The following is a 53,041-nucleotide window of genomic DNA, read 5'->3' as shown; positions in this document are numbered from 1 at the left end:
AGCGCCTGCGGCGCCTTTTTTGCCGAGGGTTCGAATCCGACTTCGCTCTGCGAGCTTCGCCGGAGCAGGATAAAGAACTACGGCTTCACCCTCAGACGCCTTGACTCTGAAGCCCTCAGGCTTTTGCAGCCCTATTGTTGGCGAAAGCTTTCATTAAAATGATTAATTTCTTTTGTTGTTGGTGAAGTATTTCTTATTTCTTTTTTAAAATAATCGATTGATATTTTCAGGATATGATTATCTAACTTAAAATTATTCCAGCCCAAAGACCGAATTCGTCGATTTGTTTTTAAAGAAGGCATCTTAGGATCGGCATCATAACAAATTCTCATGCTTCTGATAAGACTAGGAATAACTTCGTCTTCTAATCCTTTCGCAGCTAAGCTCTCAATTAGTAATTGCCTACCCTTACTTTTATTTTTCATTTGTGCCATCCATTCATCATATGATGAAAAACGGTATTGGAAAAGATCGAAAATTCTCTTTGCAAAATTGAATGAAGAGAGACAGCTCTGTTAAGCTTAACGAAAATCAAGGGCAAGAAATCGGGCAACGTTTCTGGCAGGTAAATATTTCTCACAATTGATATTGATCAATTCGCCCCTAATCTATCCGATGTTGGCATAAATAGCAACATGTTTAATTTTTTTTTGAACATATTGTATTTATTATTTAGGTTAGCTTGACAAACCCCTGAGAGAACCATATCATGGGATCCAAGTACAGTGTTCCCGGTTGTCAACCAAAATACATTTGTTAGCCTCGGAATAACTCCGGGGCTTTTTTTATGGGGACTCAGAAAGAAGGTATATATTGAATTTCGAAGCATTTAATTTTCACCCCTTGATCATGGCTGGTGTTTCCGATGCAGGTTATGCAATCCCAACACCCATTCAGACCGAGGCAATCAAACCGATAACTAAACATCGTGACGTGATGGGGTTGGCCCAAACTGGTACCGGAAAAACAGCAGCATTCGTTTTACCGATTTTAAATCGCCTTGTTACTTGTCGAAAGAGCGGCATCCGTACTTTGATTCTGGCGCCCACTCGTGAATTGGCTGAACAGATCTGCCAGGAAATCAAGACCCTTGGGCGGAGAACTGATTTGAATTGTACCACGGTATATGGCGGGGTGAATATCAACCCACAGTTCCAGAAGCTTAAGCGGGCCGATATTGTTGTTGCCTGCCCTGGAAGACTGTTAGACCACATACGCCGTCATACGATCGATCTTTCCCGACTGGATGCGCTTATATTGGATGAAGCTGACCACATGTTCGACATGGGATTTCTGCCCGACATCAAAAGTATTTTGCGTCATCTTCCAAAAAGACGGCAAACGTTGCTTTTCTCGGCCACCATGCCAAAAGCCATAAAACGCCTGGCGAATGACATTCTGCAAAACCCCGTTACCATTAAAATCGGCAGCACAAAGCCCGCAGATACAGTCAGTCACGCATTTTATCCGGTGACTCAGGATCTGAAAACAGATCTGTTGTTAAACCTGCTGGATAACACCGAGGCCCGTTCCATTCTGGTATTTACTCGAACCAAACACAGAGCCAAAAATTTGGGAAAAAGACTTTCGGTTTATGGGTACAGGACGGCATCATTGCAGGGAAATTTATCTCAGAACAAACGCCAAGCTGCAATTGATGGTTTTCGTGACGGGAGTTATCAGATTTTGGTGGCAACCGATATCGCCGCACGTGGGATTGACGTTAGTCGTGTTTCACATGTCATCAACTACGATATCCCCTCTACGCCAGAAGCATACATTCATCGCATTGGCCGGACTGGCCGAGCCACCCGCAGTGGTGAAGCATTCACCCTTGCCACCGAGAACGATAGAGATATGGTTCGTGCCATCAGCCGAATGATCGATGCTGAAATCGAACAACGAACCCTACCGACCTTTAGCTACAAACCGGTGCCATCATCCCCTAAGCGGAAGCCACGGCGGTGGTCAATGAAAATCTAATCGCCATGCAGGATAGCCGAAGGCTTAATTGCACTTGTCATTGGTGAAAACCTTTCTAACGGGCCGTATTAATACACTTAAAAAGCAATCTATAAATATTATAATAAAATTCAATTATATAGCTTGCTATTCTGACAAACCGTGTTATTCTTTGAGTATTCAAAAAGGCCCTGCTGCAATCAATGTGACTGTGAACTAATCATCTGTCTAAATTGAACATAGAGGGCATCCTGTCATAACAAGATGACGGGTGCCCTTTATCATTTCTACACATAGCTTCGGGTCAGATCAAACATCGCACGCCAATTTTATCCGATCGTTCCATATTTAGATGTATGGTGGGGCTTTCTGAATTGAAAGGAAATAAAATATGGCAAGGTCAAATTATCAATTCAAAAAGCGTCAAAAAGAAATTGCAAGAATGAAAAAGAAAGAGGAAAAAAGGCAACGAAAATTGAATAAAAGTAAAGAAAGCTCCGAGGAATCCGAAAATCAACAGTAGGGTTGAAGATAGTTTTAGTAAAATACCATGTTGAAAAGGAGAAGAAGAATGCTTCAGAAATATTTGATCTCTATCGATTATGAAAGCAATATTCTTAAAATTGGCGAGTATGCAATCATTGACAAGGTTCCTAAAAAATTTGACTCCCTGGCTTTGACAAAGGATTATTATTCCTTACTTGGAGAAGAAACATATGACCGCGACGATATTCTTCAATTGATCTCCAAAGGAAATAGTTCATTGATTGCAGCCCTTCGAACGAGGAACTTCTTTCCTATCGAAGCATGTGCCCAAAAAATTGCTACAACTATTAAGAAGCTGTATCAATCTTCAACCAAGAATACCGCTGAGCTGTTTTTTAACGACATGGAAGTGCTACCGGATAAAGAATAAAGCAAATAAATTATGTAGCCTAAAATAATTTTGATTTCAATTCCTGCACAATTTATGTAAAGCTGTCTTACATGTTATCGATTACCCTCATTATGAAAGTTTTCCAATCTAGAATTTCAATTTAACCCTAACGTTGCATAAATTTACTGACTCTTTTCTTAAGCCGCTTTCTGCAGTACATTCAAAAAATGCATTAGATTTTTGAGGACATACTTGTTTCCGACCGTTAGCCATTTTTCATGGGCGCAATCGAATAAATTTTCATGCTTTTTTTCCCGTACAAACTGTGTGCAGCCATTGAACACTCCCCGCAGCAAGCTTAAGGGGAATCTTCACCGTAAGGAATGCTATCAATTATGATTCGCTCGCTTACCCTGCAGCAAGCTGCAGCGTAAGCGAGCGCTATCTTGGTTCAAGTGAACGCTACAAAGCCGCACCGGTTCTATTTTGTGAAATTCGCTTGACATGAAAGACGATTTTTGTATTCTGTGTCCCATTTCCAAGTAGCATACGAATACTCAACACTATGGGGTGATGCGAATGAGAGACAGAGAAGCCATTACACAACGAGCGTTAGACTATGTGGAAGGCTGGTATTTGGCTGATGTCGAGAGAATGGACCGGGCTTTATCGCCGCATCTTGCCAAACGGCGAATCGGTTCCGAAGAAGAAATTTGGTCCGTCACAAAGAGCGAGATGCTCACGTTAACAGGAGACGGGAAGGGACGTATCGATGATCCTGAAAAAGGGCGAAAAGAGATAACGATCCTTGATCAAACCGAATCGATGGCTAGTGTCAAAATCGTATCTGAACAGTTTACGGACTATCTGCATCTTGCAGAAGTGACAGATAGCTGGAACATTGTCAATGCCTTATGGGACTACCACCGAGAATAAGCCGGGGGCTTCTGCCATCCAAACGTGGCCATTCTGAGAGTTCACTGAGAAGCCCATATTACTGAGTGGCAGCGCCATGTCCAACTTATCCGGAGAACGGGAGAAGCCACCAGTGCCGATTTTGGGCAGGCTCGAAAGAGGCTGACGTTGTTGAAACCCGGCAAACTTTCCCTTGTTGGCTATGTTGCCCGGATATCACCATTCTTAGTTAGTAAAACAGGATATTGGATTATAACCACCATGTTCTTTGAGCGGCATTGAGGTGAATATGGACGGCATTGTATTAGACACGTTGGAATTTGCGCCCGACCGCGATGCGATGATTGAGAAGATGCACCTGAAGGAGGGCCGGCCCGAAACCGAAAGATTCCGGGAAATGGCGCTGGAGGCGCAAAAGGCGTCGGCGCCGAAAGCATTCTACAAAATAAGCCGAATACGGTCCCGCCTTCCGGAAAGTGTGGTTGTCGACGACCAGGAATTGGAAAGCCGCATCCTTAGCGTCAACACCGAAAACCTTCACCGGACCTTTCCGTTTGTGGTGACCTGCGGCACCGAGTTGACCCGCTGGGCAGATACATTTACCGACATGCTGGATAAGCTTTTCGCCGACGAACTCAAAATGGCGGCCTTGAGATCGGCCATGCGTCAACTGCAGGAGGATATCAAGGCAAGATACCACACAGGGGAATTGAGCCAGATGAACCCCGGGTCCCTGGAGGACTGGTCGATCTATGAGCAGAAAAAATTATTCGCCTTGCTGGGAAACGGGGCATCACGCGTCGGCGTCGAGCTTCTCAGCAGTATGGTGATGTATCCGGACAAATCCGAATCGGGCATCTTTTTTGAAAAGGAGAAAAAATTTGTCAACTGCCGGCTTTGTCCGACAGAAAAATGTCCTTCCCGGCAAGCTGCCTACGACAGTGGATTGTATGACCGTGAATATCGCTCTATCGAACCCTAAATTAGAACCAGAACCAATCCCATCCAAGTGACCGGTGCCATCGGTGCGGCACTGATAGCCGTCGATGTAACGAAAAAAGGATAATTAGGGACTGTTCCAAATAAATAGTGCCCATTTCGATTATGTGTGGAGAGGTAGCCATTTTTGATGCAATCAACTCCCTTGCAAATGCATGCAACTTCTGGAGGGCTGTCTTGAAAGCCCTGGAAGGAAAACAATTACGCTGAGAACAAAAGAAAAATACCATGAGGATCTTTTTCCATGAAGCCGAATATATACATCGGCGGCGAACGTGGCGGCCGGGATAAATGGAATCCCATGGGTGTAGCCATTGCTTTCGGGCACCCCAACGGAGTCTCAGGAGCAAGGGTTGCCATGTTCACCATGCGCGGACTGATGCACAACGGCGGCCGGTATGGATTTTTCAGTTCCTGCTGCGGCGGTGGACTGGGCGTGGTGTTCTTGATTGAAAACCTGAGACGATAAAGAAAGGAGAACTCACTATGAAAATCGATGATATCATTATTAAATCAAGACTTTGCGACATGATCGGAATTAAGTATCCCATTATCCAGGCGGGCATGGGCCCTTTCAGTAACAACAATTTATGTGTTGCCGCTGCCAACGCAGGCGTGCTTGGGCTTCTTTCCACCAGCGGCCTCTTCAACAAGCATGACCAGCCCTGGATCTATAACGCCTTTTGCGACACCGGGGAGGCGAACCGCGACGACGATATGGGAACAGTGCTGGGATCGGTCCTGAAGCGAACCCACCGCCTGGTCAAAGACAAAGGCGGTGTCTTCGGTCCAAATGTGATGGTATCGGCGGAGCTCAAAGAACAAGCAAAAATTATGATCGAAACGGCCATAAGGGTACGGGAGGAAAATCCCGAAATGAGAGATACCCTTAAGGTGATGTATACGTCAGCCGGTGACCCAATGGGCTGGGGAGAAATGATCAAAAAAGCCGGATTTACCTGGATTCATATCATCCCCTCCGTTAGAGCAGCGTTGCGCTGTAAAAAGGCAGGGGTTGATGTCATTGTCGCCTCAGGTCATGAAGGCGGCTTTCATACACACTGGGAACCGCTTCACTCAATGGTGCTTTTTCCCGCAGTGGCCGAGGCCGTCTCTGATGAAAACACGCTCGTGGTCGGTGGAGGAGGCGTCGGTGACGGAAAGAGTCTGGCAGCCACCCTGGCCTTGGGCTGCGATGGCGCGTTGATTGGAACCCGCTTCCTTGCAACACAGGAGAGCGATTTCCCGCTTCTCTGGAAGCAAGCGGTTGTGGACGCACAAGACCGTGGTACATTGGTCGCGCGTGGTTATGTGGGCCCGGCCCGTTGGTTGAGAAACCCCAGAAGTGAAGAGCATGCAGCAAACACCCTTAAAAAATCGCCAGGTGTGTATCTCGGAACGCCTGATGGCTACCAAAGCACGGAAGCCATGTCGCTTATTGAATACGAGAACGAGTCGATCAAGGCTGTGTATGAGGGGAACAAGGAAAAGGCCATGATGGCCGGCGGTGAGGTTGCCCAGCGCATCAATGACATGCCTACGGTTGAAGAATTGGTCCAGAGAATCGTTAAAGAAGCGGAAACCGCTTATGCAGATCTGTCAAATAAGTTTTCTAAGTAGGGACTGAATGCTGTCAGGGATAAAGGGGATCAAACCTACCGTTGGAAAATTTACACTGATGACGCAGCTCTAAATGTTCAAACTCACCTCTCCGCAATGGCGGATGAAATCTGCGTGATTGCATTTTTATACTATTATTGAATAGTAAAAAAGATATTGACAATAGTATATGCAAACCAATATGCTAGTATAAAATTAAATAGAACGAATGGGCAAACCTGTTGAAAGGCGGGGACGCAAAGCCACGGGTCTAAAGTTGACAAAGCAATGACAGCCGGGCTGCCGAACTTATAATTAAGAGCCTTTGGGAGCGTGCGCCTGGAGGCTTTTTGTTTTCAGAATTAAAATAATGTTAACTCAACCTGATTCTCAACCTTGAAGTCAAGTCTTTAAGATGATATGTGAAATTTATCAATTCAAAGAAATGGAATCCATTGAGAAGCCCTAAAACTATATTTGTTATCTTTATGGCGGCGATCCTTGCCAGCTGTGCTGAGACCGCGATGAAAGGATCGTCAGGATTGACTGGGTATAGGGAAACGGGCAAAGCATCATACTATGCTGCGAAATACCAAAATCAACAAACGGCAAGCGGTGAACGACTTGATAATAAATCTTACACCGCCGCACATAAAAACCTGCCATTTGGAACTAAAGTCAAGGTAACAAACATAGAAAATGGTAAAAGCGTAGTCGTTGAGATCAATGATAGAGGGCCGTTTGTAAAAGGGCGCATTATCGATCTTACCCGTTCAGCATTCAGAAAAATTGGTGATTTGAATGCCGGCATTATCAGCGTGCAGATTGAAGTTGTTGATCTGAATTGAGCTCAGGGTTAAATGAGTTCCTGCCTTGCAAAAGCTCGAGGGCATCAGGGTCAACGCGTCTAAGGCGAAGTCGCAATGTCATATGAGCTTAAATCGAATGGGAGAAGAGTTATGAAATTAAAATGCCTTTTAATTCTTGTAATCGTTTCGTTGGCGGCGAATGTATCTGCGATGGAAAGAAAAAAAATCGGGGTAGGGGTGATCATAGGGCAACCTACCGGCATTACGGCAAAATATATGCTTGACGACGACAGTGGTATCGATGCGGGTGCCGGATGGGAGACAAGCCACGATAATTATTTTCACATCTATGGAGATTACCTGTTCCATTTGTATGATGTAATCGAGGTGCCGAAAGGGAAACTTCCCATATATTTTGGGGGCGGTGTCAGATGGGTCCATCGTGAAAATAAGGATGACAAATTAGGAATCCGGATTCCAGGTGGGGTTGAGTATATATTCGAGGATTTACCCTTAGCTGCATTTTTGGAACTGGTCCCGGTACTGAACCTATCCCCGGATACGGATCTGGATGTGGAAGCGGGTACCGGGATAAGGTTTTTTTTCTAAGTAGAAGTGATAAAGTTTATCAGTACAAAAGAAGAATAACTAATTAGAATGATAGGAAATAAGGAGGTGGTCTGAGCCGATGCCAATTGTGCTCATAAATTGGTTAGTAAAAAAAAATAAAAAAACTATTGACAGTAGTATTTACTAGCTACTATGCTAGTGTCAAAAATTGAATAGAACGAATGGGCAAACCTGTTGAAAGGCGGGGACGCAAAGCCACGGGTCTAAAGCTGATAAAGCAATGACAGCCGGGCTGCCGAAACTAGCTGTAAAAGCCTTTGGGGATTTGTGCCTGAAGGCTTTTTGTCTTCAGACCCTCACGCCCCCTCCCGCCCATTTCTTTGCCCTTCCAGCAAAGGGAACTCCCTATTTTGGTGAAAAGAGCAAAATTAAAAAGTTGGGCCGGCCACATCATATCGCACATCCGTTCAGCGATAATAAAACTCGGTTATGCCTGGATAAGACTATCTTTTGCCCCGTGGTTTAAAATAGTTGACAGGATTAAGCACCGGCCGGGTAGTTGTGCGTTTAATGCCTCGTATCGATCTTTTCATCTTTGCTTATCTTTTCTGACATTTGCCCTATTGCTCTCGGGTACGCCCGACGCTGTTTATGCCGATCAGTTCAATTGTTCTGACCCGCCCTACGAAGGGGTGATCGATGGTAACATCCACACTGCCCCGGATAACATCAAGATAGACACAGACTGTACGATCCTAAATTTCCCCTACGGGATGAGCACCAATTTCAGCTTCGACAACAACGATACAACTTCCTATCTTGTCATTTTCGATAATGTTTATCACACCGGGCAGATGTCGTGTAACACCGTTGCCGGTCATACGGTCTGGTTTGTCAACGGCTCGTCTAGCGCCATCCAGGAAGGCTGTCAAAATCTTTTAATTCCGGTGGAGAAAATCGTAAAGCAAAGCCCGGCCGTTTCCGCCACCATCGGTGTGCCCTTCACTTACACACTGACGATTCCGGTCCTCTATGACGCCGGCACAGGGGCTGTTATCGACGACAGCGGATCTCTGAACGAACTGCACAGTGTCATTGTCAGTGACGATCTCAACGCCACGGGCGCAGCCCTGACCTATGTGAGCCATAACGCCTATTGGCAGGGGAGTAATACGTCCGTGTCACCGGCATTCACGAACGCCGGTGGCCTGCTTACGTTCGATTTCGACAGCCTTCCGACAATCCCCGCCGGGAAGCAAATCATTCTGGAAATCACGGTGACCCTGGACGACGACCCGTCGAATGCCCCCGGGACCGTGTTTACCAATACCGCCAAGTGGTCCTTCGGACGACTTATCGACGGTGTGCCTTATGAGCCCCTTCCCGGCGAGTCGGGCGTTTCGGATCCTATGATCATCGCCGAGCCCGATCTAGTGGTCAACAAAACCAGCAGCGAAACGGCCTTGAATCTCGGTGACACGACAACTTTTCAAATCGATGCGCGAAACCTCGGCGGCAGCGATGCATGGAACACCACGATTGTGGACGAAATACCTGCGGAGATGTGCGAATACGATCCTACGACAGGATCGGGCCTCAGTGTTCAGGTTTTTTCCGCCGACGGCGTCACCCCGGTTTCAGGTGTATTGACTCGGGGCATCGACTATTCCGTGACGTATACCGGTGCGCCCCACTGCCGGCTCAGCCTGACCATGGACTCCCCCGCCGCGGTCATCGGCGCTTCCCAGCACATGATTGTCACCTATCAATCCCAGCTCAATGGCAATGTTAGGGACGACGGGTTGGAACTCACCAATATAGCCGGCGCCACCCAATGGTTCAGCGGTGAAGATAGCTTTACCGGCCGCCGCCAGTACGACCGGACGCTCACCGACGGTACACCGGGTGTGGCGGATTCCCAGGACAGTGAGACGGTGACGACCGCACTGGCCGGATACTACTTTCAGAAGACCGTATCCAATATCGACAGCGGCATGGACCCCGCCAGTCTCGCGACTCCGGGCGACAGGCTCCGCTACCGGGTGCGCCTTTTCAATGTCGACCAGACCATCAACAACATCAGCATCGGTGATCAGCTCGACCCGGAAAACTTCGATCTGGCCAGCTTTGCCATGGTGACCCCGCCGCCTGACGGCGCCGACTACTCCTACGATGCCGTTACCGGCCTCTTGCAGATAGACGGTGACGGTGCGCCCCTGAACGTAGCCGTCGGCGACGAACTGATCGTTGAATTCGAGATCACGCTGAAGACGGCCATCGACAGCAGCACCGTGGTCGAAAACCAGGCAACGCTCGACGCCACCGGTATCACGGCCTTGAGCGACGACCCGTATATAAACGGCATCGCCGCTCCCGGCGATCCTGCCGATCCTACAACGGTGATCATCCAGCGGGCGGGTCCCCTGCTGAAAGAAACCACTCAGGAGACGGCAACCATCGGCGAACGGTTCAGCTACCGCATCACGATACCGGCAACCCCCATTGCCTCCTACCTTTACGATGTCCGGATTTTAGACGATTTGAGCCTGTCAGATGCCGATATGAGCTTCGTGAGCGCGACGGTTGTGTCCGGCGGCGCGTGGGGCCTTAGCAATACCGGCAGCACCACCAACCTGGTCATCGAGGACGCGGCTACCGGCATCGACATTCCACCCAACGGTCAGGCGGTTATCGATATTACGGTGGAGCTGCAAAACACAATGCCCAACCAGAGCGGTTTACACTTTGCCAACAGCGCCTCCTACACCTTCAACCGCAGAAACGGCAACAACGCGACGCAAACGGTTGGCGGTGCCGGCGGCACGTTGGATATGGTCATCGTTGAACCGGATCTCTCAGCCGACAAGACGGTTCGTTTCGTCTCGCCGGCGGATAAACTGCCGACCGACCCGGCCACGGCGGGCGATTTTCTCGAATACCGGGTCACCATTTCCAACAATGGCGACTCCCCTGCCTATGACACGAACATCGTCGACACGCTGCCGGCGAATATGTCTCTGGTCGCGGATTCGGCCGCTGCACAAATCGATGACGTCAGTGTTGTCGGCTTTGCAGCGACGCCGACCGTTCTCGTGGACGGCAGTCTCGTTTGGGGGCGGGATAACGGCGATTTAACGCTCGATATCCCTGCCGGCCATGATTTGGTGATCACCTATCAGGTGAGGCTCACATCGGTCACCAGTGCAGACATCGATAACAGTGTCTATGTGGATTGGACTTCGCTTGACGGTGGATCCCTGTCGGAACGCACGGGTACCGGCTGCCCCACGAGTGATGCCCTAGATGATTATTGCTTCGGCCCCGCCTCGATCGGCATCGCCACAAGCGACGACACTTCCATCGCCAAAGCGGTATTCGAAGACTCCTATGCCGAAACGCCGCCCAGTACAGGTGACCCGGTTGTCCGTGTCGGTGACACCGTAAGCTATGATTTGACCCTGAATCTTCAAGAGTATACCACCGGAAACGTGGTCGTGGAAGATGTCCTCCCGGAAGGAATGGCACTGCAAAGCTTCAGCATCATCGGTGGCGACAACTTCATTTATACGTTGTTGGCGCCGCAACCTGCGGCCGGCGCTACCGGGACCCTGCGGTGGGAATTCGGTGATATCACCAATCCACCCAGCGATAACGGAACGCCCATCGATACACTTGTTATTCGGGTTGTGGCAGGCGTGGTTGCCGATGCGGCGCCGGCTGGTGTGAACGAGGACACCAGTATTCGGCTCGATAACCTGGCCCGGCTTACCTACACCGGCGGTGATCCGGTGGCTTATCCCGATCGTTTGACCGCTGCGGATAGGATTGAAGTCCGTCAGCCGCGCATGAGCGTCATCACCAAAGTCGATCAGGGCACCGGGCGGGTCGGCACCGGAACCGCGGCCGACCCCTACCAGGTCGACATCGCCGGCGATGTGATGCATTTCAGGCTGTCATCGTGCAACGAGGGCCTTGCGCCGGCTTACGGCCTGGTAGTTACGGATCAGTTGGCGACGGCGTTTGACGAAAGTGCTCTTACCGCCAATTCACCAGTGGTGACCATCGGCACAACTCCGTTGAGTTCGGGCATCGATTATGCCATCACACTCCCCCCCCGCGGCGGTGAGATGGAGATCTCGCTTCTGAACAATGCCTCCGTGCAGCCGGGTGAATGCCTTTTCGTCGATTACGACATCGGTTTTCATACGGATATTTCGGCTTCAACAAGCTGGAGCAACCAGGCGAGGTTGCTCGAATACAGGTCGCTGCCGCCTGCGGAATCGGGTCGGGTCTACTCGCCCGGGGGTTTGGCGGAAGTGTGGATGACGAATCTTACAAGCGATGAGCAGTTGCTGAAGACGCTCGTGTCATCGGCAGAAGCGACCGTCGGCGACGACGTTGTCTATGAAATCAGAGTGCCCGCCGTGCCTGTCAACACGGCGTTGGAGGATGTCGTCGTCGCCGACAATCTGCACCCGGCCCTGGAATATGTCAATGCCAGTGCGGTGGATGCGGCCGACAATGAGGTGCCGTTGAACGACAGCGGCACCACCCTGCCCGGTGACGTGCGCCTGGGGATCACGAGTATTCCTGCCGGTGGACAGGTCATCATCACGCTGAGAACGCGGGTGGTTAACAACGACCAGGCCAACGCCGGTGACAGTGTCGCCAATACGGCTTCCTACACGTATGCGGATATGCCGGCAGACTTGGATACCGCTTCCACCAGCGCTCCGGTAACCATCGTGGAACCCTTGCTGACCCTTGTCAAGACCGTTGAAAACGTGAGCAACCCGGAGGTGGCGCCGAGTGCCGGGGATATTTTGCGCTACCGCTTGAGCCTCACCGCCGGCGGTGGTGCTTCAGGAGGCAGCTTTGCGGATGCTTTCGACATTTCGATAGAAGATACGCTGAGCCTGGGCCTGGCCTATCAGGCCGAAACCGCGACAGTGGAGGGCATTGACAACATCATTGCCGAGCCGATTGTTTCAGGCGACGGGGTGGGTGACGTTCAGACATTGATTTGGAGTCCGGCCGAGGGCAATGCGGACATCGACGTGGCCGAAGGTACGGTCGTTACGGTTACCTACGACGTACAGGTGCTCGCAGGCGTTCAGGCCGGGCAGGATCTGACCAATAATGCCATCGCCCGGTGGACCGGATTAAACGGTGACAGTGACTTGGAGCGCACCGGATCAGGCACTCCGGCCGTGAACGACTACTTTACCGGTCAGGCCGTTAGGACCACGAGGACCAGACTGGATGTCTCGTTGGTAAAATCGGTTGTCAACGCGACCACCGGAGAAGATCCGGGGCAAAACGCCCAACCCGGAGATACGCTTCGCTACACCCTGGTGCTCACCAATCACAGTATCGTGGCTTTGAGCAATCCAGTGGTGGTGGATGAGCTGGCGGCGCAGTTTGTTCCCGGCAGCCTGCAAATCGTCGACGTTTCCGACGAAGACGCCGACATTACCAGCACCGATGGCGCCGGCGGGGTCAACAACACGGGCATGCTCGATGTTCGCAATCTAACCCTCGATGCCCAGGGGAGCGCCAACGATAGCGTGACCATCGTGTTCGAGGCGACCCTGGCTTCTGCTATCCAAAGCGGCCTGGCGGTTTTGAATCAGGCCCGGGTGACGGCTGACAATTTGACGGCGACACCGAGCAACCAGACGTCTACCCTGATCAGTTCTTCGCCAGCCTTTGACGTCTGGAAAACGTCCCGGGACATCACCGGTACTCCCGATGAGCTAGTGGCCGGCGATTCCCTGCGTTATACCATTACCGTCAAGAATGTCGGCAGCGAGAACAGTGTCAATACGGTTCTGCAGGATCAGATCCCTGCCCACACCACCTATGTTCCCGGAACCACGCGTCTGAACGGGATAGCGGTGTACGATCCTTCTTCCGGCGTCTCTCCGTTGCAAAGCGGCATGCTGATAAACGCTCCCGAGAACACGACCGCGGGCTACATGCGTGCCGATGCTGCGGCAGACGCCACCAATGTGGCAAGGATCACCTTCGACGTGGTGATCGACAGCGATGTCGTCGACGGCACCATTGTCGCCAACCAGGGCTTCGTCGATGCCGAAGGCCAGGGCTCCGGCCCGGTTTCCGGAGAGCCGTCCGACGATCCGGCAACAACGGCTTTGGATGACCCGACCCTGGATGTCGTGGGGAATTTTCCGCTGGTGGATGCCCACAAGACAGTGACGCTTTTAGTTGACAACAACTCGGACGGAATCGTGGATCCGGGTGACGATCTGCGTTACACCATCGTCATCTCCAATTCAGGTGCGGCCCCTGCCACCGGCGTGATCTTCACCGATGCGGTGCCTGCCGACACGACCTATATCCCCGATTCCGTTTACCTGAACGACCTCCCGGTCGGTCAACCGGACGGAGGGAATTCTCCCCTGACCTCAGGCATCGACGTGAGTTCTTCCGACCAGGCGCCGCCTTTGCCGGGCAGCGGTAACGGCACACTGTCAATGGGGGCGACGGCACGGATCACCTTCGATGTTCGGGTGAATGACGGGGTTACGCCTGGAACCATCATCAGTAACCAGGGGGTGGTGAGCACCAATGAGTCGCTAGACGAGCCCACCGATGCCGACGGTATCGACACCAACGGCGACCAGCCGACGCAGGTCGTTGTGGGCGATGCGCAGCTGTTGAGTATCGTCAAAGAGGTGTTTGTAGTCAATGGTGGTGCAGCTATCGCCGGAAGCCAGCTCGAATACGTTATCCGTGTGAGCAACATCGCCAATCGGACGGCCACACAAGTGAGGGTGACCGACGATTTGAGCCCGATGGCCGGGCAGGTGACCTATGTCCCCGGGTCGGCAAGCATGAATGGTTCCCCGCTTGGCGTCAGCTATGCAGACACGATCCTCACTGCCCAGTATGGCGATTTACCAAGCGCCGCTTCGGTTGTGGTGCGCTTCCGTGTGCAGGTTGAATCATCGGTGCCGATAGGAACAACGCTCACCAATACCGGTGTCGTCAGTTGGAATAACGCGAGCCAGACCGCAACGGACGCGGTTAGTCTGGATGTGGGCGGAACACCGAGCAGCGCTACCTTCAATGGCACCGTCTGGCATGATGGCAACCTGAACAGGCAGGATGAGAGCAACGAGCGGCATCTTGAAGGTTGGGCAGTCGAGTTGTATCGCAATGATCAACTGCTCGCAACGGTGCGGACGAATGCCGATGGTACCTATCGACTTTCCGGTGTGGCTCCCAATGCAGGATCTTCCGAACTCTACGAACTGCGCTTCCGTGCCGCGGGTGCCGGGTCACATACCCCTTCGCTGGGTTACGCGGATTCCATATTCACCAATAGTCCGCAGCGCATCAGCGATATAAGCGTATCCCCGGGAGGAATTCTGCAAAATTTAAACCTGCCCATCTGGCCCAACGGTACTGTATACAACTCCATCTCCCGCGTACCGGTACCCGGCGCTTCCCTGTCTTTGGTGAACGCGGCCACCGGCGCCAGCGTGCCGAGCAGTTGTTTTGACGATCCTATCCAGCAGTCCCAGATTACGGCTCAGGACGGCTTCTACAAGTTCGATCTCAATTTCAGCGAGGCCGCCTGTCCCCCCGGCGGTACCTATTTCATAGAGGTGACGCCGCCGGCGAATGGGTACATGGCCGATCAATCCCAGGTCATTCCTCCTGCCAGCGATGCGACCACCTTGCCGTTTTCTGTTCCGGAATGTCTAGGCAGCGTCAACGATGCGGTTCCGGCAACTGCCGAGTACTGCGAGGTGACCGGTTATACAACCGTTCCGCCGGTTGCGGTCCTAGCGCGCACCACCGGAACGACCTATTATTTGAGCCTGCTGCTCAATGATACCAGCATGCCGGGCCAGAGCCAGATATTCAACAACGCCATTCCTGTCGATCCGGTACTGGACGGGGCCGTGGCCATCACCAAAACCTCTTCTTCGATCAACGTTTCCCGTGGAGAGCTGGTGCCCTACACGATTACGGTAAGCAATGTGTATGGTGTGCCGCTGTATGACATCAGCATCGTCGACCATTTTCCGGCCGGGTTCAAGTATATGGCCGATTCCAGCCGGTTGAACGGCAATCGTTTCGAGCCGCAGGTCGACGGTCGTGAACTGAGTTGGGAAAATCTGGACCTGCAGGTCAACGAGACGCTGACTCTCCAGTTGCTACTGGTCGTGGGCTCAGGCGTTTCCGAAGGTGAATATGTCAACAGTGCCTATGTGTTAAAACGTGCCACCAATACCAGAATCTCGGGTGAGGCGACCGCCACCGTGCAGGTCGTTCCGGACCCGGATTTCGACTGCACCGATGTGATCGGCAAGGTTTTCGACGACCGCAACCTGGACGGGTGGCAAGATCGCGGCGAGTTAGGATTGGCTGGGGTTCGTGTAGTGACGGCCCGTGGTTTGATTGCCAGTACCGACAAGCACGGACGTTTCCACATCACCTGTGCAACCGTACCCGATCAAAACCGCGGTAGCAATTTCATACTCAAGTTAGACGACCGCAGCCTGCCGTCGGGTTATCGTTTGACCACTGAGAACCCCCGCGTTCAGCGGGCCACCCGCGGTAAAATGCTGCGCTTCAACTTTGGTGCCACCATCCACCGCGTGGTGCGGCTCGATATCGCCGACGGCGTTTTCGAGCCCGGCAGCAGCACCATGCGCCTGCAGTGGAAGCCCAGACTCGCCATGCTGATCGATGAATTGCACAAAGCCCCGTCGGTCCTGCGCCTGTCTTACCTGGCTGACGTGGAAAGCAAAAGCCTGGTCAATAAAAGAGTGGCAGCATTGAAGAAAAAGGTCAGCCGACAGTGGAAGAAGTCTAACGGTCAGTATCGTCTGAGTATTGAAACCGAAGTTTTTTGGCGGCGGGGCAAGCCGTTTGGGGAGCGTTGATAGTGAAAAAAATGGAACGAATGCTTCTCATACCATTTCCAACTAAGCGATCGATGCTCAATCGGGCGGTCGTCGTCGTGTGCCTGAGCATCTATTGTGCAGTGGTGGTCGGAACGGTTTTGGCACAGGAAACCGGTTTGAGAGATTCAGGCGCGCCGGGTTCGGCAACCGAGATGCATCTGCCGACAGACCAGCCCCCTGCAACATGGGTTCACGATCCAGCCATATTCGAAGAAGATGAAGGAGACCGTACAGAAACTCGCGAAGTTGTCGAGCAGGATTTCAAAACGGTGAAGATCGAAAACCTGGTGCCGCCTGTCCATTTCGGCTTGGGAGAGGTGCAGATAACCCAGGAATATATAGACCTTTTGCAAAAAGTTCTTGACAGGATGCACGACCGAACCAATGTGCGCTTGCACTTTATCGGGCATGCAGATTCACTTCAGCTGCACGGTGAGCTGAAGGCGACATATGGCGACAACACGGGGCTTTCGCGGGAAAGAGCCGGCACTGTCGCCGAATATTGCCAAAAAGCGTTACATCTTCCGCCCGAGGCCATTTCATACGAAGGACTTGGCGACAGCCGGCCGGTGGCCGACAATGCAACCGAAGAAGGGCGTCGACTCAACCGGCGGGTGGAAGTACAGGTATGGTACGACGAAATTGTCGATAAGCGGGTAGAGAAGGAAGTCGTCGTTCCGCGCCACGTGAAGCGCATCAAAATATGCCGTACCGAAACCGTTTGCAAATTGCGCTACAAGGAAGGCCACGCTCACCGCGCGCGCGTAAAAAACCTGGTCTCGCCCCTGCAATATGACCAGGGCATGGCGGAAATACCCGCTCCTTTCCTGCAGCAGATCCGTCAAGCGTTGACCAATTTGCACGGTAAAGAGAATCTGACGGTCAAGTTCACCGCCTATACGGACAACCTGCCGTTGGAGGGTCGCGACAAACGCATCTACGGCGACCACGAGGGGCTCTCCAAAGCTGTGGCGCGGCGTATTGCGCTGGCGGTCCAGGAAAGCCTGGGCCTGCCCGACGGGGCCCTTGCCAGCGAAGGCAAGGGGGCCTCGCGCCCGGTGGCATCGAATGACACCCAGCGGGGCAGGGCGATGAATCGGCGGATAGAGGTCGAGTTCTGGTATGATGACCCCTTGGAGAGCCTGTCCGACGAGCCGCAGCTGTGCCCGGATGCCGCCGGCACAGAAACCGTTACCCGGGTATACGATTCGCCCAGAGAAAACATCGAGACCATCCTTTTCGAAAAGGGTCGGCCCGTCATACCGGATGGCTACACCGATAAATTGAAACGCATCATGGAAGAAGTCAGCGATAAAAGCCATGTACGGCTGAGATTCATCGGCTATACCGCCGACAAAATACTGGATCGGCGTACGGCCGCGATCTATGGCGATGATATCGGTTTGTCCATGGCGCGTGCCCGCCGGGCCATGATGGCAGTCAGCGAGCAGATGGGTTTGCGTGCGGAGCAGTCCGAGTTTGACGGTCGCGGCTATGTTCAGTCCGACGATGTGGTCAATACCGGCTTTATCGAGTCCGGGGTGTCGCGGGTCATCGTACAGGTGGTCTACGATGAGTCGATCCAGCTGGATGATTACGAGGGAGTTGAGGTTAATCCATTGACCCGTGAGGTAACGACCGAGGATCCCTTTGCCTTGAATCAGATGCGCATCACGGTTGATGGCGCACCGCTGGATGATCCGGGTAAATGCAGTGCGGATGTTCAACGCTGTACCGACGTGGCTTTGGAGAGCACCCAAATCCAGTTCAAGTACGACAGCCTGCACATGGTGCCGAGACTCGACGTGACTGCCTGGCCGATTACGATCGCCTACCAGGATTCGCCGGATACGGCCTTTGTCGAAAATTTGGTGCGTTTTCGCCTGTACGCCAACTACCGCAGCTTCATCGAGCGTGCCGAAGTCAGAATTTTTAAGAAAGATCAATCGGTCAAGGATCAGCCCTTGGCGATCGTGGGGATGGATGCCGACGGCATGGCGCGGTGGCAGGTACCGTTCGATTCTTTTCGTGCGCCGAAGATCGATCTGAAGTACCGGGTGCGGGTCTACGATGCCAAAGGGCATTTTGACGAAACCAGCAGCCAGCCTCTGTGGGTGGTCGACCATATCGATCCGCCGGCCGCCGATGTAGATCCCGACCGGGAGCTTCTGACAGGTTACGGTGAGAGCCGTATCGATTTCCGTAACATTCCAATACGCGGGGGTATGGTACAGGCTCATGGCTACGCGATTCCAAAGGGCCACGGCGTTTGGATGGCCGGCTACAGGGTTCCCGTGGACAGTGAGGGCAGCTTCGTGGCGGAAGAGATCCTGCCGAACGGAATACACACCGTTGAAGTGGCGGTGTTGGACGAGTTTGGCAACGGTGAACTGTATTTGCGTGATCTGGAGCTGGAATCGAGCGACTGGTTCACCGTGGGCATTGCCGACCTGACCTTGTCGGCCAATGACACAAACGGACCGGCGGATTTGCTTGATCCGGATGAACCACAATACAGCAAGGATTCAAGCATTGAGGGACGGCTGGCCTTCTACACCAACGGCAAATTTGAAAATGGCTGGCGGCTGACCGCCAGTGCGGATACCCGTGAAGGTCCTTTTGACGAGATCTTTTCAAATTTCATGGAAAAATCGCCGGAGGCCCTTTTCCGACGCATGGACCCGGACTACCATTATCCAACCTTTGGCGATGACAGCACGGTTACGGAAGATGCACCGACCAACGGTAAATTTTACGTCAAGATGAAAAAGGACGAAACCTACGGGCTCTGGGGTAACTTCAAAATCGGGTACACCGATACCGACCTGGCCCAGGTGGATCGCGGATTGTACGGTGCCAACCTGCATTATCAGCCGTTGGAGACCACCGATTTTGGTGAACCGCGCCTGCTGGCCGATGGCTTTGCGGCCGATCCCGGCACCGTAGCCGGACGCGACGAGCTTCGGGGAACGGGCGGGTCGCTTTATTACCTCAAGCGGCAAGACATATTGGAAGGCTCGGACCGCCTGCGGATCGAGGTAAGGGACAAGGACTCCGGTGTAGTTTTGGGGGTAAAAAACCTGACGCCCACGCTCGACTACGATATAGACTACCTGCAGGGACGTATTCTGATGGCACAACCCGTGCCTACGACAGCTGATGACAACCTGTTGGTTTCCACCGAATCGATCAGCGGCAACCCTGTTTTTCTGGTGGCACGCTATGAATTCACACCGGGGTTCGACGACCCCGATACGCTGGCGGCGGGCGGGCGGCTGCACTACTGGCTCAACGAGTATATCAAGATAGGCGTGACCGCCAACCAGGATGAAGAAGCAGATACGAAAAACAGCTTGCAGGGTACGGATCTAACGCTGCGCGTATCATCGGAGTCGTGGATCAAGATGGAAGCCGGCCATACCAAGGGCCCGGGAAGCCGCACGGCAGGTTCGGATGACGGCGGTTACACCTATGACGAGTCCGATTTTTTAGGCGACAATGAAGTAGATGCTTCGGCGTATCGGGTCGATGTCAGTTTGGGTGTCAAGGACATCGTTGAAAACGGACGCGGCCGGGTGACATTTTACCGACAGGATCGTGAAGCGGGCTATGCGGCTCCCGGTCAAACCACCGACAGGGATGTCACCCAGTACGGCGGAACGGCGGAAATGCCGATTGGAGAGTCTTTCCAGGCGCGCGTTAAAATGGATAAACAAATTCAGCAGGATGGCCTTGAAACAAATGCCGGGGAAGTGAATCTGGACTACAGTGTCACTGAAAACTGGATTTTGAGTTCCGGTTTGCGGCACGACAACCGCGAAGACAACTCGGCCGTCGTCCCCCTGACGCAGGAAGAGGGGGAACGGACCGATGCGGTCGTTAAAATGAAGTATGATTCGCTGGGGCGCTGGACGACGTACGGATTCGTGCAGGATACGGTCAGATCCAGCGGAAATCGCGATGAAAACGGAAGGGTCGGTGTCGGCGGCGACTGGCGTTTGACCGATCGGCTCAACCTCGTAGGCGAAGTCTCCGACGGCGACCTGGGACCGGCCGGCAAAATCGGAACAGAGTATCTGTTTTCGGACAGGACGACGCTGTATCAGAACTATACCCTGGAGAACGAGCGTACAGATGACGGCCTGCTGGCCAGAAAAGGCAAAATGACCTCGGGTTTTCGCACACGCTATTCAGACAGCGCGAGTATCTATCTCGAGGAGCAATATAGCCATGGGGACGTTCCCACCGGGCTGACGCATTCCACGGGAGTGGACCTGGCCGTCGCGGAGCGTCTGAACATCGGTGCTAATCTCGATATCGGTTCTCTGAAAAATCCCCAAACCGCAGCCGAGATCGATCGCAAAACGGTTGGCGGGCGTATAGGCTATGGCTTTGATAACGTGAAATTATCCAGCGGCCTGGAGTACAGGGTGGACGAAACCGAGCAATCCGACACCAGCGTGACCAAACGCACGACATGGCTGTGGAAAAACAACGCTAAATACCAGATATCGCAGGACTGGCGTCTTCTGGGAAAATTCAATTACAGTTTGAGCGAAAGTTCACTGGGAGATTACTATGATGGCGATTATACCGAGGCGGTACTAGGTTTTGCCTACCGTCCAATTTATTATGACCGCCTGAATGTACTGGTCAAATACACCTATTTCTACAATTTGCCGTCGGTCAATCAAACTTCCGATGAAACTAACTCGACAGGCTATATCCAACGCAGCCACATTGGAGCGATTGATGTCATGTACGATCTCACATCCCGTTGGACCGTGGGTGGTAAATACAGCTACCGCCATGGGGAGGTGGCTATGGATCGAGAGCAGCCGGATTACTTTACCAGCCGCGCACATTTATACGTGATCAGGGTGGATTGGCACTTCATCCACCGCTGGGACGCCTTGTTGGAGGGGCGCTTGCTTGATCTGCCCGATGCGCAGGACAGACGCAGTGGAGCTCTGGTAGGGTTGTATCGACATGTGGGCAACCATGTAAAAATCGGCGCCGGGTATAATTTCAGCGATTTTTCAGATGACCTGACCCAGATGGACTACCAACATCAGGGCGTGTTTATAAATATAATTGGAAAATACTAATTTTAAGAATTAAAATTGACAAGATGATTTGCTACTAGTATACTGAAAGTAAATATAGAACGAAAGGGCAAACCTGTTGAAAGGCGGGGACGCAAAGCCACGGGTCTAAAGCTTGTTAAGCTATGACAGCCGGGTTTCCGAAACTACTCGTCAAAGCCTTTGGGGATATTTGCCCGAGGGCTTTTTGTTTTTAGATGCAGGCAATAAAGGATGGCGGATAGAACAAAAAAGGATCACATGCTTGTAGGTGTGCCTACCGGGAAAACGGGGGATCATTATGTTCAATAGAATAAAATGGTTAATCTTTCTATTCAGCGTAGCTGCCATGTGGTCCACAGCATCTGCGCAGGATGTCACCAGAGAGCAGATCAAGGGCTTGGATGAGCAGGTGCAGGAAATAAAAGCAGACGCCCTGAGCATTGCGGCCGAATTAAACCAACTCGAGGAAAAGCTGTTATTTCCATCCAATACGCAGATGGCTGTTTTCGTATCGCTGGCCGCGGACGAAAAGTTTCGACTCGATACCATTGAAGTGGTGTTGGATGGGCAACCGGCGGCCAGGCATATTTACACCTTCAAGGAGCTCGAAGCTTTGCAAAAAGGGGGGGTACAGCGCCTGTACACGGGAAATATCACGACAGGCGACCACGACATACATGTTTTGGCCAGTGGGAAAGGCAGTGCAGGTTTCGATATGAAAAATTCGAAACAGTTTAAAGTGCACAAGGGTGTGGGACCTAAAATAGTAGAAATATTACTGACGCCTCAAAGCATCGGTCTCGAGGAAATGTAGTTCATGTTTAGGGTGATGACCATACTTATCGGCTTGATGACGCTGTTAACGGCAAATACGGCAACAGCCGGGATGACTGCGCCCAAAGAGCTCAAAGACCTCTATTTCGGTGAGGCCATCTATTACGCATTTCAAGATGACTGGTTCGATGCCATTGCCAGGCTTGATGCCGAGCTCGCACAGCACCACAGGCTGGACGAACCGGAGCGGGATACGCTTTACTACCATATCAACCACGCCGAATTTGCTGTTGGTGACTTCGAGCTGGCCTACCGGATGCATCAGCGCGCAGGTCGGGCCATAACAGCGGTCATAGAGGGGAACGTGGAAGAACCGGTGCGGAACGAAGCGCTCTACCGCCTGGCACGGATCTATTTTCATAAAGATCAACCGGCTAATGCAAAATTTGCAGTGGACCGCATAGAAGGTGTCGTGCCGGAGGAGATTGCAGAGGACCTGGCCTTTTTGCGCGCGCAAATCCTCATGGCGAACGGGAACTTCGATGAGGCGGTGGGCATGTTCAGAACCCTCCAGGAAACCCGGAAATTCGAAGGATTTGCAACCTACAATCTCGGCATTGCCCTTCTTAAAAGCGGAAAAACGAAAAAGGGGCGTTACTACATCGACCAGGCCGGGCAAGTGAAAGGCGACCAACCGCTCACTCTGGCCATTAAGGACAAGGCCAATCTAGTACTCGGGTCAAAAATGCTGGAGGAAAAAAATTACGAAGGCGCTAAAATGACGCTCGATCGGGTAAGATTGGAGGGTCCTTTTTCCAATCGTGCGCTGTTGGGATCAGGTTGGGCCGATGCCTACCGGGGTAATTTCGAAAGAGCCCTGGTGCCCTGGAGCGCATTGATCCATCGTGAAGTCACTGACGCTTCCGTTCAGGAAGCCATGCTTTCCCTTCCCTATGCCTATGCAAAGCTGAGCGTGTACAGCAAGGCCGCATTGCTGTATGACAGCGCCCTTTCCAAGTTCCAGACCGAAATCGGTAAGCTTGACGCTTCCATCAAAAGCATTCGCGGAGGATATTTTTTAAAAGCGCTGGTACAGGAGGAGCTAAAACAGGATGCAAATTGGGTTGTCAGGTTGCGCGCGCTTCCGCAAACGCCGGAAACCTACTATCTGCTTGAACTGATGGCCTCCCATGATTTCCAGGAATCACTCAAGAACTATCTCGACCTCGAACAGCTGAGAAAAAAGATGGAAACATGGGAATCCGATCTGATTGCTTTCGAAGATCTTATTGCCCAAAGAAGTGCGTATTACCATCCATTGCTGCCGGATATCGACAAGGCGTTTCGTCAACTGGACTCGCGGATGCGTTTGCGTCTTGAACAGCGCGACCGCATAGAAAAGCGACTGAAAAATATGCTGGTATCCCCCCGGCCGGATTATCTGGCCACGTCTGAAGAGCGCATATCCAACGCTCGGATTGCCCGCTTGGAAGAGATGCTGAAAGGCAACGGTTCTTCAACAAACAAAGTCATCATCGCCAGAGTCAACCGATTGAAAGGCATTCTGACGTGGAATCTTTATACCCAGTATGACCGTCGTCTCACGGAAGCCTATGAGCATCTTGAAGAATTGAACGACGAAATTGACCTGTTGAAAAAGCAATACACGACCTTTGTGCGGACCCGGCAGGCTGCCACGCAGAGTTACGAGGGCTACGAAGCGGTCATCAGCAGGCTTTGGTCAAGGATCAGGGGTGCCCATGAAAAAGTGGATGCGCTGATGGATCGCCAGGGCCAAATGCTTGAAACCATGGCCGTAAACGAACTCACCCGTCGGCGTGAACATCTGTCCGAGTGCGAGGTCAAGGCCCGTTTTGCCGTGGCTGACAGCTACGATCGCGCCACCCGGGAATTGTCCCAGGAAAAGGTGAAGAAATGATCCGGACCCTACTCATCATTGCTCTGTTGTCGCTGGCGCTGACCGCCTGTCAATCCACAGGGGGCGGGGATACCATTGCCAAATTGCGCAATCAACAGGTTGAAATCACTGAAGAGCGGATAGAGGGCGGCCTGGATAAGGCCTTGAAGAGCTATCAGGGTTTTTTGGATGAAGCGCCGGGGTCCGCTCTGGCGCCTGAGGCCATTCGGCGGATGGCGGACCTGAAGATCGAGAAGGAGTACGGCACCATCACCGACAAGGCCCAAATTGAAGATCGTTGGGAAACCGGGGAGACCGTTCAGGCTGCGATGAGCGCTCCGCAGAAAGCCGCTTCTCTGGACAGCGGCGCGCGGCCCCTCGCATCGCAAACGGAACGGAAAAATTCAGACAAAGAGGATAGCCGGCATTTTATCGAACGCGCAACGAAGATGCAGCTGCCGCCCGTTCCGGAGTCATCGGCGGAAGTGAGTATCCAAACCGGAGACGGTCCCGACCTGGAGCAGACCGAGCTGATTGAAGCGATCGCGCTCTATCAGAAGCTGCTTGCCAAGTACCCTCTGTACAGTCATAACGACCAGGTCCTTTACCAGATGTCCCGCGCATACGCGGAGCTGGGTCGCATCGATGAAGCCATGCTCGTGATGGAGCGGTTGGCCGGCGAATACCCCCAATCGCGCTATATCGATGAAATTCAGTTCCGGCGTGCGGAATATTTTTTCACCCGGCGGAAATACCTGGAGGCCGAAGACGCCTATCAGAGTATCGTAGATTTGGGTGCGGGGTCATCTTATTTTGAAATGGCCCTCTACAAACTGGGCTGGACGTTTTACAAGCAAGAGCTGTACGAGGAGGCTCAGCATCGTTTCGTTGCCCTGCTGGACCATAAAAAGTCGCTGGGCTACGATTTCTATCATATCGAAGATGACACCGAACGCAAGCGTATGGAAGATACCTTCCGCGTCATCAGTTTGGGTTTCTCCAACCTTGGCGGTGCCGATTCCGTGGTGGAATATTTTTCCAGCCACGGCAAGCGCAGCTACGAGGACAGCGTCTACAGCAACCTGGCTGAATTTTACCTTGACAAGCGTCGATACGCCGACGCCAGTGCCACCTACGAAGCGTTCGTGAGCCGCAACCCCTTTCATCGGCAGTCGCCCAATTTTCACATGCGGATCATCGACATCCATACCGCCGGAGGATTTCCCAGCCTGGTCCTGGAGGACAAAAAAGCCTTTGCAAAAAACTATGGCCTCAACGCCCCATACTGGAACTATTTCGAGCCCAGCGACCGCCAGGATGTTTTGGACAGTTTGAAGATCAATCTGGTCGACTTGGCCCATCATTACCATTCCGCCTACCAGAAAGCGCCGGAAGCCGAGGAAAAGACGCGCCATTTCAAAGAGGCGGTTCATTGGTACCGCGATTTTCTGGCGTCATTTCCAACGGATGAAGAATCGCCGGCCATCAACTATCAATTGGCTGACCTGTTCCTGGAGAGCCTGGATTACGCCCGGGCGGCCGCTGAATATGAAAAGACAGCATACGCTTACCCCTCTCATGACCAATCCGCCGGTGCCGGTTACGCTGCGGTCTATGCCCTTCGCAAGCAGCTGGAAAAAACCGCGCCGGAAAGGGAAGATGCCGTCAAGAGAGATATCGTGCGCGTCTCTGTAAAATTTGTCGACCATTTTCCGGATCATGAAAAGGCGGCAGTCGTCCTTGGGGCGGCGGCCGAGGACCTTTACGCCATGAAGGATTACGAGCAGTCTTTTTCAGCAGGAACCAGGCTGTTGGAGAATTACCCCGATGCTGATGAAAAAATCAGGCTTACCGCGTGGTTGATCAGCGCTCACTCCGCTTACGAACTCCAGAATTACCAGACAGCGGAGCTCGCATATATTGAGGTGTTGAATTTGCTGCCGGCCGACGATGAGACACGCCCGGGCCTGGTGGATAACCTCGCGGCCTCCATATACAAACAGGGCGAACAAGCCAATGCTGCCGAGGACTACCGGGCCGCTGCCGATCATTTTTTAAGGGTCGGACGCGTAGCGCCAACCTCGACCATCCGGGCTAATGCCGAATATGACGGCGCGGCGGCTTTGATTCAGCTCGAAGCGTGGGACGAGGCGGCAGCCGTGCTCAAGGCCTTCCGAACCAGTTTTCCGGAACATGAGCTCCAACCGGAAGTGACCAAGAAGATGGCGTATGTTTACAAGGAGAGTGGCCAGCGCCTGCTTGCGGCCCGGGAGTATGAGCGCATCGAAACCGAATCCTCGGATGATGATGTCCGGCGGGATGCCCTTCAGATTGCGGCGGAACTGTATGCCCGGGAAGACGAATCCATCAAGGCTTTGGCGGTTTACCGGCGGTATGTGGCCTACTTCCCGCAACCGCTGGAACTCAATCTGGAGACGCGCAATAAAATCGCCGAAATCCTGAAAGCACAGAACGACAGACAGGAATACCTGGCGGAACTCGACCAGATCGTCGCCATCGACGCTGCCGCTGGAAGCGACCGTACGCCAAGAACCCGTTATCTGGCCGGAAACGCCGCAATGGTGCTGGCCGAGGTCACCTATGAAAAATTCGTAGGCGTCGATCTGGTCAAGCCAATTCAGGTCAACCTGAGCCGGAAGCAGTCCTTGATGAAGCAGGCGGTCAAGGAGTTCAACCGTCTCATGGATTATGAGATGGGAGAGATTACGGCCGGGGCCATCTTTTATCTGGCCGAGATATATGCCCATTTCAGCCACGCGCTGATGGCTTCGGAACGTCCGGAAGGCCTGACGCCTTTGGAACTTGAAGAATACGAGTTGGAAATCGAGGATCAGGCCTATCCTTTTGAAGAGAAGGCCATCGAAGTTCACGAGAGCAACCTCGAGCTCATTTCCCGTGGCGTTTACAATGATTGGATCGACAAGAGCCTTCAAAAATTGGCGATAAGCGTACCGGCCCGTTACGACAAACCCGAAGAAGACAGCGATGTGGTCGGTTCCCTGGAAACGTATATATTTGCCTTTGCCAGGCCGGAAGCAAACACCCCGTCGGATATGCCCGATTCCCTCGTGGCCGACCAACCAGATCCGTCTGGGCTCATTGACGAAGAAAGCCCGACAGCTGAAGCGGGGCCTGCAGCTGACGCCGGTGTAATGACGGACACCTGGGCGGAACAGTTCCATCCGGCAACCGCCGCAGCTTCCGGCGAGGAAGTCGAGGCACCGGTAGCGGAGCCTGCGGAAGGCGCCGAAGCAAAGACGAATACCCGGGCGGAACAGTTCCATCCGGCAACCGCCGCAGCTTCCAGCGAGGAAGTCGAGGCACCGGTAGCGGAGCCTGCGAAAGGCGCCGAGGCAAAGACGGACACCCGTACGGATCAGCCCCTGCCGGAAGCCGACGTTACACCCGGTGAAAGGGTCCCGGTCATCGTGCCTGAGCCTGTTGGCGAGGCAGAACCTAGACTGGAAACCCGCCTCGACAATCCGTCACCGGGTGCTGTTGCCGTAGAATCTCCGGAAACGAGGACCACTGTACCCGAGGCAGCCAGTGAATTGGTGTTGTGGGCCGACGGGGAATCTGGGGTTGAAAGTGACGATCATGAAGGTCCGCAGGAAGTGAAGCGACCATGAGGACGGGCCAAAGGAGGGAAGGTACCATGTCAGGCATATATGGGAGGCGATGGTGTTTGCAAACACGATATTGGTTCTTGGCTGTCGTCGCGGCGGCGGCTCTGGCGATGATGTGCGGATGTGCAACCAGCACCGGCACCAAGCCGGCAGCCCAACCGCTGCCACCGCCCGTTGACCCGGGTCCCTCGATCGCACGCTTCGAGAATGGCTGGGAGGGTTTCATTATCATCGAAAGGGCGCAGCTGAGCGATGCTGCACGCAGCGATTTTGAAAGGGCCGTCACCATGTTTCATGAAAAAGCGTACGAAGAGGCCATCGGTCTTTTGGAAAGTGTCACCAAAGCCTCACCGGGCGTCACGGCTCCCCATATCAATCTGGGGATGGCCTATCAGCAGTTGGGGCAACTTGAAAAGGCTGAAGCCCAGTTCAAAGCTGCGCTGGAACTGGTTCCCGACCATCCGGTGGCATGTAACCAGTATGGATTGCTGTTGCGCAAAACCGGGCGTTTTGACGAGGCCCGCAACATATACGAGCGAGCCCTGGCGCGTTTTCCCGATTATTATCCGCTTCATCGGAATCTCGGCATTCTATATGAATTTTATCTAAACGACCTGAACGCAGCGCTTGAGCATTACGAAATTTACAGTCAAGCCATGCAGCAGGACGACAAGGTCAAATTATGGATTGCGGATCTGCGGAGTCGGCTTGGGGAAACGCAATGACTGCCGGCTATCGCGTGGCCTGTCCAAAAAGGCGACAATGAGGTGCGGGGTAGGGGGAAATCGATGAGGGAAAAATCAAATAGGATTCAGAAGACAGGCAGCAGGATCATTGACCCTGCATTTATCGGTCCCCAATGGGTGCTGTACCTGTTGTTATCCCTGTTTATGGCGGCCGTGTCCGTGGCGGAGCCGGTTCATGGAGAAAAAGAAAAAGTGGCGGTAGTGGGAAAAACCGCGGCCGCCAAGGAACTTTCCGGCATGTCGATCGTGGGCAATGATGAAGCCCCCAAGTCGCTCTATATCGTACCCTGGAAGAGTTCGGAAATTGGGTCGGAAACCAGCTTGAACGTCATGCTGAACGAGAAGGATGTGCCGGTCGATATGGACGTATTCAAAAGGCAGTTGGAGTTCTACCGCATCAGTACGGGCGGTCAGACTCGTTAATTAAACCAAACGACGATCGCAACAACCTAAGGAGGTGGGAAATAATGGGATTTTATTCAATGATTTCATTTTTTCAAAGAGGCGGAATGTTCATGTATCCGATCATGCTTGTGTTTGCAGTGGGTATGGCCATTGCAATCGAACGCATGATCCAGTTGAACCGTGTGCGCAATGCAAACAGTAAAATCTGGGGGCGCCTGCAACCGTTGTTGTCCAAGGGTCAGTTTGAAAAAGCACGCGAAATCGTCAGCAAGGACAAGTCCAGTGTTGCCCAGATGCTGAGCATGGGTCTGGCACGCCAGGGGGCGGTTCGGCGTCGCGAAGACATCGAAATCGCCATGGAAGAGAGCATGATGGAAATTATTCCCCAATTGGAAAAGCGCACCCCCTACGTGGCCCTGCTGTCCAACATTGCCACCCTGTTGGGGCTTCTGGGTACAATTATGGGGCTGATTCAAGCCTTTACGGCCGTGGCCAATGCCAACCCCGCAGAAAAGGCCGATTTGCTGTCGGCCAGTATCTCGGTGGCCATGAATACCACGGCCTTCGGCCTCATGTCGGCCATACCGTTGCTGCTTTTTCACGCTAAGATAACATCCACTACAGGGCAGATCATCGACAGCCTGGAGATGGCCTCTGTCAAGGCACTCAATAATATCTCCAATTTTGCCAGGCGCAAATTTGAGGCGAGTTAATTATGAGCAGAAGACACCGTTTTAGGAAGCGAATGGTTGAGACACCGGAGTTGAACATTACTTCGTTTCTCAACTTGATGGTGGCGCTGATACCCTTTCTACTCATCAGCGCGGTTTTTTCGAGAATAACCATTATGGAGTTGAGCGTACCCATCAGTGCGGGGGGAACGGTTACGAATAAGCCCAATTTTGCCATCGAAGTCATTGTCCGCAAAAATGGGTTCGAGATCGCCAACGGATCGTCTGTGGAAGCCGCCATACCGAAAAAAGAGGGATCGTACGACATGGCGCTGCTTTCTAAAATGCTTCTACGGTTAAAGGCCCAATATCCGGAGAAGGAGGATGCAACCGTTTTGATGGAACCGGATATTGAGTACGACTATCTGATTCAGATCATGGATGCGGTACGCGGAACCAGACAGCCGCTTGAAGCGGGCGAAGACGAACAGAAAATCGTACTTTTTCCAGAAATATCCATAGGAGACGCACCATGAGAAGCAGTCGACGCATAAGACGAATGGAGCGCAACAAGAAAAAGGTGCTGAGCCTGCCCCTGACGTCGTTAATGGACGTGTTCACCATTTTAGTCTTTTTTCTCCTTTTTCACTCCGGGAGCAGCGAGATTCTGGAAACACCCAGGCAGATCAAGCTGCCCGACTCGATCGTAGAGGCCAAGCCCAGAGAGACCGTCGTGATCATGGTAAGCCCCGAGATCGTTCTGGTGCAGGGTGAAGCCGTGATCAACACGGACCAATTGCTGGATGCCGATGAGCTCTCGGTACCTGAAATAGCCGATCGCCTGGCGCAGCTCGAACGCAATATTATCGGTATACACTCTAAAGCGGCCGTTGACGGCAAGGAGGTTACCATCCTAGCCGACAAGATGATCCCATTCAGAGCACTCAAAAAAATAATGTCAACTTGCACAAGTTCTGGATACGGAAGGATTTCCCTTGCCGTCACCCAGAAGGATGCCCAAACATAGCGGGAATATTGTGGATACTACATTATTAGCAGAAGAACTGGCGCCTTTGCATGCGCAGATCGAGCAAACGCGTGAAAAGCTCGAAGGACTTCAAAGTGAGCTGCGCACTGTAGAAGCAGAGTTGGAAACGTTTTCTTCGGACAGAGAGCGAATAGATGCTTTGGAAGCGGTATGCACTGCGCTGGAAAGGCTTGGTGAGCTGAAGGCCGAAGAACTCTTCTGGGAAGGACTCGACCAGCCCCGAAATGCTGAAGAGCATCTGAGCCGAGTGCGCGAGCAGATTGCCGGATTCGAAGGCAAGATCAACGGGGTTCTGGAGCAGCAAGCGGCGCTGCAGATGCAGATCGAACAGAGGCTCGACGAGCTGGACGGTCTCAACGAAATGGTTCGGGATGCGTATGAACGTGAAGAACGGCGGAAGGAGGAATTCGTCATCGAACGGGACGTTTCCGCTTTGCCTTTCCGCAAGATGATCATGCCCTGGACCAAGGACAATGAAAGTGAGAGACGCTTTCGCCGTGCGCTGCTTGTCGCTCTGTTGATTTGTTTCATCCTGGGGACCGTTATCGAGCTGGTTTCGGTGCCGCTTCCCAGCCCTGAGGACACGGTTGTGGAAATTCCCAAGCGGTTGGCCAAGCTGGTGAAACAGGAGCCACCGCGACCGGTGCCGCAGCCGGAACCGGTCGCCCAGAAAGCGGAAGAAGATGTCGAGAAGCCTAAACCGGAAGAAGACGCAAAAAAGACGGAGCGGAAGAAGGCCAAACCGGAGCCCGAGAAGCAGGAAATCGCCAAAAAAGCGGTAGCGTCAAAGCCCAAGGCGGAGCCGGCGCAGAAGGCTGGGGGCGGTGGCGGAGATCCCAAGGGAAGCCGGAAAAAAGCTGAACGCGTGGGTGTTCTTGCCTTCAAAAACTCTTTTGCCGATCTTATCGATGAAACCCCCGTGGCCAAGCTCGGCACGGATGCCCGTTTGAGCAAGGAAAGCCCCAGGGTAAAGGGCCAGGCCGTGGCGCAACGTTCATTGGTGGCCATGCAGGCCAAGGGCGGTACCAGTGGCGGTATCGGTCTCGCCACGTTCAGTCGCAACGTCGGCAGCGGCAACGGCAATGGCCTGGGCGGCAACGGCATCGGTAAAGGCGGCAGCTCCGGCAACGGTGCCGGCTTTAAAAATGTGGAAAGCGGCATTGCGAATATCGAGGAATCGGGCAGACCCGTCAGCGACGGCCCCGGCCCGGGGCGAACCGATGAAGAGATTCAGATTGTGTTCGACCGCTACAAGGCCAGCCTTTATAGAATTTACAACAGGGAACTGCGCAAGGACCCGACCCTGCGCGGGAAGATGCTGATACGTCTCAGCATTGAAGCCGATGGCAGCGTTTCCATGTGCAAGGTGGAATCCACCGACCTGGATTCCGACAAACTCGTTGCCAAGATCATAGGACGTATTAAAAGATTCAATTTTGGCTCTAAGGAAGGCGTGGCTGCATTGACCATATTATATCCCATTGATTTTCTGCCGGCTGGATAGCCCAAAGGCGATGGGATGGACGATTAACATTCGCGGTGGCGGCATTTAGCTTCCACTGGAAACGATCCAATCTGCAGCTTCCGGATTCCACGGCTGCAACAGGCATCGGAAGGAAAGAGCAAATGAGCATCAAGGTATTCGTGTCGTTTTTTCAACAGGGGGGGGTATTCATGTATCCAATTCTGCTCGTTTTTCTGGTCGGATTGAGCATCTCACTGGAGCGCTGGTTTCAGCTGAGCCGAACGCGCAGCATCAACCGAAAAGTGTGGGATAATCTCTATCCGATGCTGTCAAAGGGGCAGCTCGAAAAGGTTCGCAAGGTCGTCAGCACAGACAAGTCCAACATATCGAAAATGCTGGGCATGGGCCTGTCACGCCACAGCGGGGCCCGACGGAGGGAGGATGTGGAGATCGCCATGGAGGAAAGCATGATGGAGATCATCCCCCAGCTGGAAAAGCGTACCCCTTATGTGGCTCTGCTTTCCAACATCGCAACGCTGCTGGGGCTGCTGGGCACCATCATGGGCCTCATTCAAGCCTTTACGGCTGTGGCCAATGCCAATCCTGCAGAAAAGGCGGATTTGCTGTCGGCCAGTATTTCGGTGGCGATGAACACCACGGCCTTCGGCCTTATGTCCGCCATACCGTTGCTGCTTTTTCACGCCAAGATAACATCCACTACGGGACAGATCATCGACAGTCTGGAGATGGTGGCGGTCAAGGCCTTGAACGGTATTTCCATCTCTCAAAGGCAGAAAGCAGCGCAAAGCGATTCGACGGTTGTGGCGAACAGTGAAAGGGGGTGAATCAATTGACTGCGCCGAGGGCCGCTACCTGTCATGTAACGAGGGAAAAGCAAAGGCTTTGACCGTGCGGTGGTAGCAACGTTATTTTTAATGCAATCTATTTTGAATTTGAAATGGAGGAGAACATGTTGAAAAAAATATGGATAGGCATCTGCTTGTTGTTGATTCTGCCGGGGTTGATTTTTATTACCGCGTGCTCCAAAAAGGCCATGCACACGGAGCAGGCGGCCGAGGAAACCGCCCCGGCCATGGAAGCAAGTGCGGCCGAACAGGCGCCTGTGGCGGCGGTGGAAGAAAAAGATGAAGAGGAAATTTACGCGGCTAAACAGGTTGTTGAAAAAGAAGAAGCGCCAAATGACGACATGGTCGCTCAGGTCTTTGAAAACGAGGATATTTACTTCGATTTTGACAGTTCGGCACTCAAGGAATCAGCCAAAGCGTCGCTGATCCGTAAAACCGAATGGCTCAGGGCGAACCCGGATGCTTCCGTGATCATCGAAGGTCACTGTGACGAACGGGGAACCGAGGCCTACAATATCGCGCTTGGTGATCGGCGGGCGCAGAGTGCCATGGCCTTTTTTGTGGACATGGGCATTGAAGCCAGCCAGCTTTCCGCCATTAGCTATGGTGAGGAGCGTCCGGTTGACATCGCCAAAAACGAGGAGGCCTGGGCAAAAAACAGGCGCGCTCATTTCGTGATCGATTGAAATGCGGACGATTTCGGCACATAAACGAATTCACTATGAGAAGGGGCGTTCAGTTGATATCCTGAAGGCCCCTTCTCACAGAATGTGATCGACACGCATCGCATCAATAATTTTTTAAAAAGGTATCAAAAAATGCGAAAGTTTTTCGGAGTGATGGTTGTCGTGTTGGTACTCCTTCAAGGGATATGGATCGGATACAGTCTGATAGTTGCGAAAACACCTGAATTCCCAAATCTCCTTTTACCATTCGGTCTTTTATCTATAGCCATGGGACTTGTAAGGTGGTCCAATGAATCATTTTAAATTATTAAACCGGCGGTCAAATAGACGAATAAAATTTCAGCGAACACAGCAATGCCTGCATTTCAAGGGCTTATTTTTTGGGTATTTACCGCCGGTTTAATAATTATGCGATCATTTCAGGATCGCAGACCTTCTTCAGGTCCCAGGCCTTTATTTTGTAGGATTTGTCGTGAACGCCAGGGTTGAAGTACACATAGTCCTTTTTAGCGAGGTCCGTGTCCATGTATATGGGAAGGTCCGTTAGCTGACCGAAGGGCGGCACGCAGCCGACTTCACAGCCCACCTTTTCCAGCACCTGCTCGGGTTTGGCGAAAGAGATCTTCTTGGTGCCCACGCCGGCGGCCGCTTTCTTCCACTCCACCTTTTTATTCCCGGGCATCACCAGCACGACCATCTCCTTTTCCTTGGTCATCACGACCAGCGACTTGACGGTTTCCGACTCGCTGACGTTGAGGGCCGCGGCCATGGTGGGGTTGGTGTAGACCGGTTCGTGTTCGAAGACTTCGTAGTCGATCTTGTTGTCCTTCAGAATTCCGATGATTTTTTCCTCTACAGTCATTGTTACCCTCTATGTGCTAAGGTTTATGGTATACGGTGTGTGGGTTGAGGTTGCATGTCGCACATTACCGGCTGCAGGTTGACGGACCGGCGTTTGTAGCGCGGCCCTCTGCAGCTCTGCCTTCCGGCTAGGCGGTGGCCTCGTCGATGATTTCCACGATGTCTTTGACCTGCATCCCGGACTCCTTGTCCATGAGGCCGTCGGCGAGCATGGTCGTACAGAAGGGGCAGGCTGCGGCCAGGGTAGCGGCGCCGGTGGCCATGGCTTCCTCTGCCCGGTCGATGTTGATGCGTTTCCCGATGGTTTCTTCCATGAACATCCTGCCCCCGCCGGCACCGCAGCAAAAGCCCTTGTCGCGTCGTCGTTGCATCTCTACGAGGCCGCCGCCGGCGTTCATGGAGCGCAGCAGATTCCGGGGGGCATTGTAAATGCCGTTCCAGCGTCCCAGGTAGCATGAGTCATGAAAGGTCATGACACCCAGATTTTTTCCGTTGGGAGTCAGACGGCCCTGTTTATGCAGTTCGAACAGGTATTGGGCGGTGTGCACCACCGGATAGTCCGCACCGAACTGGGGATATTCGTTTTTTAGGGCATTGAAGCAGTGGGGGCATCCGGCCAGGATCGTTTTGGGTTTGTAGGCGTTGAGGACCTCGACGTTCTGCTGGATCAACATTTGCGCCAGGTACTCGTTGCCGGCCCGCCGGGCCATGTCACCGTTGCAGGCCTCTTCCGGCCCCAGGATGGCAAAGTCGATCCCCGCGCGCTTCAGAACGCGGGCCGTGGCCCGGGCGATCTTCTTGCCCCGGTCGTCGAAGGATCCGGCACATCCCACATAGTACAGGAGATCCGCTTCGGGATTGTCGCTCATCAGGGGCACGTCCAGGTCTTTAGACCAGTCCGCCCGGGTGTCGGCGGCAAACCCCCAGGGGTTGGCCTGGTTTTCCAGGTTGGTGAAGGTTTCCTGCACTTCCGGCGGAAAGCTGGCCTCCATGAGCACCTGGTGTTTGCGGGCCTCGATGACGAAGTCCAGGTGCTCGATGTCGACCGGGCAGACCTCCTCGCACGCGCGGCAGGTCGTGCAGGACCAGAGAACATCGCCGGTGATGGGGGTGCCCTCGCGCATGAAGGGCGGCACCTGTTCAGCATCTTGGGCCAGGATGGCGTCGGCGTTGTCGAAAAGGTCGAGCTTGAAATCGTGGATCAATTTCTTAGGTGACAGGGGTTTTTGGGTATTGGCTGCCGGGCACTGTTCTTCGCAGCGGCCGCACTCGGTGCAGGCATAGAGGTTGAGCACATTTTTCCAGTTCAGTTCGATGGTTTTTCCCAGTCCGAAGGTTTCCGCCGCTTCGTCTTCGATGTCGGTTTTGGCGATGGCCTTTTCGCGTTTCAAAGGTTTTAAGAAAACATTGGGGGCGGCCGCCAGGAGGTGCAGGTGCTTGGAGCCGGGAATGTAGATCAAAAAGCCGATGATGGTGGCCACGTGGATCCAGTAAACAATTTGATAGCCGACGAACACCTTTTGAGGAGGCCATTGGTCCAGGCTGAACAGGCTCACCAGGAGGCCGGAGACGGGAAACGCATTGGCGTAGTCGAAGGCGCCGGCCTCCGCCGGCATCAGGGTCTGCAGGGCGTTGATCAGCTGGAAGCTGACGATGATGACGCAGGTGAACAGAATGATCAGGTTGGCGTCGGTTCCCATGGTGAGGTAGTCGGGGCGCACCATGACACGGCGGTAGGCGACATAGGCAAATCCCACCAGAACCAGGGCGGCCAGGATGTCGGCGATGAAAAGATATCCGCCGTAGAGGCCCGGGATCAGGTGGCCGACGTCAAAGGCGGGGCAGATCCCTTTGATCATCAGTTCCAGGGAATGGGGCTGAATCGCCAGGAAGCCGAAGAAGATAAACGTGTGGGCCAGCCCGGGCATGATTTTGCGACGCACGTTTGACTGGCCGAGGACATCCTTGATCAGCACCATGACGCGGTCTTTGACCCGATCCAGTTTGAAGTCGGTTTTACCTTTTACCGACTGCATCAGCCGGTAAAGGCGCTTCACCCTCATGAAAAACAGAAAAAAACCGCCGACAAGGGCCGCGAACACGACAAACGACTTGATGATGATGTATTGCTCCACTGCTTCCTCCAACCGCAATCGAAATTCTTTGTTACCGGTGAGAAATTGCCATCATTTTTTTTAACCACAAAGACACAAAGGACACAAAGAAAAAATAAAATCGATATACGGCGGAGGATAAAATAATCGTTGTGTCCTTTGTGCCTTTGTGGTTCGGATAGACCTTCATCGAATGTGGCGGTTAATCTGCTGTTTTTTGCAGTTTTCGGGTGAGCGCCGGGATGATGTCGAACAGGTCGGCGCAGACGGCATAATCGCACTTCTGCATGATCGCGGCCTGGGGGTCGGTATTGACAGCGATGATGAGGCCGGCGGTTTTCATGCCGGCAAAATGCTGCACGGAGCCGGAAATGCCGCAGGCGATGTACACCTTGGGGGTGACGGTCTTCCCGGTCTGGCCGACCTGCATGGTGTGGCTGACCCAGCCGGCATCGACGGCGACCCTGGATGCACCGACGGCGGCCGAGAGGGGGCGTGCACATTCATGAAGGATGCCGAAGTTGTCCCCGTTGGCCATGCCTCGTCCCCCGGATATGATGACGTTCGCTTCGGTCAGGTCGACACGGTCCGAAGCGCCTTTTCGAACATTCAGAACGGTGGTTCTGGAACTGCCGATGGTGGCCTGGAAGGTTTCCACTCTCGATTGGCGGGGGGCTTTAACCGCCGGCAGGGCATTGGGGCGGAGGCCGTAGATGTGGCGCTCTCCGTGGGTCACGAATTCGGCAAGGGCTTTCCCGCTGAACTGGGGTTTTACGGCCGCGTGCCGATCGAGGTCTACAGCGGTGCAATCCATGACCAGGGGGGCATCCAGAGCGGCGGCCACTCCGGCCAGCAGTATTTTGCCCTTGACGCTGGCCAGCCCCAGCAGGGTAGCGATACCGTAGTGCGCCATGGCCTGCATGATAGCGGCGGTCCACGCTTCCGGATTCCAGGGAATGGCCCGGTCGTCGGCCTCTATTTTAACGACGCTGTCCACACCGTAGTCCTGCAAGGTTGCGCCAACGGCGCTCTCGTTATCGTCGAGCAGCAGGGCGATGCATTCGCCGTCGCCCCGGGAGGCGGCTGAACAGACGGCCAGGTTGGACGGTTTCAGTTTCCCGTCGCGCATTTCTATGAGAACGCCTGTCTTATCCATTTCGCTATTCCAACACCTTGGCTTCGTCACGAAGGATCCGCACGATGGCGTCGGCGATCTTGTCCGCCGATCCCTCGAGCGGTTTGGGATGCCGTTCTTCAGCGGTCGTCTCGAGACGTACCATTTCGACCCGTGACGTCGAAGGCGGTACCTGGAGTTGGTCCTGATCCACAACGGTTACCGGCTTTTTTCTGGCCCTGAGGATATCGGGCAGCTTGGGATAGGCGGGTTGGTTCAGATCCTTGCCAGCCCCTACAACACAGGGCATGGGCAGTTCGAGATCTTCACGGTCGCCGGCTTCCATCTCGCAGGTTACCCTGACCATGCCTTTCTCCAGAGCAAAGGCGACGACGTTGGAGGCTACCGGCATGTCCAGGCAGGCGCCCAAACGAAACATCGTCTGAAACCCTTCGGCATCGATGGACTCCCGGCCTGTGAACACGAGATCCGCAGGACCGTCCCGGCGAATGGCCGCGCACAGCGCCCCGGCCGTGGTGATGCCGTCGGGGCGCCCGGCGGACCTGACCAGGATCGCCCGGTCCGCTCCCATGGCCATGGCCGATCTAAGCGTGGCTTCGGCGGTGTCGTTTCCAAGCGTGACGGCGACGACGTCGGCCTCGCCTACCTGTTTTTTCAGGCGCACGGCTTCTTCGACGGCATTCTCGTCATAGGGGTTCATGATGAAGGTGATGTCTTCATCGATACGCCCGTCCGTTCCCACCCGGATCGTTGCCGCTGTGTCCGGAACGTGTTTGACACAAACATATATTTTCAAATCCATTACCTGCCGGGTTGGCTTCAGAACAACCTTCATCACGAAATCACGAAACGTTGAAAACACGAAAAGCGAAAAGGTAGTTTCGTGTTTTCAAGGTTTCGTGCTTTCGTGATTATATTTTGTCTTTTTCTTAAGGCATTTAGCATTGCCTTTTAAAATTTATCCATTTACGGAAAAACTGCTGTTGTAGTTGATCTCCCGGTTTCGCGAGAAAAAACCCACGTCGATCTGGCGTCCGATATGGGGCAGGGTGTACTGCAGGGGTTCCTTGTCATGGTCGAGACCCTTTTCACACTTGTCGATCAGTTCGGCCATCATGGCGCCCGCTACGGGGGCATTTTTGTACTGGTTGCCGCTGGAGCCGATGGCCATGTAAAATCCCTGCATGCTCGATTTGTCATAGATGGGGATCCAGTCGTCGGAGCAGTCGTACAGGTCGCACACGCCCCGTGGCTGGTTGGGGATGGCCATGTCCGGTACGCGGCGGGCGCAGCGGTAGGTCTGGGCCTGCCACTGCTCGGCGGTCAGCTGGTTGTTGCGTCTGTAGGACGATTCCTTGCCGGCGTAGAACAGGTCCGGGTCGACCCATTCCTGGGGATCACAGTCAGGGTCTTCGCTGCCGATCAAGAACATGTTGCCTGCCTCCGGTCTGTAGTAGCAGCCGATGTCACCGTCCGACGTGTGGTAGCCGTCATTCAGGTAGTCGTACCCTTCCGGTGACGGGCAGTGCATGACCTCGTGGCGCAGGGCCTTGGTTTTGATATTGCATCCCTCGTAAACGCCCTCGGCCATTTGATTGATTTTGTGGGAGTGCGGCCCACCCACGTTCACCACGACCGGTGCATCGATTTGCGTTCCGTCCTTCAGGGTGATGCCCAGGACCCGGTTGTTTTCACTGCGTACGGCCGCGACTTCGGCCTGGAATATAAACTCGGCGCCCCTGGCCTCGGCCGCCCGCATGATGTTGTGGGCCGAGAGCGCAGGATCGCTCATGTAGCCGCCTTCCGGACAGAACAGGGCTCCCTCTAGCATCCTTTCGGGTTCCTTGAAAAAATCGGGATCCTCCGGGCGCTTCACCGGCCAGAACTCGTGCATGTCGTACACGGGGACCATTTCTTTGATTTTGGCGACATCCCATTCTTCGTATTGGACGCCGACGACATCGTAGTTGTTTTTGACCTTTTGCCAGTCGTGCCCCTGGGATTTTATCAGAAGGGAGCCCGTGTTCATGTATTTAGCCAGGCCTTTTTCGTCCTGGACGTTCCCGAGGTAGTTTTCCCATTCCAGCCAGTACTTGAACCCTTCGTAGGCCATGGCCACGCCGTCCACGGTGGAGTAATGGGCGCGGACAATGGCACAGGAGGCTGCGGTGGACCCCTCTCCGGCATCGGACAGCTTGTCCACGTTGAGCGTTTTGTATCCCATTTTGGCCAGTTCATAGCCGATGGGGCAACCGATAACACCCGCCCCGATAATGATTGCATCGTATTTTTTCGTCATGATCTTTCCCCCTTTTATGGCTGTAGAGTGGTGTCAACCCAGTTTTCGAAAGCGTTGCTGCCGGCCGGTTTCAGGCTGAATTCACGCCCGGCGTGCATGATCGCCGCAACCATGTCCCCGGCGTACCCCCTCGAGCAGGTCAAAAGAATTCCCGGCATGTTTCCGGCTTTTTCCGCGAGAACGATCTGGCAGGGCACGTGGGAAAAAGGTGCCTGAATCAATGCGGGGGCCGCAAGCGAAGGATCGAGGAAGTCGATGGCCGACAATTTTTCGGCGATCGAAAAAACCTCTCTGCCCACGAGCGCCAGGAACAGGGTCGCGTCCGTTGTTTCGGTGAAGGCGGTTTCAGCGGGCATCTCGGCGCTTGCACCCGCGATCTGCCACACGGAAGCCTGGGTGCGGTTCATGCGGTTGACCAGAGCACCTTTTTCAAACCGGCATTGACCGGGCGTCTCGGGTATGTCCAGGCCCAGCGGTTTAATGTCGGACAACCGGCTGCCCTGAACATCCCAGCGGGGCCGGTGGCTTAGGTCGATGACCCAGGGGCCGGGACCTTCGGATTCGTATTCCATAATGACACGCCAGTGGTTCTGTGTTTCCACCTGCATGGCTTCCCGCGGAAAAATCACCGGAGACAGTCTCTCCATATCGATCATCAGTAATACCTCGCTGCCTGAATAAATCCGTCCAAAGCGGAATTTAATATCCAAATAATCAATACGCAATGTCCAGTTATCAATATTTCAAATGCGTTATACTGGTTGCTTTGACTTGGGCATTGATTATTCATCTCGCAATACAATCTGCCTGGTAACCTGCCCAATGGCAGCTCCCGAGCTTCAGCTTCGCAACCTCACCCCCTCCGGGTCGTAAAAGGGCATCGGCATCACGGTTGCACTGATCAACTGCCCCTGGCACTCGTCTTCGTAGATGGAAATCTCGGTTCCGGCGGCATTCAAAGGGTCTTCCACCAGGGCCATACCGACGACTTCTTTCAGCGTATGACTGTAGCGTGCGATGCAGACATGCCCGCGAATGCGCTCGTCGACGATGATGGAGCCGTCCTTGGGCGGGGTCGCTGTGTCTTTCATTTTGAAACCGGTGAGCTTCAGGCGTTTCTTCTGGTTCTCTGTCTGCTGCAGGGCCACGGCGCCGACGGTTTCCGCAGCCGGTTTGCCCCGGTCCCAGAGGAAACCGAGTCCGACGTCGTGCAGGGTGGTGCGCTGATCGGACTCCGAACCGATGATCAGGTGCCCCTTCTCCATTCTGAGAATATTCTGGGCCTCCAATCCGAAGTTGGCGATGCCGAGGGGCTTGCCGGCCTCGGCCAGGGCGCGCCACACGGCCTGCATCCAAGAACTCGGAATGTGCAGTTCGTATGAAAGTTCGCCCACAAAGCCGAGCCGCATGGCCCGCACCGGGATGCCTTCCAGCACCTCCAATTCACGGTAGGCGGCGAACGGGAAGGCGTCATTGGAAATGTCGGCGTCGGTTATGGCCGACAGGACCTCCCGGGCCTTCGGGCCGGCGAGGTTGATGACGCCGAATGCGTCGGTGAGGTTCACCAGGTTGAAATCCCAACCGTCGTAGCGGGTGTGGTAGCGGAACCATGCCACGGTGTCGCCTGCCCTGGCGGTGGAGGTCGTAAGGTAGTAATCGTTCTCTCCCGTTTTGACGACCACACCGTCATCGATGATGCAGCCGTCCTGGTTGCACATGGCGGAGTACTTGATTTTGCCGGGGGCGATTTTGGACATGTCGCCGACGTAGACCCGCTGCAGCGCCTTGAGGGCGTCCGGGCCGAAAATCCGGAATTTCCCCAGCGTGGTGGCGTCCAACATACCGACATTGGTGCGGACATTTTCGACTTCCTGCCGGCAGGAAAAATCGTCGGAAAAGTACCTGGCCCGGTTCCACACGCCGACCCTGCGCATAATGCCGCCGTCCCTTTCCTGGTCTGCGTGCATGGGGGTGCGTTTGCTCATATCGTGATTGGTCCCGGCGTACGTGGCCATCAGCGTCGGGGCCAGGGGCGCCCGCATGGTCGTTGGCCGGGTGACGGCGCCGTGGCCGGCATGGTACTGGGCGACCAGCAGCGGCAGGTTGTGGCCGGGGATGCCGCTCTGACCGGGGCCGGTGCCTGCGGCCGTAAAGCGTTTGATCAGTTCGGTGGCATCGAAGCCCATGGCGAGGGCCTGCTTGATGTTTTTGACGGTCGTGTCCTCATCGAAGCAGATGAAAGCCTTGCGCCCCTTTACGGGAGCCATGACAAGCCGGCAGCCCCGGTCCGCTGCGGGAAGGTTTTCCATCGTTTCCCGTGCAGCGGTCAATGCGGCCTCAGTATCCCTGCCGCAGGATGATGCTGCCGCGAGTCCGGCCGCCCTGCCTGACGCTTCGATTGCCAGGGGATCGTTCAATCCCAAAAGACGCCCCGCGGCAAAGAGTCCCTCCGGCAGCTTCCGCGGCAGGAAAAAACCGGTTTGGTGGTCGAAGGAAAGTTCGGCCTGTGCCAGGGCCAGGGGGCCGGTCACCGGCGTCATGCCGGCCGAGGCCACCAGAAGGTCGCAAGCAACCGTTTTTTTGAAGGTGCCCTGCAGCGTGGACAGGTCCACCGCCTTCAGGGGGCCGCCATGGGCTTCGGTGGCAACCCAGCCCCTCAAGAGGGGGATGTCCCTTTCTTCCAGGGCGGAGGCCAGTCCGGCGTTGGGCGTGCCCTCCCGAATATCTGCAACGGCGGCCACGTCGACGCCGGCGTCGCAAAGATCGATGGCCGCTTCCAGCCCCATATCGTGCGCGATGCTGAAAACCGCGCTTTTACCCGGCAGGATGCCGTAGGTGTTGGCCATGCGGTGTGCGCAGCCGATTTGCATGACGCCGGGGCGCTCGTTGTTCTCAAACAGCAGGGGGCGTTCGATGCAGCCGGTGGCCACGACAACGCTGTTGGCGCGGATTTCGATATAGCGCTCATCGAAGGGGTCGCTTTCACCTCCTTTTTGAAAAGCGGTGATCAGGTGGTTGCTGTAGGCGCCCACCATGGCGGTGTGTTTGAACACACGGATGTCGGGCATGGCCTTAAGGCGCGACTCCAGTTCACGGGCCTTTTCGAAAAGGGAAAGGTCGTTGTCGAACGCTGTCAGCCGGTAGTCGAAACAGCCGCCGAGAAAAGGCCTGGCTTCCAGGAGAATGACCCGCAAGCCGCTTTCCGCGGCTGCAAGCGCGGCCGCCATTCCGGCCGGGCCACCGCCGATGACACACACATCGGTAGTGGGAAAAATCTCGTCGTATGTTCCGGGCATCTGGAAGCCCGGTTCGATTTTGCCTAAACCGGCCGCCTTGCGCACCTGCTTGAGGGCGATGGGCCAGATGCGGGCGGGCTTGTGCATGGTGCGGTAGTAAAAGCCGGCCGGCATGGCGCGGTCGAGGCTGTCCATGAAGCCCATTGCATCCAGCTCCGGGGATCCTTTGACGTTCTGCGCTTTTACGTGCATCCCGTTTTTCAAAAGCGTCTTTTCGGTGTTGACGTTGGGGATGCCGTTTACCGCCATGCAGGTGTTGCTGCATTCGCCGTCCAGGCTGTACAGGCCCCGCGGGCGATGATATTTAAGGCTGCGGGAATAGATGCGGATGCCGTTGGCAAAAAGAGCGGAGGCAACCGTGTCGCCCTCGAAGCCGGTGAAGGTTTTCTTTTTATAAGTAAACGTGAGGGGCCGGCCGGTGTCGACCCTCACCGTCGGCTGGTGTTGGAGCCTGCTCATTTTCTGGCCTCCGATGACTTTTAGCTCCCCGCTACTTGTCTACGCAAATCAAATGTGTTGCAGGGATAGAAAATTTTTTACTTATGTAAAATAGCGACGTAGTCGCGTTTCATAAAATCGTGGCACACGATTTTATTCCACTTCAAGATTAATACGTGTGTCCCGCTGAGTGGTGAACCAGATGCCGCACCCGTCCTTGTGGCACCACCATTCCTTTTGAACGCCGGCGACACAGCGGTTCATGTGCACATATTCACACCACGCTTCCGGAGAAAGCCCGAAATCGTCGGGTTGCGGTCCCTTGTCCTCACCGCCGTACCTGAATTCGTAGCCGTTGCGTTTACCGCATATCGGGCAGGTCAGTGTGAGCGCCATGGTAAATGCCTCCTTATCGGGTGATACGTTTTCAAAATGTCTTCAAGTAGATAAATGAGCCGTCGGGGTGTTTTTTGGTCATCTCCGCCTGCGCGGGGATGGCGAGGGTTCTAAGCTAAAACTCCCCGGTCCTTCAACTAATTGGCTCCGACAACATGGGGTAGTGGCGTGCAGCAGTAATGTCTATCTTTTTGCTATAGGGCTACCCATTACGCCAACACCCCAAATTTTTTATTCTCCCATGCCTCCCTATATAATCTTGAGGTGCCGCACCCTTAGTTGTCCGCCGTGTATGTCACCAGTGCGGCGGTTTCTCCCATCAAACGGTGTTTGGCGTAGCGCCCCAGGTGGAACGGTTTGAGAATGTCCGGGCATTCACCCGTAGCCATGAATTGGGCCAGGTATTTGCCGTTGGCCGTGCAGGACTTGAAGCCGAAATACCCCCAGCCGCAGTTCAGGAAAAAGCCCTCGATGGCGTTGTTGCCGTCCATGATGGGGGCCATGTCCGGGGTCATGTCCGCCAGCCCCGACCAGTGACGCATGAATTTCACGCCTTTGAGGCAGGGAAGCATCTGGGTGATGGCCTGGGCTTGATGCCGAATGTAATATGCGGTTGTCTGGGTGGTGTAATTGGGCCAGGCGTCCATGTGGGCGCCGGTGGCGATCTCCCCCTTGAGCGTCTGATTGGCGTAGACGTGGTAAGCACCGGAAGAGATGACGTGGTTCAGGAGCGGCTTCAGGGGCTGTGTGACCATGGCCTGGATGTTCAGCACGCTGATGGGCAGTTTGATGCCCAGCATCTGATACGCGAGGGCTGCGGTGTACCCGCCGGCCGTCAGCAGAACCCGTGGTGTGTTTATCCTCCCTTTTTGCGTGTCCACTGAGACGATCTTGCCTTTTGCGACGTTGATGCCGGTCACTTCCGTTTGCTGGTGGATGTGGCAGCCGTATTTGGCGGCACCCTTGGCAAGGCCCCAGACAACGGCATCGTGGCGGACGATGCCGCCGGGCGGGTGGTACATGGCGCCCATGATCGGGAAGGTGATCTCTTCTGAAATGTTGAGGGCCGGCATCATCTCCTTGCAGGTCTTGGCATCGATCAGGTGGCTTTCAACGCCCTGAAACTGGGCGCTGGCGACGTTCATCCTGGCGGCATTGACGGCGGCCTCGCTGTGCAGGAGGTTCAGGTTGCCGCAGTTGAAAAACATGAGATTGTAGTCGAGTTCCTTGGTCAGTACGGGCCAAAGGTCGAGGGCTTCCTTGTACAGGGGAACGTTTTCCTGGGTCCTCTGGTTGGCCCGCACGATAGCCGTGTTGCGCCCTGCCCCGCCAAATCCGATGTATCTCTTTTCCAGGACGGCAATGTTCTGCATGCCCTGGTGACGGGCCAGAAAGTAGGCGGTTGCAAGGCCGTGCAGCCCCCCCCCGATGATGACCGCATCGTAACTTCTCTTCAACCGGGGCGGTTTGCCCCACAACGGTTTGTTTCTGTCAAGCATGGTCGCTTCCTGTTTGGGGTGATGATGGGTGTTGCGTTTCAAGATGCGATCACTCTACGGCAATGAAATAAAACCTGTCAAGTGAAAAAAGCGAAATGTCATTCAAAGGGCTTGACAATCGTCAGCGCCTGTTCGATAAAAAGAATTATCGATCAGGTGGGCAGCGTCAAAAATATTATAAACATCTATATAATAAGAAAATATTCGTTTAAACCCTGTTGCCGCCCCCGCTTTTCCTGTTGAGGGGTGTCCATGTCATTCCGTTTTGCCAATTTGAATGTTTTTATTTCATCGTGTCGTTCAACCCATCTTCAGGAAGCATGAATGGATAACCGATCATCGCAAGCAACCATCAAGGCCATTGTCGAGCAGCATCCGTCCCTGACACCGAAAGGGCGTATTCTCGGCAGCTATATCATGGAAAACCCGCGTAAGGCCGTTTTCATGACCACGAAGGAACTTGCCGAAACATGCCGTGTAAGTGAAGCCACGGTCGTACGTTTTGTCAGTCAACTGGGCTTCAGCGGCTACAGCGCTTTTCGGCAGGCCCTGAGGGATTTTGTCGATACGGACTTGAGTCTGTTGGACCGCAAAGACCTCTCCGGCCTGAAGGGCCCTGACGCGAACCGGCTGCACCGCGTGATGGTTGAGGAGATGGACAACCTCCAATATTTTTTCGAGATTGCCGACATGGAGGCCCTGGCCGAGGCGGTGTCCGCCGTGGAAGAGAGTGGGTACGTCTATGTGGTGGGGTCGAGGCTGTCCTACACATTCGCGTACTACCTGGGGTGGTCGCTGACCAAGATCCGGCAAAATGTGCAAATTCTCAAAGGCAGCGACAGCACCGCCATCGACTGGCTCACCATCGCCCCCGCCGACTGCCTGGTCGTCATCATCGCCACCGCCCGCTACCCCAACGAGTTGATACGCCTCGGCAGGCTCGTGCACCGTTTGGGGAAAAAACTGATGGTCATTGCCGACAGCAGCCTCTGCCCCCTGGTCCGGTTGGCCGATCTCTCGCTGGTCGCACCCAGCAAAAACATTCCCTTCATCGGAAGCCCCACGACGATCTCCTGCATTATCAACTACCTGGTCCAGGAGCTGGCCAGCCGGGACGGGGACCGTCTGGAAGAGCACCAGCGGAGGCTCGAGAAGGTGTACGCGGAAAACGACGTGCTTTTCAATCTGAAGAAAACCGACCGGAGCGGATCGCCTTGAAAAATCAGCCTGAGGAAATGCCGGCCGCAGCAGTGCGGTCCCCTCTACTGGAAGTGCCGTTGGGTGGCATCGGTTTTATGCTGGCCATGACTGTGTGTTTCTCCACCCTGGACGCTTCCGCCAAATTCATAACCGGCGAACTGTCCCTGTGGATGGTGATGTGGGGGCGGTACTTTTTTCACCTGTTGTTCATCGCGGTCTTTTTCCTGCGGGGGGCGCCTCGGGAAATAGTGTCGACCCGCAATCTGAAAATGCAGGTTTTGCGATCTTCCTTGATATTCTGTGCCGGTGTCACCTTCTGGGCCGGGCTGATCTATCTGCCACTGGCGGAGTGCACGGTCATCGCGTTTATTTCACCGCTGCTGGTGACCATCCTCTCGGTCATATTCTTAGGCGAAAAATTCGGTTCGTACCGGTGGATTGTCGCGGTTGCGGGGCTTGCGGGTGTTCTGCTTGTCGTCAGGCCGGGAGCAGGCATCGTTCACTGGGCGGTGATTCTGCCGGTGCTGTCGGCACTTTTCTATGCGACGCTGCAGATAACCACCCGGATTCTGGGCATGCGGGACAAAGCATTGACAACGCTTTTTTACACATGCACATGCGGGCTTGTCTTTTCGAGCGTCATGGCGGCGTTTTTTTGGCAGACGCCCAGTCCGGTCCAATGGCTGCTGTTGATGTGGCTGGGACTGGTCGGGGCCGCCGGTCATTTTTTCATGATCAGGGCATTCGAGCGGGCGCCGGCGTCTCTGCTGGCGTCGTTCGATTACGCGACCCTTGTCTGGGCCGTGCTGTTCGGCTTCTTTCTCTTCGGCGACCTGCCGGATGGGTGGACGGTGGTGGGAGCCATGATCATCGTTTCCAGCGGCGCTTACCTGATCCGGCGGGAAAAGCGGGCGGTTATACCAAAGACCTACCCCGCTCAAACCCTGTGAGGCCTGACCCGGCAGAATCTATCAAGTAATCAAGCCTTCAGAACCTGTTGAGGTTAAAGAAGGCAAAAACCATCAGCGGAGGCACCCATGCGACATTGGTTAAAGATCACTCTTTGGGGCTTGGCGGGCATCGTCATCACTGCCTGTATTGGAATCGTGTGGTTTGCGGGGAAGACGGGCCCCATCGGGTCCGGCTTTGTGGCCAAATATCTGTGCTCGAGCACGTTCATCTCCCATCGCGACCCCGAAACCGTTTTCACCGAGGATGTGGAACCGGCCAACCCCCTGGCCGCCTTCGCCGGCTATACCATCGACCATGATGAAAAATCGGTCACCGGCAGCCTGTACGGCATGTTTAAACTGAAAGCCATTTATCGCGAGGGGTGCGGATGCTCACTGGTGGTCGGAACAACCGCCGAAACGATGCGCCGTCAGAAGCTTGTCGCGCCCGACTTTGCGAAAAACCGGCCGGTGCATCGCGGGGACCTCCTCTGGCCTGCGGGAAGCCGGGCAGCCGATATCAGCCAAATCGAAGGTGTCGATGCGGCCAAAATCGACGCCGCCATCGATGCGGCTTTTGCCGAAGCCACCCCTGACAACCTGCGCAAGACCCGGGCCGTGGTGGTGGTTTATGACGGCAAGCTTATTTCCGAACGGTATGCCCCGGGTTTTAACAAGGATATGCCGCTCCTGGGATGGTCCATGAGCAAGAGTGTCACCAATGCCCTGGTGGGCATTCTGGTAAGGGAAGGTAAACTGGACATCATGCAGCCGGCACCGGTGCCGGAATGGCAGGCGGCCGGCGACCCCCGTAGGCGGATAACCCTGGACCAGCTTTTACGCATGAGCAGCGGTCTGGCTTTCGAGGAGGTGTATGGACCGCTGGCCGATGCCACGGACATGCTTTTCGGGAGTTATGATTTTGCCGCCTTTGCCGCGGCCAAGCCGCTCGAGACGGAACCGGACGGCAAATGGTCCTACTCCAGCGGAACGGCTAATATCGTGGCCCGCATTGTCCGTCAGACGATCGAGAAAGAGGATCTGTATTACTATCGGTTTCTCTACCGGGAGCTGTTCGACAGGATCGGCATGTACAGCGCCATCCTGGAGCCGGATGCATCCGGGACCTTTGTGGGCTCCTCATACGCCCATGCGACGCCCAGAGACTGGGCCCGGTTCGGCCTGCTCTACCTCCGGGACGGCGTGTGGGCGGGTGAGCGCGTTCTGCCGAAGGGTTGGGTGGCCTACACCACCACGCCGACGCCAACAGCACCCATGGGAGAATACGGGGCTCTTTTCTGGTTGAATGCGGGCAACCCGAGCAACCCGGAAGACCGGCGATGGGTGCACGCCCCACGCGACGAGTACGAGGCTTCGGGTTTTCAGGAGCAGAAGGTTATCATCATTCCATCGAAAAAACTGGTGCTGGTGCGTTTCGGAGCTACAAGCCACCGCCCGGCCTGGAGTACGGACGAGTTCATCCGCAATATTCTGGCCGCATTTTCTTGAGCCGAGAAAGCGAGTGCATTCCTCGCAGCTTGCTGCGGGGGATCTTCAATCCCGGTCCGATTTCCCACACGGGGCCCGGTCTTTGTGCCTTTTGGGTGGACAGCTCTTTTTCGACACCTTTAGCCGCATTTAGCCCCTTTTAAACGCCCGCATGTGGCCCGGCCGGAGTTCACCGCTTTCCAGGACGATGCACATGTTGCGCCATACGTTCAGGTTGTGGTCGGTTTCCTCCTTGCCGGCCCTCTTCACCAGCATTTCGTAGAGGGGTCCTTTCATTTGCTCGTATTCTTTACGGGCCAATTCGGCGTACCACGGGTTCCTGTCCTTGAGCACGACTTCCGTAAAACCCGTTTCTTCGAGCGTTCGGGCATAGGCTTCCGGCGGGGCCATGTCGAAGCTCAACCCCTCTGATTCGACATACCGCTGCATATCGGCCGAAGGAGGCCCTTGGTCGCAGCGCATCCAGTCGGAGGCGGCAAAAACGCCGGCCGGCTTCAGAACCCGAAAAACATCCTCGAACAGGGCTTTTTTGTCCGGAATGTGTATCATGGCATCCTTGCTGAACGCCACGTCGAAGGTTTCGTCGCCAAAGGGGAGGGGCCCGGGGTCGACCAGCCGGTATTCGATGCGGTCCGACAGCCCGTGTTCAACTGCCCGCCGGCGGCTTTTTTCGATCACCGGTTTCTCGACGTCGATGCCGACAACCTTTGCCGCCTGATAGTCACGCACCAGCAGGATATCCACGCCGCCGACCCCGCAGCCGATGTCCAGCACCCTGCAGCCGGCGAGATCGATCCCCTCCAAAACCAGGGCGACCTCCTCCGGGCCTCCCGGGGACAGGAAGCCCTCCCCCCAGACCGTTTCCAGCAGCGCGACCAGCCGGTCGTGATATTCGACGCTTTCCTCTGAAGCCATTATGTACTCCTCTCGCATTAGATCCTAACCCGGATAAATCAAAAATAATAAGATCTTATATCAAAATGCTAAACAATTTCAAATGATCCGATACCAAATACTTGCGACGTCTGGTTGTTTTTTCGTCATTCCCGCACAGACGGGGCATGCAGTGAAGTGTCAGCGCTATCCAGAAAGTGATTAGATATGGTCTTTTTCGTGTTTTTTGGACTTTCGTGTTATCGTGATAAGTGATCTTTATATTTTCCGGGTTATCCGGGTTGGATTATGGCGGAACAAAGGCACTGCTTGATTGCGGCCTGAATTTGATGTAATCATTCTCATCATTCCTGAGCACAAAAATCGAGGAAGGAGGCATGCATGGGACTTTACGACTTCACCGTTTATGACATGATTTGCCGCAGTGCCGCCGGCAGTGCGGAGAAAGAGGCCGTCGTCTTCAACTCGGAGCGCTTGACCTACCCGGCGTTTAAAGAAAGATGCGATCGACTGGCGGCCGGGTTGACGGCAGCCGGGATTCAGCAGGGCGACCGGCTGGGTGTGGTCGGCCACAACAGCTCCGATTACCTGGTTCTCTACGGTGCGGCCGCGAAGATCGGCGCCATCGTCCTGGCCGTAAACTGGCGGTTTCAGGAGGAGGAAATTTTTTTCGTTCTGAACGACTGCAAACCGCGATTGGTTTTTGCAGGGCAGCCTTACGGTGACGTGGTTGCCAAGGTTGCCCCGAGAGTGGACGCCATCGAAAAATGCTATGCCATAGGACCCGGAGACCCGTCTGCGGATTTTTTACCATTCAGCGACCTTCTCAGCGAGCAGGGACTGGAACGGACGTACGACATCCCGGCGGACGCCGGGTTTGTCATCATTCACACGGCGGCGGTGGAGGGGGAGCCGCGGGGGGCGCTTTTAAGCCAGGCCAATATCGTATACAGCAGCATGATAACCCAGTTACGCTACCATCTGACAGAGAAGGACTGCCACATCTGTATTCTGCCGCTGTTTCACATTGCCGGGCTTTCCCTGGCCATGGCTACCATGCACTGTGGCGGCAAGAACGTGGTCCTGGAGCGCTTCAAGCCGGAACAGACCTTGGACGCCATTGAAAAGGAGAAGGGCACCACTTTTTTCAATTTCGCCCCTATCCTTAAAAAGCTGATGGAGGCCTATGAGAAAGGGAACTACGATATAAGCTCCCTCAGACACGTCACCGGCATGGACCACCCCGAAAACATCATGCGCTTTCTCGAACTGGTACCGGGGGTGCAGTATGAAACCGGCTTCGGACAGACCGAGGCCATGGGGGTCAGTGGAGGCCTGATCACCGACCGGCCCGGAAGTGCCGGAAAGCCGACGGCTCTCAGCAATGTCGTTCTTTTGGATGATCTGGACAATGAGGTCCCCACGGGAACCCCCGGCGAAATCTGTGTGCGTTCGCCCACGGTTTTCAAGGGATACTGGGGCCGGGACGAGGACAACGCGTACACGTTTCGCAACGGATGGCACCACACCGGCGACATCGGCAGATTCGACGAGGACGGTTTCCTCTGGTATGTGAAGCGCAAGGCCCAGAAGGAACTGATCAAACCGGGCGGCGAGAACGTGTATCCGGCCGAAGTGGAAAAGGCGATTCTGGGCCACGAGGCGATCGCCGAAGTGAGCGTCATCGGAGTTTCCGACAAACAGTGGGGCGAGGCCATCAAGGCCGTCTGCGTGCTCGAGCCCGGAAAGCGTGTCGACCCGGATGAACTGAAGGCGTATGTGGCTTCGCAGATTGCACGCTATAAAAAGCCCAAGCACGTCGTGTTCGTCGAGACCCTGCCCAAAACAGGGGACGGCGAGATCGACCGGGAAAAGGTGAAGAAAGACCACGGGGCCAAATACTAAGAAAGCGGGCGGACGCCCACGTGCACCGCGATGGTGCCGAACATGAAGCGTTGGTAGCGGATGTGCTCGAGACCTGCCGAGCGCATGACGGCGCAGACTTGTTGCGGGGATAAGAAGGCTTGGGTCGTCTGGGGGAGATAGGTGTAGGCCGAACGGTTGCCGGCCACCGCGTGCCCCAAGAGGGGGATCGCGCGGTTCAGGAAGAACAGGAGCCATGGCCTCAGGGGGCCTTCCGGCGGTGGTGACGTTTCCAGACAGACCACGCGGCCGCCGGGCTTGACGACTCGAGCCTGCTCCCGAAAGGCGCGGGCGGCATCGCTGACATTCCTGATGAGGTACCCGGATGTGACCGCATCGAAACAGGCGTCATCGAAGGGCAGCGACAGCGCGTCGGCGTTCACCCAGGTGACCCGGTTCCCGCCGGGCCGCCGCCTTCCGACCATTATCATTCCGGCGGTGAAATCGGCGCCGACGACCCTGAGGTTTTTTCCCCTTTTCAGGGCGTCGAGGGCGATGCTTCCGGTGCCGGTGCCGACATCCAGTATCCGGCCACCGTCAG

Annotated in this window: 37 protein-coding genes, 2 pseudogenes and 3 riboswitches; of the genes and pseudogenes, 25 read left to right on the top strand and 14 right to left on the bottom strand. The window is 54.5% G+C overall.

What is annotated here, in order from left to right:
* Positions 1-131: 131 nt before the first annotated feature.
* Complete coding sequence (locus LJE94_06645) at positions 132-425, bottom strand: hypothetical protein (GenBank protein MCG6909789.1); 294 nt, start codon at positions 423-425, stop codon at positions 132-134.
* 388 nt (positions 426-813) lie between these two features.
* On the opposite strand from LJE94_06645, the gene LJE94_06640 reads away from it, so the two are divergent.
* The 21 genes from LJE94_06640 (at position 814) to pal (ending at position 33,986) form a co-directional block, all read left to right on the top strand.
* Positions 814-1,983, top strand: coding sequence for a DEAD/DEAH box helicase (locus LJE94_06640; protein MCG6909788.1), 1,170 nt, complete (start codon positions 814-816; stop codon positions 1,981-1,983).
* 550 nt (positions 1,984-2,533) lie between these two features.
* A complete protein-coding gene (locus tag LJE94_06635) occupies positions 2,534-2,878 on the top strand; it encodes a hypothetical protein (protein ID MCG6909787.1) in 345 nt (114 codons plus the stop codon).
* Positions 2,879-3,418: 540 nt separating this feature from the next.
* Positions 3,419-3,775, top strand: coding sequence for a nuclear transport factor 2 family protein (locus LJE94_06630; protein MCG6909786.1), 357 nt, complete (start codon positions 3,419-3,421; stop codon positions 3,773-3,775).
* A gap of 268 nt (positions 3,776-4,043) precedes the next feature.
* Entirely contained in the window at positions 4,044-4,736 is a 693-nt protein-coding gene (locus LJE94_06625; protein MCG6909785.1) for a vitamin B12 dependent methionine synthase, read from the top strand.
* A 261-nt stretch (positions 4,737-4,997) separates the two neighbouring features.
* Positions 4,998-5,222, top strand: a complete 225-nt coding sequence (locus tag LJE94_06620) for a hypothetical protein (protein ID MCG6909784.1) — start codon at positions 4,998-5,000, stop codon at positions 5,220-5,222.
* Positions 5,223-5,239: 17 nt separating this feature from the next.
* The gene (locus LJE94_06615; GenBank protein MCG6909783.1) at positions 5,240-6,373 is read left to right on the top strand and encodes a nitronate monooxygenase; all 1,134 of its coding nucleotides are present in this window, start codon (positions 5,240-5,242) and stop codon (positions 6,371-6,373) included.
* A gap of 201 nt (positions 6,374-6,574) precedes the next feature.
* Positions 6,575-6,660, top strand: a riboswitch (cyclic di-GMP riboswitch).
* Positions 6,661-6,840: 180 nt separating this feature from the next.
* Positions 6,841-7,200 (top strand): septal ring lytic transglycosylase RlpA family protein, encoded by a 360-nt coding sequence (locus tag LJE94_06610; protein ID MCG6909782.1) that lies wholly within the window; start codon positions 6,841-6,843, stop codon positions 7,198-7,200.
* Positions 7,201-7,311: 111 nt separating this feature from the next.
* A complete protein-coding gene (locus LJE94_06605) occupies positions 7,312-7,770 on the top strand; it encodes a hypothetical protein (protein ID MCG6909781.1) in 459 nt (152 codons plus the stop codon).
* A gap of 175 nt (positions 7,771-7,945) precedes the next feature.
* Positions 7,946-8,031: riboswitch (cyclic di-GMP riboswitch) on the top strand.
* Positions 8,032-8,423: 392 nt separating this feature from the next.
* Positions 8,424-16,652 carry a DUF11 domain-containing protein gene (locus tag LJE94_06600; protein MCG6909780.1) on the top strand — a complete coding sequence of 2,743 codons (8,229 nt, stop codon included), beginning with the start codon at positions 8,424-8,426 and terminating at the stop codon, positions 16,650-16,652.
* A gap of 11 nt (positions 16,653-16,663) precedes the next feature.
* On the top strand, positions 16,664-21,781 hold the full coding sequence (locus LJE94_06595) for an OmpA family protein (protein MCG6909779.1): 5,118 nt from the start codon (positions 16,664-16,666) through the stop codon (positions 21,779-21,781).
* A gap of 56 nt (positions 21,782-21,837) precedes the next feature.
* Positions 21,838-21,923: riboswitch (cyclic di-GMP riboswitch) on the top strand.
* Positions 21,924-22,058: 135 nt separating this feature from the next.
* Positions 22,059-22,574: a hypothetical protein gene (locus LJE94_06590; protein MCG6909778.1), complete on the top strand. Its 516-nt coding sequence runs from the start codon at positions 22,059-22,061 to the stop codon at positions 22,572-22,574.
* Positions 22,575-22,577: 3 nt separating this feature from the next.
* Complete coding sequence (locus LJE94_06585; GenBank protein MCG6909777.1) at positions 22,578-24,473, top strand: tetratricopeptide repeat protein; 1,896 nt, start codon at positions 22,578-22,580, stop codon at positions 24,471-24,473.
* A complete protein-coding gene (locus LJE94_06580; GenBank protein ID MCG6909776.1) occupies positions 24,470-28,102 on the top strand; it encodes a tetratricopeptide repeat protein in 3,633 nt (1,210 codons plus the stop codon). The genes LJE94_06585 and LJE94_06580 overlap by 4 nt, the downstream gene beginning before the upstream one ends.
* 56 nt (positions 28,103-28,158) lie before the next feature.
* The gene (locus tag LJE94_06575) at positions 28,159-28,824 is read left to right on the top strand and encodes a tetratricopeptide repeat protein (GenBank protein MCG6909775.1); all 666 of its coding nucleotides are present in this window, start codon (positions 28,159-28,161) and stop codon (positions 28,822-28,824) included.
* Positions 28,825-28,887: 63 nt separating this feature from the next.
* Positions 28,888-29,268, top strand: coding sequence for a hypothetical protein (locus LJE94_06570; GenBank protein ID MCG6909774.1), 381 nt, complete (start codon positions 28,888-28,890; stop codon positions 29,266-29,268).
* A 44-nt stretch (positions 29,269-29,312) separates the two neighbouring features.
* Positions 29,313-29,963 (top strand): MotA/TolQ/ExbB proton channel family protein, encoded by a 651-nt coding sequence (locus LJE94_06565; protein MCG6909773.1) that lies wholly within the window; start codon positions 29,313-29,315, stop codon positions 29,961-29,963.
* Positions 29,964-29,995: 32 nt separating this feature from the next.
* Positions 29,996-30,457, top strand: a complete 462-nt coding sequence (locus LJE94_06560) for a biopolymer transporter ExbD (protein MCG6909772.1) — start codon at positions 29,996-29,998, stop codon at positions 30,455-30,457.
* Positions 30,454-30,948, top strand: coding sequence for a biopolymer transporter ExbD (locus LJE94_06555; GenBank protein ID MCG6909771.1), 495 nt, complete (start codon positions 30,454-30,456; stop codon positions 30,946-30,948). Before LJE94_06560 ends, LJE94_06555 begins: the two co-directional genes overlap by 4 nt.
* A gap of 10 nt (positions 30,949-30,958) precedes the next feature.
* Complete coding sequence (locus tag LJE94_06550; GenBank protein MCG6909770.1) at positions 30,959-32,473, top strand: AgmX/PglI C-terminal domain-containing protein; 1,515 nt, start codon at positions 30,959-30,961, stop codon at positions 32,471-32,473.
* Between the two features lie 128 nt (positions 32,474-32,601).
* The gene (locus tag LJE94_06545; protein MCG6909769.1) at positions 32,602-33,279 is read left to right on the top strand and encodes a MotA/TolQ/ExbB proton channel family protein; all 678 of its coding nucleotides are present in this window, start codon (positions 32,602-32,604) and stop codon (positions 33,277-33,279) included.
* 125 nt (positions 33,280-33,404) lie between these two features.
* Complete coding sequence (gene pal, locus LJE94_06540; GenBank protein MCG6909768.1) at positions 33,405-33,986, top strand: peptidoglycan-associated lipoprotein Pal; 582 nt, start codon at positions 33,405-33,407, stop codon at positions 33,984-33,986.
* 406 nt (positions 33,987-34,392) lie between these two features.
* Here pal and LJE94_06535 read toward each other — a convergent pair whose 3' ends face one another.
* The 11 genes and pseudogenes from LJE94_06535 to LJE94_06485 form a co-directional block, all read right to left on the bottom strand.
* Positions 34,393-34,848 (bottom strand): YbaK/EbsC family protein, encoded by a 456-nt coding sequence (locus LJE94_06535; GenBank protein MCG6909767.1) that lies wholly within the window; start codon positions 34,846-34,848, stop codon positions 34,393-34,395.
* 127 nt (positions 34,849-34,975) lie between these two features.
* Positions 34,976-36,982 (bottom strand): (Fe-S)-binding protein, encoded by a 2,007-nt coding sequence (locus LJE94_06530; protein MCG6909766.1) that lies wholly within the window; start codon positions 36,980-36,982, stop codon positions 34,976-34,978.
* A gap of 181 nt (positions 36,983-37,163) precedes the next feature.
* The gene (locus LJE94_06525; protein ID MCG6909765.1) at positions 37,164-38,117 is read right to left on the bottom strand and encodes an electron transfer flavoprotein subunit alpha/FixB family protein; all 954 of its coding nucleotides are present in this window, start codon (positions 38,115-38,117) and stop codon (positions 37,164-37,166) included.
* A gap of 4 nt (positions 38,118-38,121) precedes the next feature.
* Complete coding sequence (locus LJE94_06520; protein MCG6909764.1) at positions 38,122-38,892, bottom strand: electron transfer flavoprotein subunit beta/FixA family protein; 771 nt, start codon at positions 38,890-38,892, stop codon at positions 38,122-38,124.
* Positions 38,893-39,054: 162 nt separating this feature from the next.
* Positions 39,055-40,395, bottom strand: a complete 1,341-nt coding sequence (locus tag LJE94_06515; GenBank protein ID MCG6909763.1) for an FAD-binding oxidoreductase — start codon at positions 40,393-40,395, stop codon at positions 39,055-39,057.
* Between the two features lie 14 nt (positions 40,396-40,409).
* Positions 40,410-41,051 carry a sarcosine oxidase subunit gamma SoxG gene (locus tag LJE94_06510; protein ID MCG6909762.1) on the bottom strand — a complete coding sequence of 214 codons (642 nt, stop codon included), beginning with the start codon at positions 41,049-41,051 and terminating at the stop codon, positions 40,410-40,412.
* 183 nt (positions 41,052-41,234) lie between these two features.
* Positions 41,235-42,662, bottom strand: a complete 1,428-nt coding sequence (locus LJE94_06505) for an aminomethyltransferase family protein (protein MCG6909761.1) — start codon at positions 42,660-42,662, stop codon at positions 41,235-41,237.
* A 204-nt stretch (positions 42,663-42,866) separates the two neighbouring features.
* Positions 42,867-43,661 (bottom strand): annotated as a pseudogene (locus LJE94_06500) (NAD(P)/FAD-dependent oxidoreductase).
* 201 nt (positions 43,662-43,862) lie between these two features.
* A pseudogene (locus LJE94_06495) lies at positions 43,863-44,150 on the bottom strand ((2Fe-2S)-binding protein).
* Positions 44,151-44,282: 132 nt separating this feature from the next.
* Positions 44,283-44,525 (bottom strand): sarcosine oxidase subunit delta, encoded by a 243-nt coding sequence (locus tag LJE94_06490; protein ID MCG6909760.1) that lies wholly within the window; start codon positions 44,523-44,525, stop codon positions 44,283-44,285.
* A 275-nt stretch (positions 44,526-44,800) separates the two neighbouring features.
* Positions 44,801-46,024: an FAD-binding oxidoreductase gene (locus LJE94_06485; protein ID MCG6909759.1), complete on the bottom strand. Its 1,224-nt coding sequence runs from the start codon at positions 46,022-46,024 to the stop codon at positions 44,801-44,803.
* 324 nt (positions 46,025-46,348) lie between these two features.
* Between LJE94_06485 and LJE94_06480 the strand changes: the two genes are divergently transcribed.
* The 3 genes from LJE94_06480 to LJE94_06470 all read left to right on the top strand — a co-directional run bounded on the left by LJE94_06480 (position 46,349) and on the right by LJE94_06470 (position 49,683).
* Positions 46,349-47,242, top strand: a complete 894-nt coding sequence (locus tag LJE94_06480) for a MurR/RpiR family transcriptional regulator (protein ID MCG6909758.1) — start codon at positions 46,349-46,351, stop codon at positions 47,240-47,242.
* A complete protein-coding gene (locus LJE94_06475) occupies positions 47,239-48,174 on the top strand; it encodes a DMT family transporter (GenBank protein MCG6909757.1) in 936 nt (311 codons plus the stop codon). The genes LJE94_06480 and LJE94_06475 overlap by 4 nt, the downstream gene beginning before the upstream one ends.
* A gap of 87 nt (positions 48,175-48,261) precedes the next feature.
* A complete protein-coding gene (locus LJE94_06470; GenBank protein ID MCG6909756.1) occupies positions 48,262-49,683 on the top strand; it encodes a beta-lactamase family protein in 1,422 nt (473 codons plus the stop codon).
* A 129-nt stretch (positions 49,684-49,812) separates the two neighbouring features.
* On the opposite strand, the gene LJE94_06465 is transcribed toward LJE94_06470, so the two are convergent.
* Positions 49,813-50,598, bottom strand: a complete 786-nt coding sequence (locus tag LJE94_06465; protein MCG6909755.1) for a methyltransferase domain-containing protein — start codon at positions 50,596-50,598, stop codon at positions 49,813-49,815.
* A 360-nt stretch (positions 50,599-50,958) separates the two neighbouring features.
* Between LJE94_06465 and LJE94_06460 the strand changes: the two genes are divergently transcribed.
* A complete protein-coding gene (locus LJE94_06460; protein ID MCG6909754.1) occupies positions 50,959-52,482 on the top strand; it encodes an AMP-binding protein in 1,524 nt (507 codons plus the stop codon).
* On the opposite strand, the gene LJE94_06455 is transcribed toward LJE94_06460, so the two are convergent.
* The coding region (locus tag LJE94_06455) for a ubiquinone/menaquinone biosynthesis methyltransferase (GenBank protein MCG6909753.1) at positions 52,479-53,041 on the bottom strand (563 nt) is incomplete at its 5' end. The two genes, LJE94_06460 and LJE94_06455, sit on opposite strands and share 4 nt — an antisense overlap.

This window comes from Deltaproteobacteria bacterium (assembly GCA_022340465.1).
In the GTDB taxonomy this organism is placed as follows: Bacteria; Desulfobacterota; Desulfobacteria; order Desulfobacterales; family B30-G6; genus JAJDNW01.
This window is presented reverse-complemented; position numbering and strand designations above follow the sequence as displayed.

Coding starts and splice junctions, on each gene's coding strand:
- LJE94_06645 (MCG6909789.1), bottom strand. CDS start 425: ATGAAAAATAAAAGTAAGGGTAGGCAATTACTAATTGAGAGCTTAGCT.
- LJE94_06635 (MCG6909787.1), top strand. CDS start 2,534: ATGCTTCAGAAATATTTGATCTCTATCGATTATGAAAGCAATATTCTT.
- LJE94_06630 (MCG6909786.1), top strand. CDS start 3,419: ATGAGAGACAGAGAAGCCATTACACAACGAGCGTTAGACTATGTGGAA.
- LJE94_06625 (MCG6909785.1), top strand. CDS start 4,044: ATGGACGGCATTGTATTAGACACGTTGGAATTTGCGCCCGACCGCGAT.
- LJE94_06620 (MCG6909784.1), top strand. CDS start 4,998: ATGAAGCCGAATATATACATCGGCGGCGAACGTGGCGGCCGGGATAAA.
- LJE94_06615 (MCG6909783.1), top strand. CDS start 5,240: ATGAAAATCGATGATATCATTATTAAATCAAGACTTTGCGACATGATC.
- LJE94_06610 (MCG6909782.1), top strand. CDS start 6,841: ATGGCGGCGATCCTTGCCAGCTGTGCTGAGACCGCGATGAAAGGATCG.
- LJE94_06605 (MCG6909781.1), top strand. CDS start 7,312: ATGAAATTAAAATGCCTTTTAATTCTTGTAATCGTTTCGTTGGCGGCG.
- LJE94_06595 (MCG6909779.1), top strand. CDS start 16,664: ATGGAACGAATGCTTCTCATACCATTTCCAACTAAGCGATCGATGCTC.
- LJE94_06590 (MCG6909778.1), top strand. CDS start 22,059: ATGTTCAATAGAATAAAATGGTTAATCTTTCTATTCAGCGTAGCTGCC.
- LJE94_06585 (MCG6909777.1), top strand. CDS start 22,578: ATGTTTAGGGTGATGACCATACTTATCGGCTTGATGACGCTGTTAACG.
- LJE94_06580 (MCG6909776.1), top strand. CDS start 24,470: ATGATCCGGACCCTACTCATCATTGCTCTGTTGTCGCTGGCGCTGACC.
- LJE94_06570 (MCG6909774.1), top strand. CDS start 28,888: ATGAGGGAAAAATCAAATAGGATTCAGAAGACAGGCAGCAGGATCATT.
- LJE94_06565 (MCG6909773.1), top strand. CDS start 29,313: ATGGGATTTTATTCAATGATTTCATTTTTTCAAAGAGGCGGAATGTTC.
- LJE94_06560 (MCG6909772.1), top strand. CDS start 29,996: ATGGTTGAGACACCGGAGTTGAACATTACTTCGTTTCTCAACTTGATG.
- LJE94_06555 (MCG6909771.1), top strand. CDS start 30,454: ATGAGAAGCAGTCGACGCATAAGACGAATGGAGCGCAACAAGAAAAAG.
- pal (MCG6909768.1), top strand. CDS start 33,405: ATGTTGAAAAAAATATGGATAGGCATCTGCTTGTTGTTGATTCTGCCG.
- LJE94_06535 (MCG6909767.1), bottom strand. CDS start 34,848: ATGACTGTAGAGGAAAAAATCATCGGAATTCTGAAGGACAACAAGATC.
- LJE94_06525 (MCG6909765.1), bottom strand. CDS start 38,117: ATGGATAAGACAGGCGTTCTCATAGAAATGCGCGACGGGAAACTGAAA.
- LJE94_06515 (MCG6909763.1), bottom strand. CDS start 40,395: ATGACGAAAAAATACGATGCAATCATTATCGGGGCGGGTGTTATCGGT.
- LJE94_06510 (MCG6909762.1), bottom strand. CDS start 41,051: ATGATCGATATGGAGAGACTGTCTCCGGTGATTTTTCCGCGGGAAGCC.
- LJE94_06505 (MCG6909761.1), bottom strand. CDS start 42,662: ATGGCTCCCGTAAAGGGGCGCAAGGCTTTCATCTGCTTCGATGAGGAC.
- LJE94_06490 (MCG6909760.1), bottom strand. CDS start 44,525: ATGGCGCTCACACTGACCTGCCCGATATGCGGTAAACGCAACGGCTAC.
- LJE94_06485 (MCG6909759.1), bottom strand. CDS start 46,024: ATGCTTGACAGAAACAAACCGTTGTGGGGCAAACCGCCCCGGTTGAAG.
- LJE94_06480 (MCG6909758.1), top strand. CDS start 46,349: ATGGATAACCGATCATCGCAAGCAACCATCAAGGCCATTGTCGAGCAG.
- LJE94_06470 (MCG6909756.1), top strand. CDS start 48,262: ATGCGACATTGGTTAAAGATCACTCTTTGGGGCTTGGCGGGCATCGTC.
- LJE94_06465 (MCG6909755.1), bottom strand. CDS start 50,598: ATGGCTTCAGAGGAAAGCGTCGAATATCACGACCGGCTGGTCGCGCTG.
- LJE94_06460 (MCG6909754.1), top strand. CDS start 50,959: ATGGGACTTTACGACTTCACCGTTTATGACATGATTTGCCGCAGTGCC.